At 70.4% G+C, this 57,671-nt stretch carries 45 protein-coding genes (1 of these 45 running past the window's edge); 19 read left to right on the top strand and 26 right to left on the bottom strand.

What is annotated here, in order from left to right; genetic code table 11:
- The 6 genes from ACFORO_RS35410 to ACFORO_RS35385 form a co-directional block, all read left to right on the top strand.
- Positions 1–1,027, top strand: partial view of an SWIM zinc finger family protein gene (locus ACFORO_RS35410; protein ID WP_446681593.1) — the 3' portion only. 287 nt of this gene lie to the left of the window's left edge; only the last 1,027 of its 1,314 coding nucleotides appear in the window; the start codon falls outside the window, past its left edge; the stop codon is at positions 1,025–1,027.
- Positions 1,024–2,466: a DUF5691 domain-containing protein gene (locus ACFORO_RS35405; RefSeq protein ID WP_377869757.1), complete on the top strand. Its 1,443-nt coding sequence runs from the start codon at positions 1,024–1,026 to the stop codon at positions 2,464–2,466. The genes ACFORO_RS35410 and ACFORO_RS35405 overlap by 4 nt, the downstream gene beginning before the upstream one ends.
- The gene (locus tag ACFORO_RS35400; RefSeq protein WP_377869756.1) at positions 2,463–3,548 is read left to right on the top strand and encodes an ATP-binding protein; all 1,086 of its coding nucleotides are present in this window, start codon (positions 2,463–2,465) and stop codon (positions 3,546–3,548) included. Before ACFORO_RS35405 ends, ACFORO_RS35400 begins: the two co-directional genes overlap by 4 nt.
- Positions 3,545–5,725 carry a DUF5682 family protein gene (locus ACFORO_RS35395; RefSeq protein ID WP_377869755.1) on the top strand — a complete coding sequence of 727 codons (2,181 nt, stop codon included), beginning with the start codon at positions 3,545–3,547 and terminating at the stop codon, positions 5,723–5,725. The genes ACFORO_RS35400 and ACFORO_RS35395 overlap by 4 nt, the downstream gene beginning before the upstream one ends.
- Positions 5,722–6,882, top strand: coding sequence for a VWA domain-containing protein (locus ACFORO_RS35390; RefSeq protein WP_377869754.1), 1,161 nt, complete (start codon positions 5,722–5,724; stop codon positions 6,880–6,882). Before ACFORO_RS35395 ends, ACFORO_RS35390 begins: the two co-directional genes overlap by 4 nt.
- A gap of 85 nt (positions 6,883–6,967) precedes the next feature.
- Entirely contained in the window at positions 6,968–7,423 is a 456-nt protein-coding gene (locus tag ACFORO_RS35385) for a helix-turn-helix transcriptional regulator (RefSeq protein ID WP_377869753.1), read from the top strand.
- A gap of 345 nt (positions 7,424–7,768) precedes the next feature.
- Here the strand turns inward: ACFORO_RS35385 and ACFORO_RS35380 are convergent, their stop codons facing one another.
- Complete coding sequence (locus tag ACFORO_RS35380) at positions 7,769–8,083, bottom strand: VOC family protein (RefSeq protein WP_377869752.1); 315 nt, start codon at positions 8,081–8,083, stop codon at positions 7,769–7,771.
- Positions 8,084–8,294: 211 nt separating this feature from the next.
- On the opposite strand from ACFORO_RS35380, the gene ACFORO_RS35375 reads away from it, so the two are divergent.
- Complete coding sequence (locus ACFORO_RS35375) at positions 8,295–8,738, top strand: VOC family protein (RefSeq protein WP_377869751.1); 444 nt, start codon at positions 8,295–8,297, stop codon at positions 8,736–8,738.
- 460 nt (positions 8,739–9,198) lie between these two features.
- On the opposite strand, the gene ACFORO_RS35370 is transcribed toward ACFORO_RS35375, so the two are convergent.
- From ACFORO_RS35370 to ACFORO_RS35340, 7 genes are all read right to left on the bottom strand, one after another.
- Positions 9,199–10,662 (bottom strand): flavin-containing monooxygenase, encoded by a 1,464-nt coding sequence (locus ACFORO_RS35370; protein ID WP_377869750.1) that lies wholly within the window; start codon positions 10,660–10,662, stop codon positions 9,199–9,201.
- Between the two features lie 110 nt (positions 10,663–10,772).
- A complete protein-coding gene (locus ACFORO_RS35365; RefSeq protein ID WP_377869749.1) occupies positions 10,773–13,109 on the bottom strand; it encodes a polysaccharide lyase 8 family protein in 2,337 nt (778 codons plus the stop codon).
- A gap of 77 nt (positions 13,110–13,186) precedes the next feature.
- Complete coding sequence (locus ACFORO_RS35360; protein WP_377869748.1) at positions 13,187–14,641, bottom strand: aldehyde dehydrogenase (NADP(+)); 1,455 nt, start codon at positions 14,639–14,641, stop codon at positions 13,187–13,189.
- Between the two features lie 22 nt (positions 14,642–14,663).
- Positions 14,664–14,795, bottom strand: a complete 132-nt coding sequence (locus ACFORO_RS35355) for a hypothetical protein (RefSeq protein WP_377869747.1) — start codon at positions 14,793–14,795, stop codon at positions 14,664–14,666.
- A 144-nt stretch (positions 14,796–14,939) separates the two neighbouring features.
- Positions 14,940–16,088 carry a hypothetical protein gene (locus ACFORO_RS35350; RefSeq protein ID WP_377869746.1) on the bottom strand — a complete coding sequence of 383 codons (1,149 nt, stop codon included), beginning with the start codon at positions 16,086–16,088 and terminating at the stop codon, positions 14,940–14,942.
- Positions 16,089–16,092: 4 nt separating this feature from the next.
- A complete protein-coding gene (locus ACFORO_RS35345) occupies positions 16,093–17,349 on the bottom strand; it encodes a glucarate dehydratase family protein (RefSeq protein ID WP_377869745.1) in 1,257 nt (418 codons plus the stop codon).
- On the bottom strand, positions 17,349–18,281 hold the full coding sequence (locus ACFORO_RS35340; protein WP_377869744.1) for a 5-dehydro-4-deoxyglucarate dehydratase: 933 nt from the start codon (positions 18,279–18,281) through the stop codon (positions 17,349–17,351). Before ACFORO_RS35340 ends, ACFORO_RS35345 begins: the two co-directional genes overlap by 1 nt.
- A 129-nt stretch (positions 18,282–18,410) precedes the next feature.
- Here ACFORO_RS35340 and ACFORO_RS35335 point away from each other — a divergent pair, with 129 nt between their 5' ends.
- The 5 genes from ACFORO_RS35335 (at position 18,411) to ACFORO_RS35315 (ending at position 24,791) form a co-directional block, all read left to right on the top strand.
- Positions 18,411–19,208 carry an IclR family transcriptional regulator gene (locus tag ACFORO_RS35335; protein WP_116199354.1) on the top strand — a complete coding sequence of 266 codons (798 nt, stop codon included), beginning with the start codon at positions 18,411–18,413 and terminating at the stop codon, positions 19,206–19,208.
- An 83-nt stretch (positions 19,209–19,291) separates the two neighbouring features.
- Entirely contained in the window at positions 19,292–20,116 is an 825-nt protein-coding gene (locus ACFORO_RS35330) for an NAD-dependent epimerase/dehydratase family protein (protein WP_377869743.1), read from the top strand.
- Positions 20,117–20,158: 42 nt separating this feature from the next.
- The gene (locus ACFORO_RS35325; RefSeq protein WP_377869742.1) at positions 20,159–21,040 is read left to right on the top strand and encodes an AraC family transcriptional regulator; all 882 of its coding nucleotides are present in this window, start codon (positions 20,159–20,161) and stop codon (positions 21,038–21,040) included.
- A gap of 94 nt (positions 21,041–21,134) precedes the next feature.
- Positions 21,135–23,042, top strand: a complete 1,908-nt coding sequence (locus ACFORO_RS35320; protein WP_377869741.1) for a maleylacetate reductase and hydroxyquinol 1,2-dioxygenase domain-containing protein — start codon at positions 21,135–21,137, stop codon at positions 23,040–23,042.
- Between the two features lie 18 nt (positions 23,043–23,060).
- Positions 23,061–24,791 (top strand): FAD-dependent oxidoreductase, encoded by a 1,731-nt coding sequence (locus tag ACFORO_RS35315; protein WP_377869740.1) that lies wholly within the window; start codon positions 23,061–23,063, stop codon positions 24,789–24,791.
- Position 24,792: 1 nt separating this feature from the next.
- Here the strand turns inward: ACFORO_RS35315 and ACFORO_RS35310 are convergent, their stop codons facing one another.
- Both ACFORO_RS35310 and ACFORO_RS35305 read right to left on the bottom strand, forming a co-directional pair.
- Positions 24,793–27,081 carry a glycosyl hydrolase family 95 catalytic domain-containing protein gene (locus ACFORO_RS35310; protein ID WP_377869739.1) on the bottom strand — a complete coding sequence of 763 codons (2,289 nt, stop codon included), beginning with the start codon at positions 27,079–27,081 and terminating at the stop codon, positions 24,793–24,795.
- A gap of 20 nt (positions 27,082–27,101) precedes the next feature.
- Positions 27,102–29,399 carry a glycosyl hydrolase family 95 catalytic domain-containing protein gene (locus ACFORO_RS35305; RefSeq protein WP_377869737.1) on the bottom strand — a complete coding sequence of 766 codons (2,298 nt, stop codon included), beginning with the start codon at positions 29,397–29,399 and terminating at the stop codon, positions 27,102–27,104.
- A 355-nt stretch (positions 29,400–29,754) separates the two neighbouring features.
- Here ACFORO_RS35305 and ACFORO_RS35300 point away from each other — a divergent pair, with 355 nt between their 5' ends.
- Positions 29,755–31,719, top strand: coding sequence for a glycosyltransferase (locus ACFORO_RS35300; protein ID WP_377869736.1), 1,965 nt, complete (start codon positions 29,755–29,757; stop codon positions 31,717–31,719).
- Here ACFORO_RS35300 and ACFORO_RS35295 read toward each other — a convergent pair.
- The 5 genes from ACFORO_RS35295 to cmk form a co-directional block, all read right to left on the bottom strand.
- Positions 31,650–33,011, bottom strand: coding sequence for a M1 family metallopeptidase (locus ACFORO_RS35295; RefSeq protein ID WP_377869735.1), 1,362 nt, complete (start codon positions 33,009–33,011; stop codon positions 31,650–31,652). The genes ACFORO_RS35300 and ACFORO_RS35295 overlap by 70 nt on opposite strands.
- A gap of 76 nt (positions 33,012–33,087) precedes the next feature.
- Positions 33,088–36,975, bottom strand: coding sequence for a Pls/PosA family non-ribosomal peptide synthetase (locus ACFORO_RS35290; RefSeq protein ID WP_377869734.1), 3,888 nt, complete (start codon positions 36,973–36,975; stop codon positions 33,088–33,090).
- Positions 36,976–37,347: 372 nt separating this feature from the next.
- Positions 37,348–38,829 (bottom strand): ribosome biogenesis GTPase Der, encoded by a 1,482-nt coding sequence (gene der / locus ACFORO_RS35285; RefSeq protein ID WP_377869733.1) that lies wholly within the window; start codon positions 38,827–38,829, stop codon positions 37,348–37,350.
- A 15-nt stretch (positions 38,830–38,844) separates the two neighbouring features.
- Positions 38,845–39,501, bottom strand: a complete 657-nt coding sequence (locus ACFORO_RS35280; RefSeq protein ID WP_354745830.1) for a lysophospholipid acyltransferase family protein — start codon at positions 39,499–39,501, stop codon at positions 38,845–38,847.
- Positions 39,498–40,223 carry a (d)CMP kinase gene (gene cmk, locus ACFORO_RS35275; RefSeq protein ID WP_354745910.1) on the bottom strand — a complete coding sequence of 242 codons (726 nt, stop codon included), beginning with the start codon at positions 40,221–40,223 and terminating at the stop codon, positions 39,498–39,500. Before cmk ends, ACFORO_RS35280 begins: the two co-directional genes overlap by 4 nt.
- A 195-nt stretch (positions 40,224–40,418) precedes the next feature.
- Between cmk and ACFORO_RS35270 the strand changes: the two genes are divergently transcribed.
- Genes ACFORO_RS35270 through ACFORO_RS35260 form a run of 3 tightly spaced genes read left to right on the top strand, consistent with a single transcriptional unit; the run spans position 40,419 to position 42,496 of the window.
- Entirely contained in the window at positions 40,419–40,787 is a 369-nt protein-coding gene (locus ACFORO_RS35270) for a DUF4267 domain-containing protein (RefSeq protein WP_354745828.1), read from the top strand.
- 36 nt (positions 40,788–40,823) lie between these two features.
- The gene (locus ACFORO_RS35265) at positions 40,824–41,306 is read left to right on the top strand and encodes a cation:proton antiporter regulatory subunit (protein WP_354745826.1); all 483 of its coding nucleotides are present in this window, start codon (positions 40,824–40,826) and stop codon (positions 41,304–41,306) included.
- Positions 41,306–42,496: a cation:proton antiporter gene (locus ACFORO_RS35260; protein WP_344277524.1), complete on the top strand. Its 1,191-nt coding sequence runs from the start codon at positions 41,306–41,308 to the stop codon at positions 42,494–42,496. The genes ACFORO_RS35265 and ACFORO_RS35260 overlap by 1 nt, the downstream gene beginning before the upstream one ends.
- 164 nt (positions 42,497–42,660) lie before the next feature.
- On the opposite strand, the gene ACFORO_RS35255 is transcribed toward ACFORO_RS35260, so the two are convergent.
- The 9 genes from ACFORO_RS35255 to ACFORO_RS35215 form a co-directional block, all read right to left on the bottom strand.
- Complete coding sequence (locus ACFORO_RS35255) at positions 42,661–44,562, bottom strand: Xaa-Pro dipeptidyl-peptidase (RefSeq protein WP_377869732.1); 1,902 nt, start codon at positions 44,560–44,562, stop codon at positions 42,661–42,663.
- Between the two features lie 88 nt (positions 44,563–44,650).
- Positions 44,651–45,403 carry a pseudouridine synthase gene (locus ACFORO_RS35250; protein WP_182896874.1) on the bottom strand — a complete coding sequence of 251 codons (753 nt, stop codon included), beginning with the start codon at positions 45,401–45,403 and terminating at the stop codon, positions 44,651–44,653.
- Positions 45,393–46,280, bottom strand: a complete 888-nt coding sequence (gene scpB, locus ACFORO_RS35245) for an SMC-Scp complex subunit ScpB (RefSeq protein WP_377869731.1) — start codon at positions 46,278–46,280, stop codon at positions 45,393–45,395. Before scpB ends, ACFORO_RS35250 begins: the two co-directional genes overlap by 11 nt.
- Positions 46,277–47,257: a segregation and condensation protein A gene (locus tag ACFORO_RS35240; RefSeq protein WP_377869730.1), complete on the bottom strand. Its 981-nt coding sequence runs from the start codon at positions 47,255–47,257 to the stop codon at positions 46,277–46,279. Before ACFORO_RS35240 ends, scpB begins: the two co-directional genes overlap by 4 nt.
- Positions 47,257–47,673: a cobyrinic acid a,c-diamide synthase gene (locus ACFORO_RS35235; protein ID WP_377869729.1), complete on the bottom strand. Its 417-nt coding sequence runs from the start codon at positions 47,671–47,673 to the stop codon at positions 47,257–47,259. The genes ACFORO_RS35240 and ACFORO_RS35235 overlap by 1 nt, the downstream gene beginning before the upstream one ends.
- The gene (locus ACFORO_RS35230) at positions 47,670–48,701 is read right to left on the bottom strand and encodes a ParA family protein (protein ID WP_344277542.1); all 1,032 of its coding nucleotides are present in this window, start codon (positions 48,699–48,701) and stop codon (positions 47,670–47,672) included. The genes ACFORO_RS35235 and ACFORO_RS35230 overlap by 4 nt, the downstream gene beginning before the upstream one ends.
- Positions 48,702–48,833: 132 nt before the next feature.
- Complete coding sequence (gene xerD, locus ACFORO_RS35225; protein ID WP_377869728.1) at positions 48,834–49,766, bottom strand: site-specific tyrosine recombinase XerD; 933 nt, start codon at positions 49,764–49,766, stop codon at positions 48,834–48,836.
- 40 nt (positions 49,767–49,806) lie between these two features.
- Positions 49,807–50,439 (bottom strand): NUDIX hydrolase, encoded by a 633-nt coding sequence (locus tag ACFORO_RS35220; protein ID WP_354745816.1) that lies wholly within the window; start codon positions 50,437–50,439, stop codon positions 49,807–49,809.
- Positions 50,436–52,136, bottom strand: coding sequence for a CTP synthase (locus tag ACFORO_RS35215; protein WP_354745814.1), 1,701 nt, complete (start codon positions 52,134–52,136; stop codon positions 50,436–50,438). The genes ACFORO_RS35220 and ACFORO_RS35215 overlap by 4 nt, the downstream gene beginning before the upstream one ends.
- Positions 52,137–52,233: 97 nt before the next feature.
- Between ACFORO_RS35215 and aroA the strand changes: the two genes are divergently transcribed.
- Entirely contained in the window at positions 52,234–53,520 is a 1,287-nt protein-coding gene (aroA, locus tag ACFORO_RS35210) for a 3-phosphoshikimate 1-carboxyvinyltransferase (RefSeq protein WP_377869727.1), read from the top strand.
- On the opposite strand, the gene ACFORO_RS35205 is transcribed toward aroA, so the two are convergent.
- Together ACFORO_RS35205 and ACFORO_RS35200 are read right to left on the bottom strand one after the other, a co-directional pair.
- Entirely contained in the window at positions 53,513–54,358 is an 846-nt protein-coding gene (locus ACFORO_RS35205) for an alpha/beta fold hydrolase (RefSeq protein WP_377869726.1), read from the bottom strand. The two genes, aroA and ACFORO_RS35205, sit on opposite strands and share 8 nt — an antisense overlap.
- A 243-nt stretch (positions 54,359–54,601) precedes the next feature.
- Positions 54,602–55,282 (bottom strand): GntR family transcriptional regulator, encoded by a 681-nt coding sequence (locus ACFORO_RS35200; RefSeq protein ID WP_377869725.1) that lies wholly within the window; start codon positions 55,280–55,282, stop codon positions 54,602–54,604.
- Positions 55,283–55,417: 135 nt separating this feature from the next.
- Between ACFORO_RS35200 and ACFORO_RS35195 the strand changes: the two genes are divergently transcribed.
- Together ACFORO_RS35195 and ACFORO_RS35190 are read left to right on the top strand one after the other, a co-directional pair.
- Positions 55,418–56,845, top strand: coding sequence for an NCS1 family nucleobase:cation symporter-1 (locus tag ACFORO_RS35195; protein WP_354745806.1), 1,428 nt, complete (start codon positions 55,418–55,420; stop codon positions 56,843–56,845).
- Entirely contained in the window at positions 56,845–57,555 is a 711-nt protein-coding gene (locus tag ACFORO_RS35190; RefSeq protein WP_377869724.1) for an aspartate/glutamate racemase family protein, read from the top strand. The genes ACFORO_RS35195 and ACFORO_RS35190 overlap by 1 nt, the downstream gene beginning before the upstream one ends.
- Positions 57,556–57,671: the final 116 nt, after the last annotated feature.

Raw genomic sequence — 57,671 nt, 5'->3', positions numbered from 1 at the left:
CCGCGCGGAGGAGCCCGGATGGGTGCACCAATGGCTCGACGAACGGGCCGCGCGAGCGGAGCGGGCCGAGAAGAAGACGGACGCGCCGAAGGACCTCGAAGCGGCGGCGAAGCGGGCGCAGGAGCGGCTCGCGCGCGTCACCGCCGGGGCCGCTGAGCTGCGCGGATGGCTCGCCGACCGGGTGTCCGCCGGGTTCGCGACGTTCGAACGCGGCGGCACCGACGAGCTGTACACGGTCGCCTCGCGCATGGTCGACGCGCAAGCTCCCGGGCTGGCGAACGGCCTGCGCCGGGCCGCCGCGCTGGTCGGCCGCGGCCGGGACTGGCCGGATCGGCTGCTGGCCGAGTTGTCGCTGGTGTACGTGCTCGCGGACGCGGCGAATCGGCTGGAAGCGCTGCCTGCCGGGCTCGCCGACACCGTCCGGACCCGGCTCGGATTCTCGGTGAGCAACGCGCAGGTGCTGGAGTCCGGCGAACGCGTGCCGGATCAGTGGCTGGTCACCGGGGCGATCGACGAGGAACAGGACTCGCTGCGCAGCAGGCGCACGTGGTTGCGGGGCAAACGCAGCGGCCGGAACGCGCTGGTGCTGTCGTTCGCGCCGCCCGGGCGTCCGCTGGACAGTTCGCTGCCGCCGGGGTTCGAGGTCGCGGGAGAGCTGGTGTTCCATCCGGGTGCGGTGCCGCTGCGGGCGGTGTTCGACCATCGCGAGGAGCCCGCAGTTCCGGTGAGCGGACCAGTGGGCGGCACTTGCGCTTCGGCGCTCGCCGACCATGCCGCCGCGCTCGCGGCTGACCCTTGGCTGGACCGGTGGCCGGTGCTGTTGTCCGACCTCCGCCCGGCGCGGCACGGGGGCGGCTGGGCACTGTCCGATGTAGACGGTGCAGCTCTGCCGTTGGTGCCGGCAGTGGATCCCTGGCCGTTGCTGGCCCTCGCGGCTGAGCAGCCGGTGACAGTGGCCGCAGAGTGGACGACGTCGGGGTTGCGGCCGTTGAGCTGCTGGCACCGAGACGGGATGGTGCGACTGTGACCACCTGGAACGACCTCGTCGGCACCGTCCTGCTCGGCACCCGCCGCAGAACCCTCGACCCCGCCGGATTGCCGCCCGGGCTAAGGGAAATCGCCGAACAACGCACCGAACCCGCCGACCAGGCGCTCGTCGCCGCGGCGGCGTACACCGGCTATCGGCGCGCCGGACAGCAACCGCTCACCGGCATCGAACCCGAACCCGCCGCAGCAGCGGACAACCGGCCGTTCATCCCGGCCGTCGCGCGGGCGCGGCTCGTGCACCTGCTGTCGGCCAACCGGCCGGAACTGGTCGAGGAATGGCTCACCACGGTGGCGGGCAAGGGATTCCGCGTCCCGGCCGATCGGCTGCCCGCGCTGGCCGACGCGGCGCGGACCCGGGTGTCGCTGCGGGCGCCGCTCGCCACGGTCGCCGGGCCGGTCGGCGCGTGGCTCGGCGAGCGGAATCCGGAGTGGGCGTTCCTGGTCGCCGCCGCGGACGACACCAGCGACAACGCCTGGCAGTTCGGCACCGCCGCACGGCGCCAGGCCTGGCTGGAACGCGTGCTCGTCGCCGATCCCGCCCGCGCGCGGGAGACGCTCGCGGCGGCCTGGGGAAACGAACCGGCCGACGTCCGGGCGACGTTCCTCTCCCTGCTCGGCGGACATCTCGCCGACGAGGACGAGTCGTTCGTCGAAGCCGCGCTCGGCGACCGGGCGGCCGGGGTGCGCGAGATCGCGTTGCGGCTGATCGGCCGGTACCCCGATTCCGCCTCCGGCGAGCGGATGATCGAACGGCTGCGCGCCTGCGTCACCGTGCGCAGCCGCGCGCTGCGGGCCGACGTCCTCGAATTCACTCCGCCCGATCCGGACGACGGCCTGATCCGCGACGGCATCCGCGTCCCGGCCGGTCCCGGACAGGGCACCGCCCGGCTGCGCGCGATCATCGCCGCCGCTCCCCTGCGGTTCTGGGCCGAGTACGGCAGCCCGGGCGAACTGGCCGGGATGCTCGTCGAAGGCCCGCCGCTGAACGTGGTGCGCGAAAGCTGGGCCACCGCCGCGCTTCGGCAACGCGACGAGCAATGGGCGCAAGCCCTCGTGGAGGCCGAACCGGGCGGACGCAGCACCGCGGCGCTCATCGGCGTACTGTCGCCCGAGCAGCAGGCCGCCACGGTCGCGAAGCTGACCCGAGGGCTGCCGGTCGAAGCCCTCACCCGGCTTATCCTCGACCTTCCGCAGCCGTGGCCCGCCGCGCTCGGCACGGTGCTGCTCGACTGGGTCGCCGGGCAACGCGACCATCGGCTGGTCGCGCACGCGGCCGCGCTGATCGCGAAAGCCGTGCCCGTCGCCTGCCTCGGCCACCCGCTGGCCGAGATCCCGCTTCCCGGCGAGGCCGCCCCGTGGCGGCGCGCAGTCGCCGAAACCCTGTCCTTCCGCCGTGAAATGCACAAGGAGCTCGCATGACGTCCCCCGTCCTCCGGCCGCACGCCGAACAGGAATACGCCGGCGAACTGGCCGCTCTCGCCGCGGCCGACGACCGGGCGAAGCCGCCTTCGTGGTGCCTTTCCCCGTGGGCGGTCGTCACCTACCTGCTCGGCGGGAAACTCGACGACGGCACCGAAATCAGCCCGAAGTACGTCGGCCCGCGGCGGCTGATCGAGGTCGCGGTCGCCACCCTCGCCACCGACCGCGCGCTGCTGCTGCTCGGCGTGCCGGGCACGGCGAAAACCTGGGTGTCCGAGCACCTCGCGGCGGCGATCAGCGGCGACTCCACGCTGCTCGTCCAAGGCACCGCGGGCACCTCCGAGGAGCAGATCCGGTACGGCTGGAACTACGCGCGGCTTATCGCCGAAGGGCCGAGCGACCAGGCGCTGGTCGAAAGCCCGGTGCTGCGCGCGATGCGGGACGGCAAGGTCGCGCGGCTCGAAGAACTCACCCGCATCCCCGCGGACGTGCAGGACTCGCTGATCACCATCCTGTCCGAGAAAACGCTGCCGATCCCCGAACTGGGCGCCGAGGTGCAGGCGCGGCCCGGGTTCACGCTGGTGGCCACGGCGAACAACCGGGACAAAGGCGTCAACGAGCTGTCGAGCGCGCTGCGCCGTCGGTTCAACACCGTCGTGCTCCCGCTGCCGGACACCGCAGAGGCCGAGGTGGACATCGTCCGGCGGCGGGTCGGGCAGCTGGGCGCCGCGCTGTCGCTGCCCGCCGAAGCCGCCGATCTCGCCGAAATCCGCCGTGTGGTCACGGTTTTCCGCGAACTGCGCGCGGGTCGAACCGAAGACGGCCGCACCGCGGTGAAAACCCCGTCGGGCACGCTGTCGACAGCGGAAGCGATCAGCGTGCTCACCGGCGGACTCGCGCTGGCCGCGCACTTCGGCGACGGCGTGCTGCGCGCGCAGGACGTCGCGGCGGGGATTCACGGTGCGGTGGTGAAGGATCCGGTGGCCGACAGCGCGATCTGGAGCGAGTACCTGGAAACCGTCGTGCGCGAGCGGGAGGGCTGGGCCGACTTCTACCGGGCAGGCCAGGAGATCGCCGGATGACCACTCATCTCCTCGGGATCCGGCACCATGGTCCCGGTTCGGCACGGGCGGTGGCCGCCCGGCTCGCCGAGCTGGAACCGGACGTGGTGCTGATCGAGGGACCGCCGGAAGCGGACCAGCTCGTCGACCTCGCCGCGGACGACGACATGCGGCCGCCGGTCGCGTTGCTGGCCTACGCGTCCGACGACGTGTCGCGCGCGGCGTTCTGGCCGTTCGCGGTGTTCAGCCCGGAATGGCAGGCGTTGCGGTACGCCGCCGCGGCCGGCGTCCCGGTGAAGTTCTGCGATCTCCCGGCCGCACACCAGTTCGCACTCGGCGAGGAACGGACCGCGCCCCGCACCGACCCGCTCGCGGAACTCGCCGCGGCGGGCGGCTACGACGATCCGGAACGCTGGTGGGACGACTTCGTCGAGTCCCGCCGGGGCGAGGAATCGCCGTTCGAGGTGATCGCCGACGCGATGACCGCGCTGCGCGAGGGCGACCGGCCGGACGATCCGCACGAGCGGCGGCGCGAGGCGTACATGCGGAACGTGCTGCGCAAGACGCGGAAGGAAGGCTACGAACGGATCGCCGTGGTCTGCGGGGCCTGGCACGTGCCCGCGCTGGCCGATCCGCTGCCGCCCGCGGCCAAGGACCAGGCTGTCCTCAAAGGACTTCCGAAGCGGAAGGTCGTGTGCACGTGGGTGCCGTGGACGCACGGCAGGCTCGCGTCGGTCACCGGCTACGGCGCGGGCGTCCGCTCCCCCGGCTGGTATCACCACCTGTTCAGCACCGCCGATGACGTCACCACCCGATGGCTCACCGCCGTCGCCGGAGTGCTGCGCGAGGAAGACCTGCCCGTCTCGACCGCGCACGTGATCGAAGCCGTACGGCTGGCGGACACGCTGGCCGCGCTGCGCGGGCGGTCGTCGGCCGGGCTGGCCGAGGTCGACGCCGCCACCCGCGCGGTCCTGTGCGGAGGCGACGACGTCCAGGCCGACCTGGTCACCCGGCGGCTCGTGGTCGGCGAACTGCTCGGCGAGGTGCCGGAGACCGTTCCGCAAGCGCCGCTGGCGGCCGACCTGATCGCCACCGCCCGGCGGCTCCGGCTCAAACGCGAACCCCAAGCACGCGAACTCGACCTGGACCTGCGCACCCCCGGCGGCCTGGACCGCTCCCGCCTGCTGCACCGCCTGCAGATCCTCGGCATCCCCTGGGGCGAACCGGAACTCTCCTCGGTGCGGAACAAAGGCACCTTCCGCGAGACCTGGACCCTGTGCTGGGAACCAGGTTTCGAGGTCGACCTGGTCGCGGCCGCCGTCCACGGAACCACCGTGCCCGCCGCCGCCACCGCGGTCGTGCGCGAAACCGTCGCCGAATCTCCCCCGCTCGCCGACATCACCGCCGCGGTGGAACGTTGTCTCCTGGCCGACCTTGGCGACGCCCTGCCGGAAACCCTTGCCGCACTGGACACCCGCGCCGCCGCAGACGCAGACGTCGCACACCTCATGACGGCCCTGCCCCCGCTCGCGCGGGCAACCCGCTACGGCGACGTCCGCGGCACCGACACCGCACGGCTGCGAGAAGTCGCCGACCGGATCCTCACCCGGGTCTGCGCCGGGCTCCCGCCCGCCGTCCACGGCATCGACGAGGAGGCCGCCGCGCAATTCTGCGAACTGGTCGACGACGTCCACGAAGCCACCGACCTCCTTGGCGACGCCTCCCGCGACCGCTGGTTCGCCGCCCTCGCCAAGCTGTCCGCTCGCGACTCCCTGCCGCCGCTGCTGGCAGGCCGCGTCGTGCGCCTCCTGCACGACGCCGACCTGCTGGACGGCGCAGAGGTCGAACTCCGGCTGGGCCGCATGCTCACCCCCGGCATCGCACCGACGGACGGTGCCGCTTACGTCGAAGGCTTCTTCTCCGGCGGCGCACTCCTGCTGGTCCACGACGAACGCATGCTGCGCGTCGTCGACACCTGGCTGACCTCGATCCCGCCCGAGGTCTTCACCGAGATACTTCCCTTGCTGCGCCGCACTTTCGGCGCGTTCGCCGGTCCGGAAAAACGCGCGATCGGCGAACGCGCCGCCACCCTGTCCGGCACTCGCCGGGTCGAGTCGACGGTCGCCGAAGACCTGGACGAAATCCGCGCCGCAGCCGCCTTGCCGGTCTTCGCCACCCTCCTGGGAGCCGCCCCGTGACCACCGATCCCGAACGCCTCCGCCGCTGGCGCCTAGTGCTGGGCGGAGACGCCGACGGCACCGGCCACGCACTGTCCGAAGGGGACACCGGCGTCGACAACGTGCTGGCCGCCCTCTACGACGAGCGCCCCAAAAACTCGCGCGGCAGCGGCGACCGCAGCGGTGGCCTGCAAGCCTCCGCGCCCCGCGTCGCGCGCTGGCTGGGCGACATCCGGAAGTACTTCCCCGGCTCGGTCGTGCAAGTCATGCAACGCGACGCCGTAGACCGGCTCGGCATCACCCGGATGCTCCTGGAACCGGAACTGCTGAGCGCCGTGGAACCGGACGTCCATCTGGTCGGCACCCTGCTGTCCCTCAACAACGTTTTACCGGAGGAGACAAAGGAAACCGCCCGCACCGTCGTGCGCAAGGTCGTCACGGAGCTAGAGGAACGCCTGGCCGAACGCACCCGAGCGGCGGTGCGCGGCGCCCTGGACCGCGCGGCCCGCACGCAACGCCCCCGAGGCGCGGACATCGATTGGAACCGCACCGTCCGCCGGAACCTGAAACACTATTCTCCCGACCTGAAAACCATTGTGCCCGAACAGCTTTTCGGCTTCGGCCGCCGAGAACAAAGCGTCCGGCGCGACGTGATCCTGGCCGTCGACCAGTCCGGCTCGATGGCAGAATCCGTGGTGTACTCCGGCGTCTTCGGCGCGGCCTTGGCTTCGATGCGCGCCCTGAGCACGAAATTCGTCGCCTTCGACACCGCCGTCGCCGACTTGTCCGACCACCTGGACGACCCCGTCGACGTCCTGTTCGGCACCCAGCTAGGAGGCGGCACCGACATCAACCGCGCGTTGGCGTACTGCCAAGGACTGGTCGAGCGCCCCGAGCAGACGCTCCTGGTGCTCATCAGCGACCTGTACGAAGGCGGAGTACGCGACGACCTGCTACGCCGAGTCGCAGACCTGGTCGGTTCCGGGGTGCAGGTGGTCACGCTGCTGGCGCTGTCGGACTCCGGAGCGCCGTTCTACGACCACGAGAACGCCGCCGCGCTCACCGAACTGGGGGTTCCCGCCTTCGCCTGCACGCCGGACCTTTTCCCGGACCTGATGGCAGCCGCACTCCGACGGGAGGACTTGAGCCGCTGGGCCGCTTCAGCCACGGCCCAGTGACCCCTCTCCCGCTGAACGACCTGCCCCGATCGCGGCCACCCGCCTTCCCAGCCAGCTCCCCCGACGCGTGTGTCACCATCGGGAAATGGGAACCACCCCCGGCCCGGCCTCCGCAGTCCCGCTTGCGCAGCTGCGTCAGCTGCGCCTCGCCAAGGACGCCATGGACCGGGACTGGGCCGAGCCCCTCGACCTCGACGCGATCGCCGCGCACGCCGGATACTCGCGCTACCACTTCGTGCGCCTCTTCCGCGCCGTGTACGGGCAGACGCCCGGGCAATACCTGAGCCGCCGCCGGATTGAGCGCGCGGAGGATTTGCTGCGGACCGCCGATCTGTCCGTCACCGAAATCTGCCCGCTGGTCGGATTCAGCAGTCTCGGATCGTTCTCGGCGAGCTTCAAGAAACACACCGGCCTGACCCCGAGCGAATACCGCGCCCGGCACGTCAGCCAGGACTCGGCCCTCGTACCCGGGTGTTACGCGCTCCTGTGGCACGGCGGGTTCAAGGGACTGTCGCAGACACCGAAACCCGACCCTGAGTGACGAACCGTCTCGATCCCCGGCGCGCCGACCCCACGGACGCCTCGGAACCGTCGCCGACCAAGAACCACACCTCGACCGCTCTCCGTTCCTGAGTGACGAACCGTCTCCATCTCCGGCGCACCGACCCCACGGACGGCTCGGAACCGCCGCCAGGCAAGAACCGCACCTCGACTCATCTCGGTTCTTTACGAGGAGCGATCTCGCGGATGCGCAGCGCCGAAGCCGTTGCGGGCCAAGGAAGCAGGGGCTTGTTCGCGCAATGGACCACCACCAAACCGCACCCCGCCACCAAGCACTGGGCGCGGCCATGAAGCAACGGTGTGACTGGCACCGCCGTAACACCACTTAGACGATGTCGAATTCGTCGCCCTCCGGGTCCTGCATGGTGGCGGCGTAGTGCCCCATGTCCGGCTCGCCGTTGATTCGCAGCACCGTGGCACCAGCTTCGAGCAGCCGTTCTGCCTCGGCCTTGGCTCGCTGCGTACGCATGTCCAGCGGAACGTCGCGGCCCCGCCTGCCCTTCAGGTCGAAGTGCCATCGGTTCTTGGCCGTCTTCGCCTCCGGGACCGGCTGGAACCAGACCCTCGGCCCCCGTTCCGCGGGATCGACGATCGACTCCGGGATATCCCCGGCACCGGGCGGCGACTCTGTCCCGAGCACGCCCATCGCCTTTCTGCGGATCGGAGCAGCCGATCGTCACCTGCGGGATCATGTCCATGCCCGGAGCATTCCAGACAGGTACGACAAAAAGCCGCTTCCGCGATACCCGGCGAAGGACCGCAATTTTCAAGAAGCCGAGCGGCCCCGGAAGTAACTACGGTTGAGCACAGAGAGCGGGCGAACAGCGCCTGCCGGGCACAAGGAGTCAGCTGTGATCAAGGGCCTGTCCATCGCCAACGTCTGGGTCCTCGACCATGACCGGGCCAAGGAGTTCTACACCGAAAAGCTGGGCCTGGAAGTCCGCACCGACCTGACAATGGGCGACGGCGGGATGCGCTGGCTGACGGTCGGGGCCAAGGACCAGCCGGACCTCGAGATCACGCTGATGGTCCCTGGCGCGCCGGCGCTCGACCCGGAATCGGCCGAAGCGTTGAAGAAGCTCGTTGCCAAGGGAGTGCTGGGAGCCGGGGTTTTCGGGACCGACGACATCCACGCCGACTACAAAGCCCTGAAGGCACGCGGCGTCGAGTTCGTGCAGGAACCGCAAGAGCGTCCCTACGGCACCGAGGCCATCTTCCGCGACGATTCCGGCAACTGGTTCTCCTTCACCCAGCGTCGGGAAAACCTCGACCTGGGCAAAGACTGGAGCTGCTGACAGGGCGATGCCGCGGTCAGACCGGAAGGATCTCGGCAGGACAGCGGCTCCCCCGGCAGACCATTGCGAATGCCGAGCGGGAGAGAATTCGGCACGCTCGCGGCGTTTCGCTTGCGAGGTCGTCAGAAATGCCGGGCAGGCCAGCCGCAACGACCACGGCGCGCTCCGCCAAGCCATCAAGAATGCCGAACAGGACAGGCCGGAAGGGTCTCGACAGGACCGCCGCGATTCCCCCTCGCGCCGTCAGAAGAGCCGAGCAGGGCGGACCAGAGAAATCTCGAAACAGCGCGGTCAAAGTCGTCGGGAACCACAACCAGAACAGCGGAACTCGACACCACCGCGGCGACTCCCCCGGGCAGGTCATCAGCAGCGCCGAGCGGGCTGGACCGAAAGGACCTCGCCACGACCGCCGCGAGTCCCCGCCGAGTCGCGAAAGCCGAGCAGCACCGAAGTCAGGAGGTCAAGCACTGCGCCGCGAAGCGCGCTCGAACCGCAGAACCCCGTCGTCGACTCGGCTCAGTCGGAGGTCTGCCGCGTCCAATACGTAGTTTTGCCGCATCAGCCATGGGCGTCGGTTGCCTTGGCGGGGCAGCACTGAGGCGGCGCGCGTCAGGTAGCCCGACGTCAGGTCCATGATCGGCCGCCGCGTCGACTCCGGGATTGCGGGCGGGCGCGGCACGCATGCGTCAAAACCGTTGCGGGAAAGGTGGTTCAGCAAGCGGCACACGTAGCGGGAGACGAGGTCGGACCGCAGCGTCCAGGAGGCGTTCACATAGCCTAGGCACCACGCGAAGTTCGGCACTCCGCCTAGCATCATTCCCTTGTACACCAGCTGTTCCGAAGGCTCGATCACCGCACCGTCCACGCTCAGTTCGATTCCGCCGAACGCGATCACCCGCAGGCCGGTGGCGGTGACGATCACGTCCGCAGGCAGTTCGGCACCCGATTCCAGAGTGATGCCTTCGGGGGTGAAGCGGTCGATCCGGTCGGTGACGATGTCCGCTTTTCCGCTGCGGAGCGCTTGGAAGAAGTCCGCGCCGGGGGTCAGGCAGAGTCGCTGGTCCCAGGGTTGGTAGCGCGGCGAGAAATGGGGATCTACCGGAATTGAAGGAGGTAATTGCTTAGCGGCCGCGTCCCGCAAGAAGGCTGCCGCGCGCTCGGGTTGCCGCCGGGAGAACTGGTAGAGCAGCGTCGTCACCAGGACGTTCTTTGCCCGTACGACGTGGTAGGCGAGTCGCGAAGGGAGAAATTTCCGCAGGCGGCGGGCGAGGGAATCCGTCCAAGGGCGAGCCAGGACGTAGCTTGGCGAGCGTTGCAGCATCGTCACGGACTCCGCCGCTGAAGCCAGTTCCGGAACCAAGGTCACGGCGGTGGCACCGCTGCCGATCACTACGACTCGTTTGCCAGTGAGGTCCAGGTCCTGCGGCCAGAACTGCGGGTGCACGATCTCGCCGCGGAACGTCTCGCGGCCGGGGAAATCGACGACGTGGCCGTTCTCGTAGCTGTAGTAGCCGCTGCACAGGTACAAGAAAGAGCAGGTGAAGGTGAGGAGCTCGCCGTCCCGGGAGACCTCCACTGTCCAGCGGGCCGAGGCTGACGACCAGGACGCCCGAACTACCCGGTGGCCGAACCGGATGTGCCGGGAGATCCCGTAGTGCTCGGCGGTGTCCCGGATGTACTCCAGGATTTCCGCGCCGGACGCGATCGCCTGTTCCTTGCGCCACGGGCGGAACGGGTAGCCGAGCGTGAACATGTCCGAGTCGGAGCGCACGCCGGGATACCGGAAGAGGTCCCAGGTTCCGCCGGTCGTGTCGCGTGCTTCGAGGATGGCGTACGTCCGGCCCGGTGCCTGCTGCTGCAGCCGGCACGCCGCGCCGATGCCGGACAGTCCGGCTCCGACGACCAGGACATCGAAATGCGCCAAAGTTCCTCCCCGCTCGGTGCAGCTTCCGCCCACTTTACGGCCGCGGCCGACTCAAGTGGGGCCCCGCCGGGCCAGGCCGGGAACCACCGGCCCGGCGGGGAAAACCGTGCTCACCGCAGGGGAACGATCTTGGTGGCGCCGAAGGTGTCCTTGAGCGGAACCTCCACTGTGCGCCGCCGCACCGTCACGCGGACGCTGTCCTGCAGCTGCGTCGGGTCGGAAACAGCGAGGCTGTCCCGGCCGAGCGCCACCGAAGCGGGTCCTGAGACGGATACTTCGTCCACGGTACCCGCACTGTAGAAGTTTGCGAGCAGTGTGTTATCCCACAGCCGCAAAGCCTGGACAGCGGCCGTGTTCGCCCGGACGCGCCACGAGAGCATCGAAGCGACGGTCCCCATCACCGACGCACCGGGCAGAACCGCGTACGCGTACTTCGCGTCCACCGGCTTCGCACCGTGCTCGATCACCAGTTTCTGGTACCGCCGTGTGTTCGGCGTCGTGGTGCCCTTCGTGTTGGCACCGGTGTCGACGTCGCGCCAAGCCCCGATCCGGTCTTCGCGCAGTGCGGTGACCTCGGCGTTGTCGAGCAGGACGTACCCGCCGACGTGGTCGAGGTGCAGCCAGCGCGGCCGGTGCAGGGCGGCCGAATCGCCGACCGCGCGGGCGTCGGCCAGCAGCGTGCCGCGTCCGTTTTCGCCGAGGTTGCGGTTTTCGATCGTGGTCCGGACCGCTTGCCCGGACGTGTCGGTGATTCCCGCGCCGAGGCAGACGATGCCCGCCGGAGTGAAGAACCAGGACTTCCGAGCGGACAGAGAACCGTCTTCGGAGACGAAATCCATCGCGTACGCGCCGTGCCGGGCGTCCCAGCGCACGCCGCCGACGTGCGCTTTCGTCGTCAACGGAGTCCCCGCCAGCGGTCCCGGCGGACCGGCCTTCGCGGTGGTGCCGGGCAGCAGGGCCGGATCGACGGTCGGCCAATAGGCGTCCGAGTAGTGGCCTTTCGCGTGGGGGAGGAACAAATACAGCACACCGTCGCCGACGTGCCAGCCGTGCAGGTTCATCCCGTTGATCGACTCGTAGCGCGAGATCCGCGCGGAGCCGACGCCGAGCGACGCGGACCATCCCTCGGTCACGTGCACCATCCGGTCCTGCTGGCCGAAGATCCGGTGCGTCGCGACGATCGGCGTGGGCCGAACGGGCCCGGCGAGCATGTCCTGGGCGAACTCGATGCCCGGCGTCGCGACGAGATCCGGGCCGGGCGCGAACCGTTCGGGATCGGGGATTTCCAGGAACGGCGCGTATGTGCCTTCCTTGATCCACTTGGCGGCGAGGCCGGAGAGCTCGGTCTGCACGGTCCCGGTCGCCGAGCGGGCGAGGACCAATGTCGCGACGGTCAGCTGATGTCCGATGTCGTGCGCGGTTTCGCCCTGGCGCGACAGCATCCGCCCGCGCACCGGCTCCATCAGCGCGCCCGCGTAGACGAACGGCGCGAACGTGTCGCCGACCAGCGCGTACACCTTTTGCTTGAGGTCGTCCGACAGCGCGTACTCGGTGCCTTCGGTGACGTGGATCGTCCCGGCGAGCGCGGTCAGCAGGACGATGCCGTAGTGGCCGGGGTACGGGATGGTGTCGTGCTGGATGAACGAGCCGTCGGCGTGGAAGCCGTCGCCCGCCGCGCGGTCCAGCTTCGCCAGGACGCTCGCCGCTCCCCCGCCGGCGACGTCGGTGATCGCGTCGATGCCGGTGCGGATCCACGCGGTGTCGCCGGTCAGCGCGCCGGACACGATCGAGATCAGCGCCTTGTCTGCCCGGTTCGCGCCGGTTTCGACGACCTTCGGGTTGTTCGCGCGCAGGTTCGGGTTGCCGACGAACCGCTTGATCGGGCTGACATACCGCGCCAGCTCGTCGGCGGTCAGCTGGTCGGCGACCGTGACGAGGGTGTGCAGCAGGTAGTACGGCACGCCGATTTCGTAGGTGTACCAGTTCCCGATCTCGCCGACCTGCGGGTTGTACTGGCTGGCGTAGATCAGCTCCAGCGCCTTCTTGATCCCGTCGAGCACCTTCGGGTCGCCGGAAAGCGTGCTGCCCGGTGTCCCCCAGTCGACGGCGATCGCGCGCAACCGGGCGTACATCGACGTGGTGTAGTCGCTGCCGGGGCCAAGCGGCAGGTCAGTCCACAGTGGACCGTTGCCGGAGACCGTCATGCTGTCGTAGTACGACTTCGCGACCCGACCGAGGTTCTTCAGCGCGGCCGAGCGTTCCGGCGACGGGCGGTTGATGCCCGTCTGCAACTCGCGGTAGCCAGCCACGATGGTCTTCAACGGATCAGCCGGGGCCGAAGCCGAACTCGACGCCGAAGCGAACGCCGGGCGTGCAGTGGCGACGAGCGCGGCCGACGCGGCGGCGATGGCACCGCCACGCAGTGCGGTTCTGCGGTTCACGGGCATGACGGTGCCTCCCAGTGGGGTTGGTTGTGCGTGGCAATCCCGGCTAGAACCGGGATTGCCACGCACGAGGGGTCTGCTCAGCGCGCTCCGTCGACCCGGCGCGGCAGCTGCCACGGGTTCGCTTCGCGCAGGGCTTCCGGCAGCAGCGTGTCCGGGAAGCTCTGCCACGCGACCGGGCGCAGGAAGCGTTCGATCGCGGCGGCGCCGACCGAGGTCGTGGTCGGTGCGGTCGTCGCCGGGTACGGGCCGCCGTGCTGCTGCGCCCAGCTGACCGTGACGCCGGTCGGCCAGTCGTTCCACAGCAGTCGTCCGGCGAGCCGGGTGAGCGAGGGCAGCAGCGGGCGCACGAAGTCGGCGTCGCTCTCCTCGCCCTGGACCGTCGCGGTGAGGCCGGGTTCGAGGCTGTCCAGCACCTCGGTCAGTTCCGCCTGGTCGGAGTAGGTGACGATCAACGACGCCGGGCCGAAGTGCTCCTCGCGAACGGCCTCGCCGCCAGCCAGGAATTCCTTCGCCGTGGTCGTCAGCAGCGACGGAGTGAACGCGTCGCCGTCCTGCGCGCCTTCCACGACCGACTCGACGCCCGATACCGCGCGCAGATCCGCCAGCTTCCGCGCGAATCCGGCGGCGATGCGGTCGTTCAGCATTTCCTGCTGAGCGACCGCACTGACGGCCTCGCGCAGCGTGTCGTCCAACCCGTGGCCCTCGGGCAGGAACAGCAGGCCCGGCTTCGTGCAGAACTGGCCCGCGCCGAGGCTGAACGACCCGGCATAGCCCTTCGCCACCGCTTCGCCGCGCGCGGCGACCGCACCCGGCGTGACGACGACCGGGTTGACGCTGCCCAGCTCGCCGTAGAACGGAATCGGAGTCGGCCGCGACACCGCGATGTCGAACAGCGCGCGCCCGCCCGGCACGGAACCGGTGAACGCGGCGGCGGAAATCCGCGGGTCCTTGAGCGCCGTGACGCCCTGCTCGACCCCGTGGATCACCGCGAACGCACCCTCCGGCGCGCCCGCTTCCGTCAGCGCCCGCGCGACGATCTCGCCGGTTCGCGTCGAAAGCTCTTCGTGGCCCGGGTGCGCCTTGAGCACCACCGGACAGCCGGACGCCAGCGCGGACGCGGTGTCGCCGCCCGCGACGCTGAACGCGAACGGGAAGTTGCTCGCGGCGAACACGAGCACCGGTCCGATCGGCACGAGCACGCGGCGCAGGTCCGGACGGGCGCCCATCGGCCAGGCCGGGTCGGCGTGGTCGACGGTCGCGCCCAGGAATTCGCCGTCCCGCAGCACTTCGCCGAACAGTCGCAGCTGGAACGTCGTGCGCGCGAGCTCGCCCTTCAACCGCGGCGCGGCCGGGAGGCGGGTTTCCTGGTGCGCCAACGGGACCAGCTCATCGGCGGCCGCGTCGAGCGCGTCCGCGGCGGCGGCCAGCCAGCGCGCCCGTTCGGCTGGCGTGCTGTCGGCGAACGGGCGCGCGGCTGCGGCGGCCGCGGCCAGCACGCTTTCCAGTTCCGGGGCGGAAGTTTCGCGGCTCAATGGATCTCCTCGTCAAACAGGTTCAGGACGCCGAGTGCGCGGCAGCGGCGGCGCGCCGCTCGGCCCGGTCAGCCGGAGTGCTTTCGACGAACCGCCGGGCGGCTGCCTCGGCCAGCATGCCCGCCCCTTCCGTTCCGGAAGTTTCGCGGCTCACAGCATCTCCTTGTCAAACAGATTCAGGACACCGCGTGCGCGGCAGCAGCCAGCCGTTCGACCCGGCAACTCACGCAACCAGCGCACCTTCTCACCCCCGGAGCAGAAGCTTCACGACTCAACGCATCTCCGCACCAAACAAGCTTCACGACACCGAGTGCGCGGCAGCCGTGGCGGCGTGCAGGTCCGGCCAGCGCGCAGGTCCGGCGAGGCCCAGGTGGTACAGGTGCAATTCGGTCGCGCCGGCCTTGGCCAGCTCAAGCACGTACGCCTCGATGTCCGGCACCGCGCTCGCCGCGACCGCGGTGATGTAGCTGCCGATCGCGACCCGTTCCGGCAGTGCCTGCCGAGCAGCGGCAACCGCGTCGACACTCGCCTGACCGGGAGCCCAGTTCTGCAGCACCACCGTCTCGGCGTCGTCGGCGGCCGTCGGGGTCAGGCCGGGCAGCGCGCCGGTGACCCACGGGTCCAGCGCGCCGTGCAGCACGATCCGCGTACCTGGCTCCAGCACGGCCAGCACTGCGGCGCGCAGCGCATCGGTCGATTGCTGCCGTCCAGACAAAAGCATCTTCTTCAACTCAGCCGGAAGTCTATCCTCGGCCACCGACAAATCCGCTGTGGCGATCAGCCGCTGCACCTCGGCGCGCAAGGTTTCCCGGACGTCCGACGGGTCGAGGCCGGTCCAGCCCTCCGCGCAGGCGTCGCAGCAGCAGATCGACAACAGCCGCGCGGTGGCCGGAGCCCATACGCCGTCGGTCTTCTCGTGCTGGTGCTGGTGCACGCCGCCGAGCGGGCCGCACGCTTCCAGCAATACCGACGAAAGCTTCAACCCCGCAACGGATTCAGCGGTCAGCGTCGCCGCGTACTCGCGGACGGCGGGCTGCGCCGGGCACAACGCCCACGGGTACGTCTCGCCGAAGCAGTTGCGCACGGCGTACTGCGGGAACGCGGTGCCCAGCTGAGAGTTATGCGTGAGCACAATCCACGCAGCGGCCGGGATTCCGGCGTCGTTGAGGCGCCGGACCGCATCACCGCCGCTGTCCTCCGAAGAGACCCAGTCCGGCGCGGCGGGTACGAGATCCCGGCCCGCCCACGCTTCCGCGCGCACCGGCCGGTAGAGCGCGGCCGTCCGCGCGACCACCGAGGTCTGGTCCGTCGACCACGGCGTCGCGGCCCGAGCGCTGTGGTAGGCCAAGGCCACCGCGACCTCGTCCACCCCTAGATCCCGCACCCGCTCGGCGAACGCGGTGTCGCCGAGCACGTCCCACGGATACGCGTATCCGGTCGCCTTCACCGGCTCACCACCTCGCCGTGTTCGGCTCGAAGCCGGGAGTGTACTTGCGCATGTACGTCACATCGTCCCGTTTGGTCAGTCCACATCGGACATAGTCCTCGTGCGCCCTGGCGAGGGCGTCCTGGTCCAGCGCGATCCCGAGCCCGGGCCGGTCCGGCACCGCCACCGCTCCGTCGACGAAATCCAGCACGCCCGGTTCGATCACGTCGGCAGTCTTCCACGGCCAGTGGGTGTCGCAGGCATACGTCAGGTGCGGGGTCGCCGCCGCGACGTGCACCATCGCGGCGAGGCTGATGCCGAGGTGGCTGTTGGAGTGCATGGACAGCCCGACGCCGAAGCTCTCGCAGGCCACCGACAGCGCCTGGGTGTCGCGCATTCCGCCCCAGAAGTGGTGGTCGGACAGCAGAACACCGATCGCGCGCGCCCGGAACGCAGGCTCCAGGTCGCCGAAGTTCACCACGCACATGTTGGTGGCCAACGGCATGCTCGCCTCGCGCGCGACCTCAGCCATGCCCTCGATACCCGGCGTCGGGTCTTCGAGGTACTCCAGCACGCCGTCGAGTTCGGCGGCCACGCGGACACTCGTCGAGGGCGTCCACGCCGCGTTCGGATCGATGCGCAACGGGTGCCCGGGGAACGCTTCGGCCAGCGCACGGATCCCCTCGATCTCTTGCTCCGGCGCGAAAACCCCGCCCTTGAGCTTGATCGAGCGGAACCCGTACTCCTCAACCATTCGCCGAGCCGAACCGACCAGCGCCTCGGGGGTGAGGATGTCGCCCCAGCTGTCCTCGTCCGCGCCAATATGTGCGCCGTACTTGTAGAACAGGTACGCGGAGAAGTCGACGGCGTCGCGGGCCTTGCCGCCGAGCAGGTCGACGACGGGACGGCCGAGGAAGTGTCCTTGTGCGTCCAGGCAGGCGACTTCGAACAGCGAGTACACGCTGGCGATCGTCTTGCGGATGGAGAACCCGCCGATCAGGCCGTGCTCGTCGGTCAGCACGGTCCCGGCGAGCGTGCGCGCGATGATCCGCTTCAGGCCCGGCAGGTCGAAAATGTCGTGTCCGGCCAGTTCCGGCAGCACCTTGCGCACCTCGCCGAGGAACGCCGCGTCGCCGTACGACTCGCCGAGGCCGACCACGCCGTCGTCGCACACCACCTGCACCACGCTGCGCAACGCGAACGGCTCGTGCACGCCCATCACGTTGAGCAGGGGTGCGTCCGCGAAGGCGACCGGGGTCAGCGCCACGTCCCGGATTTTCATCAGAGGCCTTTCAGCACGGCGAAACCGTTCTCGACGACCTTGCCCAGCCGGTCGATCTGCTCGGCGGTCGGCTCGATCAACGGCGGCCGGACAGTGCCGACCTTGTCGCCGCGAAGCCGGGCGGCGGCCTTCACCAGCGACACCGCGAAGCCGGGCGTCTCGTCGCGCAACGCCACCAGCGGCAGGTAGAACCCGGCGAGCAGCGCGTCCATCGTCGCGTTGTCGTCCTTCGCCAGCGCGCGGTGGAAGCGGTGCGCGATCTCCGGCGCGAAGCAGTGCACCGCCGAGGAGTAGCGCGCGACGCCAGCCGCCGCGTACGCCTTCGCGGAGACCTCGGCGGTCGGCAAGCCATTGAAGAACAAGAAGTCCGCGGAACGCTGCGTGCCGAGCGCGCGGATCGTGGTGACGATCCGGGTCATCGTTTCGACGTCGCCGTAGCCGTCCTTGATCCCGACCACCGACGGGATGTCCAGCAGCTTCGCGGCGGCAGGCGCGGTGAAGACGCCGGTGCTGCGGTGGTAGACGATCACCGGCACCGAGGTGTCGCCGACCGCGTAGCGCACGTAGTCGACCAGCCCTTCCTGCGGCCCGGTGACCAGGTACGGCGGAAGCAGCAGCACACCGTCGGCATTGCCCGCCTGCGCCGCCGCGACGCCTGCGCGCGCAGTGGCCGCGCCGCCGCCCGCGCCGACCCACACCGGCACTCGCCCACCAGCGACCTCGCGCGCCTTCGCCAGCAGCGTGGCGACCTCGTCGACCGACAGCGAGCTGAACTCCCCGGTGCCGCACGCGACGAACAGCGCGCCCGCACCGGCGGCGATGTGGCTCTCCACGTTCTCCGCGAACCCGTCGAGGTTGAGCTCGAGGTCTTCGGTGAAGGGGGTCAGCGGGAACGCCAGCAAGCCGTCCAGCTCGATTGCGGTCTGTGCCATCAGTTTCTGCTCCAATGTTCACATTCTTGAATGGAGTCTGTTATCGTGACTATGTTCACCCACAAGAACGCTGTTCGGGACGCTAATATGGCCGGACTCACAAGTCAACGGCCCGGTTGGAGGACGCGCATGGCGCAGAAGACAGACCCCGCCACCGCTCCCGCGGAGTCCGCGGGCGTGAAGTCGGCGCGGCGCGCCATCGACCTGATCGAGACGTTCGCCGCGAACGACGTGTGGCTGTCGCTGTCTGATCTCCATGCGCGCACCGGATTCCCTCGCTCCAGTCTGCACGGTTTGCTGCGCACCCTGCTGGACGCGGGCTGGCTGGAGGCCGACGCGAACTCCGCGCGCTACCGGCTCGGCGTGCGCGCGCTGATCTGCGGCACCGCGTACCTCGACCGCGACGCGATCGTCCCCTACGCCACCGAAGCGCTGGAGCGCATCCGCGAGAAGACCGGCTTCACCGCGCATTTCGCGCGCCGCAACCGGACCGAGGTCGTCTACCTGGAGACGCGCGAGTCGCAGCACTCCACGCACCTGATCTCGCGCGTCGGCCGCACCCTGCCCACGCACGCGACCGCGCTGGGCAAGGCCTTGCTCGCCGAGCTGACCCACGAAGAGGTCGAGGCGCTCATGCCCGAGGAGCTGGTCGCGCTCACCCCGAACACCATCACCACGCTCGACGCGCTGCACGCCGACCTCGCGCGCACCCGGGAACGCGGGTACGCCGCCGAGATCGAAGAAGGCACCCTCGGCGTGCGCTGCGTGGCCGCGGTGATCCCGTACCGCATTCCCGGCACCGACGCGATGAGCTGCTCGATGCCGCTGGGCAAGGTCACCGACGCCGACGTCGAGCGCGTCGGCGAACTGCTGGCCGAAACCACCGCCGAGCTCGGCCAGCAGCTGCGCCGCGCCGGAATCCGCTGACCGCCGCCACCCGTGCCCCTCGTGAGCGGCGATCGCGGTTCTCACCGTAATCGCCGCTCACGAGCTTTTATGGAAGGAAATCCATGCCAGACCAGCGTGTGCTGATCACCGGATCGGCCGGCGTCGTCGGCACCCTGATGCGGCCGCGGCTGCGCCGTGACGGCCGGGTGCTGCGGCTGCTCGACCTCGCCGAGCAGCCCGCCGCCGAGGACGGCGAAGCGGTCGAGATCGTGACCGGCTCGGTCACCGACCCCGAAGCGATGGCCGCGGCCTGCGCGGACGCGGACGCGGTGATCCACCTTGGCGGGCTCAGCCGCGAGGCGTCGTGGGACGCCACCCTCGACGTCAACATCAACGGCACGCACACCGTCCTCGAAGCGGCCCGCGAAGCCGGGATCCGCCGGGTCGTGCTCGCGTCGAGCAACCACGCCGTCGGTTTCCGCCGGAACGCCGACGCGGGCGAGAGCGGCCTGCCCGCTGACTCCAGCACCCGACCGGACACCTATTACGGCGTAAGCAAAGCCGCCATCGAAGCGCTGGGCAGCCTGTACGCGTCGCGCTTCGACATGGACGTGATCGTCGTCCGCATCGGCTCGTGCTTCGAGACCCCGCTGCCGCTCGGCATCCGCGGCCTGACCAGCTGGTTGTCGCCGGACGACGGGGCACGGCTGTTCGAGGCCTGCCTGAGCGCGCCGTCGCCGGGCTACCGGATGATCTGGGGCGTCTCGGACAACACCCGCCGCGTCTACTCGCTCGCCGAGGCCGAGGCGCTGGGCTACAAGTCGCACGACAACGCCGAGGTCTACGCCGACCAGCTGGCCGACAAGCCCGCTTCGACCGGAGCGGCCGCCGAATACATCGGCGGGCCGTTCTGCACCGCCCCGCTGGGCGTGTTCAACCCGCTCTGAGAGGTACCCTCGCCCACGGGGACCCTCGAAGAGGAGGACGCCGTGGGCGAGCTGGGGCGTGGCGACACGAACGGCATCCTTTCCCTGCCGTGGATCCGCCCGGAGCGCACCAGCGCGGGTCTCGGCTGGGACCGGATCTACCTGTCCAAACAGCGCGAACGGCCGTATCGCGCGGAGTTCGGGCCCGCTCGCACGCACCAGCTGATCCTGCACCTCGCCGGTCCGGTCACCGTTCGCCGCGGCGTCGGGTCGCCCGGCGAGCGCAGCCGGCGGATCCCTGCGGGCGGGCTTTTTCTCCAGCCGTCGCACCAGGAACTGTCGGTCGAACTCGGCGGCGAGCTGGACACGCTGCATGTGTACCTGCCGGATTCGGCAGTGCAGGAGGCCGCCGGATCGGACGCTCCGGTCCGGCTGGCCGACGAGCTCGGCAGCGTCGATCCGCTGCTGGAGCAGCTGGTCCTCGCGCTCGACAGCGTCGTGCGGGACTGGGAGCCGGGCGCTCGCGCGTACGCGGATCAGCTCGCCGCACTCGTCGCCGCGCAACTCGCGCGGCAGCACCGTTCCGGGCGGAGCACTCCCCCAGCGCCGCGATCGGTCGAGGCACTGACGGACCGGCAATTCGCCCAGGTGCGCGAGCTGATGGACGAACGCCTTGCCGAACCGCTCGGGCTGGCCGAACTGGCCGCGGCGGCCGGGTTGAGCGTCAGCCGGTTCGCCCGCCGCTTCAAGGCGCGCACCGGGCTGCCGCCGCATCGGTACCTGTTGCGGCTGCGCGTGGATCAGGCCGGATTGCTGCTGCGGACCGGCACCGAACCGATCGTCGACATCGCTGTGCGCTGCGGTTTCTCTCACCAGGAGCACCTCACCCGAGTCCTGCGCGCCCACCTGGGCACGACGCCCGCCGCGCTTCGCCGGGACGGCTGACGCGCGCGTTTCGTGCAGCCCGCCCAGCATGTCTGTGCAGGCGCTGGGTCGTCGCCACCCGGATACTCGACGTACCCGCGTGGAAGGACCGTCGATGTTCACCTACACCGCCAACCCGGCCCGGGTCGTGTTCGGCAGCGGCACGCTCGCCGTCGTCCCCGACGAGCTGCAGCGGCTCGGCGCCAGCCGGGTGCTGCTGGTGGCCGGAAAGTCCGCGGCCGAGGCGGCCGACCGGACCGCCGACGCGCTCGGCCCGCTGCTCGCCGCCCGCTTCGGCGAGCCCACCATGCACACCCCGGTCGAGGTCACCGAACGCGCGCTCGCACTGGTCGTCGAGCATTCGGTGGACTGCGTCGTCGCGATCGGCGGCGGCTCCGCGACCGGACTGGCCAAGGCGCTCGCGCTGCGCACCGACATCCCGCAGGTCATCGTGCCGACCACCTACGCCGGGTCCGAGATGACGCCGGTCGTCGGCCAGACCGAGAACGGCCGCAAGACCACCCAGTCATCGCCGAAAGTGTTGCCCGAGGTGGTCGTCTACGACGTCGACCTCACCCTCGGCCTGCCCGTGCCGACCTCGCTGGCCAGCGGCGTCAACGCGATGGCGCACGCGGTCGAGGCGCTCTACTCGGCGGAGGCCAACCCGATCGTCGACCAGCTCGCCCTGGCGGCGATCCGGCTGCTCGCCGCCGCGCTGCCGCGGATCGCCGCCGATCCGTCCGATGCCGACGCTCGGACCGACGCGTTGCGCGCCGCGTGGCTGGCCGGTTCCTGCCTCGGGTCGGTCGGGATGGGCTTGCACCACAAGCTGTGCCACACGCTCGGCGGCAGTTTCGGTTTGCCGCACGCCGAAACGCACACGATCGTCCTTCCGCACGCCATGGCGTACAACGCGCCAAACGCTCGGGAGGCCATGCGGCGGATCGCCGAAGCGCTCGGCGCACCCGATGCCCCGACGGCGGTGTTCGACCTGCTCGCCAGCCTGCCGGTGCCGCGTTCGCTGGCCGAAATCGGCCTGGCCGAAGGCGATCTCGCCAAGGCCGCCGAACTGGCCACCGCCGCGCCGTATCCGAATCCGCGCGAACTCACCCGCGACGGCATCGAGGAGCTGCTGCGACACGCGTGGTCCGGCACCCGCCCCGTCCCCGCAGAGGGAACGCCGCCGGATCTGCGCAGGCTCACCCAGGAGGTCGTGGACAGTTTCGCCGGCACGCCGGACCCTCGGTTGCGCGAACTGCTGTCCGAGCTGGTCCGCACGCTGCATTCCTACGTCGTGCGCACCGACCTCACCCAGGAGGAGTGGGAGTACGCGATCGGATTCCTCACCCGCACCGGGCAGATCAGCTCGGACACGCGGCAGGAGTTCATTCTGCTCTCGGACACCCTTGGCGTTTCGAGCGTGGTCGACGTGCTCACGAACTCGCGCACGCCGGACACCACGCCGTCGGCGGTGCTGGGCCCGTTCTATGTCGAAGGCCCGCCGGAAACCGAGCAGGGCGCGGATCTCGCCGAAGGACTGCCCGGGACTCCATTGTGGACGGATGTCCAGGTGACCGAGCCGGACGGAACCCCGGTGCCGGACGCGGTCGTGGACGTCTGGCAGTCCAATGAGGACGGTTTCTACGACGTCCAGCTGCCCGATCTGGACGGTCCGGTGCTGCGCGCCCGCTTCCGCACCGACGCCGAGGGCAGGCTGCGGTTCTGGACGATCGTGCCGTCGGCGTACCCGATTCCGGACGACGGCCCGGTCGGCCAGATGCTCACCGCCGTCGAGCGGCATCCGTTCCGCGCGCCGCACGTGCACTTCATGATCGCCAAACCCGGCTATCGCACGCTCGTGACCCAGCTGTTCGTCCGCGGCGGCGACTACCTCGATTCGGACACCGTGTTCGGCGTGAAGGACGGCCTGATCGTCGACTTCGCCGAGCGGACCGGCCCCGCGCCGGACGGGCGCGAACCCTGGCGCCGTCTCGAGTTCACCTTCCGCGTCACCCGCGCCTGACTCCCCGGGAATCCCACCATGACCAGTTACGACACCGATGTCCTCGTGGTCGGCAGCGGCCCGGCGGGCGGTTCCGCCGCGCTGCTGCTCGCGACCTGCGGCGTCCGCACCGTGCTCGCGACCAAATACGGCTGGACGGCGCACACGCCCCGCGCGCACATCACCAACCAGCGGACGATGGAGGTCTTGCGCGACCTCGGCCTCGAAGACCAGGCGCTCGCGCAGGGCACTCCCCCGGAGCTGATGGGCGACACCGTGCTGTGCACGTCGCTCGCCGGCGAAGAGATCGGCCGGATCGCCAGCTGGGGCACCGCGGACCGCTCCGCGACCGAGTACGCGTCGGCGAGCCCGTGCCACATGATCGACCTGCCGCAGACCTACCTCGAACCGATCCTGGTCACGAACGCCGCCGCGCGCGGGGCGAAACTGCGCCTGGACACGGAATTCCTCGGCTTCACCCAGGACGCCGACGGCGTGACCGCGCGCTTGCTGGACCGGGTTCGCGGCGACGAGTTCACCCTCCGCGCCCGCTACCTGATCGGCGCGGACGGCGCCCGCAGCCGCGTCGCCGAGCAGGCCCGGCTGCCGATCGACGGCCAGTCCGGCAAGGCCGGCAGCATGAACATCACCTTCACCGCCGACCTTGCCGAGTACGTCGCGCACCGGCCGAGCGTGCTGTACTGGGTGATGCGGCCCGGCGCGCACCTCGGCGGCATCGGGATGGGCCTGGTGCGGATGGTGCGGCCCTGGAACGAATGGCTGCTGACCTGGGGGTACGACATCGCGCAGCCACCGCCCGAAGTGGACGGTGCGGCGGCTGCGCGGATTGTCCGGGACCTTGTCGGCGATCCGGACCTGCCGGTGGAGATCACCTCGACTTCACTGTGGACGGTCAACCACAGCTACGCCACGCAGTACTCGTCCGGCCGCGTTTTCTGCGCGGGCGACGCGGTGCACCGGCATCCGCCGTCCAACGGTCTCGGGTCCAATACGTCGGTGCAGGACGCGTACAACCTGGCGTGGAAGCTCGCGATGGTCGTCCGCGGCGAGGCGGGCGAAGGGCTTCTCGACAGTTACAGCGCCGAGCGAGCGCCGGTCGGCAAGCAGATCGTGGACCGGGCGAACCTCAGCCGGGATCAGTTCGGGCCGATCTTCGCCGCTCTCGGCGTCGACGGGGACACGGATTCGGACGCCATCACGGCTGGTCTCGCTGCCTGCACCGCCGCGACCGAGGACGGAGCGTTGCGGCGGAAGCGGTTGCAGGCAGCCATCGAACTGAAGAACTACGAGTTCAACGCGCACGGCGTGGAGATGGACCAGCGGTACGTCTCTTCGGCAGTCATCCCGGATGGTGCCGAGAGTGAGGCGGTACGGGATCCCGAGCTGTATCACCGGCCCACGACCACGCCGGGTGCGAAACTGCCGCACGTCTGGCTTGTCGGCCCCGACGGTCGCCGAGTGTCCACATTGGATCTCGTCGGCCGCGGCCGGTGGACTGTCCTCACTGGACTCACCGGCGGTGCCTGGCGTGACGCCGCCGCGAAAGCCGGTGCGGACCTCGGGCTGGACCTAAGGGTCGTCACCATCGGTTCGCCCGAGGCCCGCGATTCCTACGGAGACTGGGCGCGCATCAGCGGTATCGAGGAAGACGGCTGCCTCCTGATCCGGCCGGACGGCTACATAGCCTGGCGGCACCCCGCCGCCGGAACCGGACTGATGGAAGCACTCCGCAGCCTCCTCGACCGTTAGCTCACGGCATCCCCCACGGATCGCTCGCCCCGCTCGGTGTAACCGGCCGGACCGCGAAGTCCGGCCGGTCGCCGCGGCGGTACACATAGGCGTCCTGACCCCGTCCGAGGTCAACCCGCACGTCACCGTTCGCCAACCGTCGCCAGCGTCGCGGACGGCCATGAGCGTCTGTCACGGTCAACTCGCCCTCGATCCCTGGCCGCAGGACGCACGGCGCACCGGCCTCGCTGTGCACCTTGAGCCAGCGCGTTTTCCCACCTTCACGCGATGCACTGAGCAGGAACGCGCCTTCGGTACGGAAGTCGCGCAACGCGATGTCGCCCCACGCGTCCGGCACCGCGGGGAACAGCCGGATGACGCCGCCCCAGCTCTGCACCAGCATGTCCTGCATCGATTTCGCCGCTGACAACGGCGTTTCGATCACCGGGCCGGATTCCTTGTACATCGTGTTCGGCTGGATATAACGCTTCTGGAGTTCGCCAAGGTAGTACGCGGCCTTCTCGCCACGAAGCATCTGCGCGGAGATCGACGCGGCACCGGTGAACGTGTAGCCCTGCAACGCTCCCTCGAAGCCGACCCAATGGTTCAGCGAGGTTTCGATGATCTTGCGGTGTTCCGGTTGTTCCCAGGTGATCTCGTACAGCGGGTAGATCTGCAGCAGGTGCGAGTAATGCCGGTGCGATTTCGCGAACGGGACGCCCGCGCCGATCATGTAGCCGTTCTCGTCCGCCGGGTAGTCGGTAAGCGTGGCGAGCACCTGCTGCCACTTCCCCGCCAGCGGATCGGCGATGCGCAACTCGCGCGCTGTCTCCAGCAATGTCTTGCAGCCCCAGCGGATCAGGGCGAGGTCGTAGTTGGTGTCCGGCGCGTTTACGCCGTACTCGGGCGAGAAGGTCGCCGGGAGGTGCAGCCGTCCGTCCGCGCCCGGGGCGAGGAAATGCAGGTAATAGTTGATCGCCTTGCGCAGCAGCGGGAACAGCGTGTCGCGCAGCAGCTGACGGTCCATGGTGTGCCGGTAGGTCAGCCAGACGTTGTGCAGTGCCCAGGTGAGGTTGCCGACCTCGGGCGTCGGGGTGTCCTGGCCGGGAATGCCGACCGGGTAGCCGCTGGTGGAGTCGGCAAGGCCGTTGAGCAGCGTCATGTCGGTGGTGCGCGGGATGCCCGCGGAATCGGACTGGTACGGCTTGGCGACCTGGCTGGTGAGCCGATCCCGGTACGTGCCGAGCGCGTAGCTGACCGCGTCGAGTTCGAGGTGGTTGGAGCCCTGGATGAGCCAGTACTCCAGCTGCACGTTGAGGTTCCACCACGTCGCGGGCCACGGCGTGTTTTCCAGCCACGGGCCGGAAGTCGCCATCACCGGCGCTTCCCTCCGCGCGGCTGACGCGACTTTGTACAGCTGGATCCAGTAGAAACTCTGCAGCCGGGTGTCCGGAATGGACAGGAAGCTGCGCCGGTAGTAATCGTGCCACCAGCGGCGGTGGTCCCAGGTCAGCACATCCAGCGCGGGCGCCCGCCGCACCGTGTGCAGCGCCCGGCTCACCGAGGTCTTCTCCGGATGCGACCACGCGACCGACGTGTACAACGTCCGCGTGCTGCCCCGCGTGACTTCGCGCCAGGCCGTCACATGCTCGCCGCCCGCCAGCAGGGGCTGTACCGCGAGGTGCGCGTCGCCTGTCTGCCGCAACTGGACCGGCGGATTCTCCAGATATCCGTCCGGCGGCGGCTTTTTCCACACCGGGTCAGCTCGCGGGCTGATCGCCTTCGCCGGATGGAACACCCACTGGAACCCGCGCTCGCCCTCGGACGGCCGCACCTCCACCGCGAGCAGCGACTGTCCGGTGTGGACGATCGCCCGCAGTTCCAGACTGCCCGCCGCGGTGGTGATGGTGCCGGTCAGCTCGGCGTTCCAGACGTCGAGCCGCCAGTCGAGGCCGGTGATCGCGCCGACCGGTTCGAGCGTGAAGTACCCGATCGGCAGCCGCGCCAGGCCGAACAGCGACCCGAATTGCGGCCGGTGGTCCTGCACCTGGCTGTGCTGGACGTTGAAGCGGACCGCGTTGCGCCCGGGTTCGGCGTAGATGCCGGAGCCGAGGAAACCGTTGCCCAGGAACGGTCCCTCGTACCAGGTCTTCGGCATCCGCCGCCAGCGCAGGTCCGCTGTCGCCAGGAAACCCGCCCAGTCGAGGCTGTCGCCGCTCATCTCCGCCGCGCCGGCCGGGGACAGCCCGACCGCTCCGGCGGCGATTCCGGCGAGGGCTCCGCCGAGCACTGTCCGGCGCGAGATGTCCATGTCCGCCAACCTCCTGGTTTCTAGTCAGGCAAACCCCACGCCGGAACGGTGCCGAGCGAAGGAACGTCACGCGGCCCGAAGTCCGGCCGGGCACCGCGCGGGGTGACAGTGACCGTGCCGCCCCGCCGCACCTCCAGCGCGATCCGCCGCGGACCGGCCGGCCGCCATGGCAGCCGCCGCCCCCACTGATCACGCACGTCGACCTCACCGTCGATGCCGTGGTCCAGCACCAGCGGCGCACCGGCTTCGCTGCGCACCCGCACGAACTCCGTCGCGCCCCGCCGCCGCGACGCGTCCACCAGGAACGCACCCTCGGTGCGCAGCCCGGCGATCGACGCGTCCGGCCACTTCGCCGACACCGACGGGAACGCCTTCACCACTCCCCCGGAACCCTGCAGCACCATGTCCACAACGGACTGTGCGGCGGTGATCGGGCTTTCGACGGCGAAGTTCGAACCCTCGCGGTACATCGTGTTCGCGGTCAGCTCAGTGTCCGCGACGATGTTCCGGTCGAGGAAGAACTTCAGGTACCGCAAGGCTTCCTCGGGCTGGTCCATCACCGAGTTCATCGACGACGCGGCCGCGTAGCTGTAGCCGTGCCAGGCCGATTGGTCCGCCGACCAATGCCGGAAGGTGCGGGTCATGACGTCCCGGTCGGCGGGCCGCTCCCAGTTGCGCTCGCGCAGCGGGTACAGCCAGAGCAGATGCGAGAAGTGCCGGTGCGAATCGGCGAGCCGGACGCCGTCGCCGATCAGCACGCCGTCGGCCGGATCCTCGTGGTACGGAACGAGTTTCGCCGCGATCTCCCGCCACATCGGCACCCGCGGCTCGTTCAGCCGCAGGATCCGCGCGGAGTCGACCAACGTCGTCGCGGCCCAGCGGATCAACGACAAGTCATACGTGCAGTCAGTCGCGTCGGCGTACTCCGGCGAGCGCGTGAGCGGCAGGTGCAGCAGGCCGTCGGGTCCGGTGAAGAGGAAGTGCCGGTAGAAGTTGAGCGCCTTCGCGAGCGTCGGGTACAGCACGTCGCGCAGCACCGACTGGTCGAGGTGATGCCGGTACGCGAGCCAGACGTTGTGCAAGCCCCACAACAAGTTCCCGGTCTGGTCCGTTTTGGACGTCGTCCCCGGAACGCCGACCGTCCGGACGCCGCCGGGCCGCAGCCGCCAGTCCCCCGGATGCGAAAGCGCGTACGTGTCGCCGTCCCGATAGGCAGGCGGAACGGACACCTCCAGATTGGCATGGTCGCGACGGAATGTCTCGGTGACCGCGTCCAGCTCGGGATGGTTGGTGCTGTTGACGATCGGATAGGTGACCTGCACGTTCAGGTTCCACCACACCGCCGTCCAGCTGTTGCCGACCTCCGGGAACCACGGCCCCCATTCGGCGGTCACCGGGCCGTCCTTGCGGGTCGCCGAGGCGATCTTGTACAGCTGGATCCAGTAGAACCGCTGGACCTGCTTGTCCGGCACGGACACGAAACTGCACTGGTGGAAGCTGTTCCACCAGCGGCGATGCCAGGTGAGCAGCAGATCCGGGTTCATCGCGAGCGTGCGATCGACCAGCGATACGGCGTCGCGGGTGTGGGTGGAACGCGGGAACGAATAGGCGACCGTCGCGGCGAACAACCGCTTCGTGCCGACTCGCTTCTCCCGCCACGCCGTCGTATACCCGCCCCCAGCGGTCAACGGCTGCGCACAGTACCCGTTGGCCTGCTCAGGTTCCGGATTCGCGGTGTACTCCGGCGGCTTGCGCACCGTACGGGTAGTCGCCGACACGAGCGGCGCGAAGCCCCACGTCGCCCCGGATTCGCCCGCGCTCGGGTCGAGCGAGACGAGCAGGACGCCGAGATCGTTGTGCACCACCGCGGAAAACGCGACCTGACCGCGCGTGGTGGTGATGGTGCCGCCGAGTTCGGCGTTATACAGATCGAGGGTCCAGTCGACGCCGGTGACCGCTCCCGCGAAGGTGAGCGTGATCGCGCCGATCGGCAGCCGCGACAGCCCGATTCCCGCTTCCCACTGGTTGCGCTGGTCCTGGACCTGGGTGTGGCTGAGCATGAACTTCAGCACCTGCGGCGTTGGCCCGGCGTAGACCTGCACGCCGAGATAGCCGTTGGCGAGGAACGGCGCTTCCTGCCAGTTCTTCGGCAACCGCTGCCAGCGCATCCGCGCGTCCATCGCGACGTCCTGGTGCGGGCTGCTGCGCTGCGCGGCCAACCCGGGTGGCGCACCCTCCGCCCAAAGACCGCCGAACGCCGCCGCTCCGGCTGCGATGGACACGGATCGAAGCACCGTCCGCCGCGACACCCCGACCATGAAGCCCTCCGGATTCATATTACGTTTCGCCCCCACTGGCGCGAGGTGAGCGGAATATATCCAGACAGAGCAGGCGAAAGCCAGAGTTGTTCACCCGGAAAGCCGCACAGACATCCGATGACTGGGATCGGCCGGGCGCGCGTTCACGTATGTGACATCACGGAAGCCTCGGCCGGGCGGGCAGCCTCCCGGTCGCGCGGATGCAGTCTTCAGCCATCAATTGACGGATGGCATCCCGATGCCACGCAAGGAAAATATTGTCATGAGCAGCAGCGAGAGCGGGAGCCGGGAGGCAGCGCCAGAGACCGGGCAACACTCGAAATCCGAACCGAAAAGGGGCGCGGATTCGGCTGACTTGCGCCCCCGTGAACGCTCGACCGGGCCCAAGCATCACCACAGCGACGAAGCGGCCCGGGACCCTTCCGCGAGCACCTGGGCCAAAGTTGTCCAAGAAACAGAAGGCCAGCGCGGAAAACTGGAAATACAGGCGATCCGCGTTTCCCTCTACCTTGACAAAAAGCAGGGCGCCGCGCGCGTCGAGAAGTCGGTCGAAGACTTCGTCAATCGCCTGGGCGGCCAGATCTTCGACCGAGGCGACCCGGTCATCAAGTCCTGGTTCCGGCAAATGCGCGCGAAACTCGTCTACTTCTCCAAGTCTCCTGCAGGCCAGGACATCCAGGAAGTCGCGACGCACGCGGCAGCGGCCAGGCTGGTTCACGCCGCAGACGCCAACGTCACCTCGACCATGATGTCGAATCTGGCACCTGTATTGAACTCGCTGGCGCCTTATTCCAACGCCGTGCTCAGAATTGGCGCGCTGCTCATCGTGAAGACGGACGGAGTGCTGGTAGTCCAGCAACTGAGCCCGGGTCAACAGCTTGTCCTTCTCCGCCGTCCGGACTTGCTGACCAGCCCGGCGACTGTCCTCGACGAGATTCGCGCCAAGAGCGAGATCGAGGAAACGGATTCCACGATTCCCGCGCGACGTCAACCGCGAGAAACGAAATCCGCCAGGTCGAGCCTTGAAGATCAACGCCCGCGATACGCTGGAGGCACCGCCGATCGGAGGGGCTCGATGCGCGTTCTTCTCACGACCCAGCCCGGGCACGGGCATTTCGATCCGATGGTCCCCTACGCCGCGGCGTTCCGGCGGGCCGGGCACGAGGTGCGGGTCGCGAGCAGCGCCGCGTTTGCCGGGGCGGTCGAGGCCGCCGGGTTCGGCTTCACCGCGGTCGGCGAGAACTTCACCTGGGAGAAGGTGGACGCGACCTTCCCCGAATTCGTCGAGTTCGCGCGCCGGGGCCAGGGCCTGGAGTACGCGAACGAAGTCAGCTGGACGCGCTGGAATCCGGCCGCGACCCGCGATCTGCTGGCGTCGTTCGAGACGTGGCGGCCGGACGTGCTGATCCGCGAGTTCGCGGAGAACGGGGCCACGCTCGCCGGCCAGGTCGCGGGCATTCCGGTGATCTGCGCGTCGTGGTCGGCCCTTCCCGCCGACGCGCGAAGCTGGGGAACGGTGATCGACTGGCCGCGGACGCTCGACCGCTACCGGACGGCGGCGAAGACCTTCGGCCTCGAACTCGACGACGCCGAGACAGTGTGGAAGCAGCAGCTGACGCTCACCGGCCTGCCGCCGTCGTGGTTCGCCGGGGCTGAGAAGGACACGAATCTGCGGCGCTTCCGGCTTCCGCTGGCCGAGCGGCCGGACGAGCCGGGTCCGGTGTGGCTCGAGGCGCTGGGTCGCGATCGTCCGCTCGTCTACGCGACGCTCGGCACCGTCTTCAACCGCAGCCGAAAACCGCGTCAGGCGGTGATCGACGGGCTCGCCGGGCTCGACGCGGATGTCCTGCTGACGGTCGGTAACACCGTCGACCCGGACGCGATCGGCCCGGTCCCGCCGACGATGCGCGTCGAACGTTTCGTGCCCCAGGCCTACGCCTTGGCCAAAGCGTCGCTGGTGGTGAGCCATGCCGGTCTGGGCACGATGCTCGGCGCGATCTACGGAGGCGTGCCGATGGTGTCCCTCGTCCTCGGCGCGGAGCATCCCCTCAACGCCGCGAGCGCGGCAGCAGCGGGACTGACGATCCCGCTCAGCGGCGACGAAATCACCGCCGATCAGATCGCCGCCGCCGCGCTGCAGGCCCTGTACGATCCCGCGCACCGGGCCGCGTCCGCAGCGGTCCGTCAGGAGTGCGAGCGCATGGAAGCCGTCGACGGAGTGGTTCCGCTCGCCGAAAGCTACGCGCGGTCTCAGAGCGGCGGCAACGCCACCCGCTCCAGCCAAGCCGCGAAAAACTCCCGCAGCGAACGCCCGGCATAAGACTCCGCCAGCGAGACGAACTCCTCCGTCGTCACCGCGGCATGCCGGTTCTCCACCGCCCACGCCTTCACCAGTGCGAAAAACGCCGGGTCACCGATCTCCTTGCGCAGCGCGTGCAGCGTCAACCCGCCACGCTTGTACACCCGCTCATCGAACATCCGCGCCACACCGGGATCACCGATCGTCACGTCGGCCGGCTTCGCCCGCACCCGCGCGTACCACGCCCGGGCCAACGCGTCGGTCGACTCGCCGCCGGACCGTTCCGACCACAGCCACTCGGTGTAGGTGGCGAAGCCCTCGTTGAGCCAGATGTGTTGCCAGTCCGCGACAGTCAGGCTGTTGCCGAACCACTGGTGCGCCAGTTCGTGCACCACGAGCCGCTCGTGGGTGCGCTTGCCGTCCACGTGGTTGGCACCGAAGATCGCCATTCCCTGCGCCTCGATCGGGTCGTCGAGGTCGTCGTCGGTCACGACCACCACGTACTCGCCGAACGGGTACGGCCCGAACCAGTCCTCCAGCGCGTCCATCATCCGGCCTTGGCGGCCGAAGTCCCGCGCGAACGACCGCCGCAGCCGAGGCGGCACCGCTGCCCGCTGCACGACGCCGACCGGGCGGTCCGCGGTGAGCTCCGGAATCCAGGCGCCGTCGGACAATTCGAGGTCTTCGTACCGGCCGATCTGGACGCTCATCAGGTACGTCGAGGTCGGCTCCGGCCGCTCGAACACCCACTTCGTGGTGCTCGCCGACTGGTAGCGCGACACGAGATTCCCGGTCGCCGCAACAAGATACGGCGACGACGTCGCGACCGCGATCCGGTAGCTCGCCTTGTCCGCCGGATGGTCGTTGCACGGGAACCACGACGGCGCGCCCACCGGCTGGCTCGCCACCAGCGCGCCGTCGGTCAGCTCGTCCCAGCCGATGTCGCCCCACCGGCTGCCGACCGGCTTCGGGTTGCCCGCGTAGCGGACCTCCACCTCGAACTCGGTCCCGGCCGGGATCGACCGCGCCGGCTTGACCTGCAGCTTCAGGCCGCGCCGCACGTACTTCGCCGGTTTGCCCTCGACCAGCACGCGCGACACCCGGAACTCGCCGAAGTCGAGCGTCAGCCGCGAAAGGGCCTGGGTGGCCTCGCAGGTGAGCACCGCGGTCGCGGACAACCTGTTCGGACCAATGCGGTAGTCGAGATCGAGGTCGTAGTGCCGGACCCGGTAGCCGCCGTTCCCGTGCGCGGGAAGGTACCCGTCGCCCGAGGTCTCCGCTCCGGGCGCGGCCGTTTTCCCGTTCACCCGCACCGAAACCCGCTTTCGCCCGTCACCGTGATCTTTTCCAGGATGAGGCGCCGGGACGGGGTCCGCAACGGTCGTGCCCTCACCGCCGCCAGGCCGAGATCGGATTGCCGAGCCAGCGGCTGTCGGCGGGCACCGCGTCGCCGCGCGTCACGAGCGAGCCGGGGCCCACCGTGGTGCGCGCGCCGATGCTCGCGCCCGGCAGCACGATCCCGTGCGGGCCTAGCGTCGCGCCCTCTTCGAGCGTCACCCGCGACATGGTCATGATCCGGTCGTGGAACAGGTGCGTCTGGACCACGCAGCCGCGGTTGATCGTCGCGCCGTCGCCGAGAGCGACCAGGTCGGACTCGGGCAGCCAGTAGGTGTCGAGCCACACGCCGCGGCCGATCTTGACGCCCATCGTGCGCAGCCACGCGGGCAGCAGCGGCGTGCCGCCGAGCGACCCGATCAGCCACGGCACCGCGAGCGCCTCGACGAACGTGTCGGCCAGCTCGTTGCGCCACACGAACGAACTCCACAGCGGGTGGTCGATCTCGCGGAACTTGCCGACCAGCAGCCACTTCGCCGCGGTCGCGGTGAGCGCCGCGACGATCCCGGCGGCCAGCAGCACCGGCCCGGCCAGCAGCGCGGCCGCCCAGAAACCGCCCCACGCCGCCAGCGCGAGCAGCGCGAACGCGACGCCGACGGTCAGCGCGACCGCGCACATCACCGGCAGGATCCGGCACAGCTCGACCAGCGCCCGCGCCGCCTTGAGGTGCAGCGGCGGCGTGTACGTGCGGCTGGTGTCGCTCTCCTCCACCGCGCGGCGCACCGGCAGCGGCGGCATGCCCAGGTACGACGAGCCCTTCTTCGCCTTCGCCGGCGTCGAGGACAGCACCCCGACCAGCCCGCGCTTCGGCACCGAACGGCCCGGCGCGGTCATCCCCGAGTTGCCGAGGAACGCCTGCTTGCCGATCCGCGCCGGGGCGGCGTGCAGCCAGCCGTGGCCCAGTTCGTAAGTGGCGACCATGGTGTCGTCGGCCAGGAACGCGCCACTGTCCACTTTGGTCATCTTCGGCAGCGCGAGGACGGTGGACGCCTCGACGTTGCGGCCGACCTTCGCACCGAGCAGCCGCAGCCACACCGGCGTGAACAGGCTGGCGTACAACGGGAACAGGCCTTCGCGGGCCATCCCCATCAGCCGCTCGGTGGCCCAGACCTGCCACGCCACGCGGCCGTGCACCGGGTGGTAGCCCTCGACCATGCCGACGCCCAGCGCGCGGACACCGGCCAGCACGAGCAGCGCGTACGTCAGGAAGTAGGCGACGGTCGCGACCGGCACGAACAGCAGCGCCTGGCCCAGCGCGGCGCTCAAGCTCGAGGCGCCGTCGACCGCGTACCCGATCACCGCGACGCCGGGCAGCGCGGCGATCCCGGGCAGCAGCCCGAGCAGCACCGAGGTCGCGCCGTACACCGAAGCCCAGAACCGCGAGCGCGGCGGACGGCTCGACGGCCACTTCAGCGCGTCCTTGACGTCCGAGCGCACCGCGGGCGAACCGGCCCAGCGCTGGCCCGCCGGGACCGCGCCGCGCACGGTCGAACCGGCGGCGATCTCCGCGCCCTTGCCGATCCGGGCGCCGGGGAACAGCGTGCTGCGCGCGCCGACCCGGGCCTCGGCCCCGATCCGCGTCTTGCCGATGTGCACGACGTCGCCGTCGACCCAGTGGCCGGACAGATCGACCTCGGGCTCCACCGCCGCGCCGCGGCCCAGCTTGAGGAAACCGGTGACCGGCGGCGGCGAGTGCAGGTCGACGTCCTTGCCGATGCGCGCGCCGAGCGCCTTCGCGTAGGTCGTCATCCACGACGCGCCCGCGACGCTGTCCGCACCGCTGAACTCAGCCAGCTTCTCGGCGGTCCACAGTCGCAAGTGGACACTCCCGCCGCGCGGGTACGTGCCGGGGCGCACCCCGGACAGCAGCACGCGCGCGCCGCCCGCGGCGATGGCGATCCGCCCCGCCGGGGTGAACAGCACGAGCCACGCGAGCGCCAGCCACGCCCAGTTCAGCGTCGGCGCCCAGGAAACGCCCAGCAGCGCCAGCACGTTCGAGCAGACGGCGGCGAGTGTGGTCCAGCGCAGCCCGACGAGGCCCATCAGCGGAATCATCAGCAGGGACTGCACGAGCCCGGCGCGGCGCGGCGTCGGCGCGATCTCGCGGCGCTCGGTCTCCTCGCCGCTCAGCGCGTCCAGCTTCGCGGCCAGCGCGCCGAGCTTCGGGTTCTGGTAGATGTCGCTGACCGACACCTCGGGGTGGCGGGTGCGGATGCGCGCGATGAGCTGCGCAGCGGTGAGGCTGCCGCCGCCGTTGGTGAAGAAGTCGGCGCTGGCGTTGCTCACCGACACGCCGAGGATTTCGCTCCAGCCTTCGGCGAGCCACGCCTCGGTCGGCGAAAGCCCGGCCGCGCTCGCGTCCACAGTGGACAGCGGCCACGGCAGCGCGTTGCGGTCGACCTTGCCGGACGTGCGGGTCGGCAGGTCCTCGATCGTCGCGAGCAGCGGCACCAGCGCGGCGGGCAGTTGCGCCCGCAGCCGGGTCGCGGCGTCGTCGGTGTCGAGGGTTCCGCCGTCCTCGGGGACGATGTAGCCGACCAGGACCTGGTTGCCCGCCTTGGTGCGGCGGACCGCGGCGGCGGCGCCGCGCACGCCGGGCAGCGCCTGCAGGGCCGCGTCGACCTCGCCCAGCTCGATCCGGCGGCCGCCGAGCTTGATCTGCTCGTCGAGCCTGCCGAGGAACAGCAGTCCTTCCGGCTCCGCGCGGACCATGTCGCCGCTGCGGTAGGCGCGCTCCCAGCCCATCGACGGCAGCGGCGCGAACTTCTGCGCGTCCTTCTCCGCGTCGAGGTAGCGGGCCAGCCCGGCCCCGCCGATGACCAGTTCGCCGGTCTCGCCCATGGCGACCGGCTCGCCCTCTTCGTTCACCACGACGAGCTGCCAGCCGACCAGCGGCAGGCCGATCCGCACCGGACCCTCGCCGGTCATCTGCGCGGCGCAGGCGACGACGGTCGCCTCAGTGGGGCCGTAGGTGTTCCACACTTCGCGGCCTTCGACGGCCACGCGCTCGGCCAGCTCCGGCGGGCAGGCTTCGCCGCCGAAGATGAGCAGACGGACGTCTTCCAGCGCGTCCGCCGGCCACAGCGCGGCCAGCGTCGGCACCGTCGACACGACAGTGATGCCCTGCGCGACGAGCCACGGGCCCAGGTCGACGCCGGTGCGCACCAGCGCGCGCGGCGCGGGCACCAGGCAGGCGCCGTGCCGCCAGGCCAGCCACATCTCTTCGCAGGAGGCGTCGAACGCGACGCTCAGCCCGGCCAGCACCCGATCTCCGGGGCCGATCGGCTCGTCGGTCAGGAAAAGCTGTGCTTCGGCGTCCACGAAGGCCGCCGCCGAGGCGTGCGTGACCGCGACGCCCTTCGGCTTGCCGGTGGAACCGGAGGTGAAGATGATCCACGCGTCGTCGGCCGGACCGGGCTCGCCGGTGGCACCGCTCGGGGTCCCGGCGGCGGTGATCTCGCCGTCGGTGGCGATCGCGGCGACGCCGGCCTCGCCGAACACCAGCTCAGCGCGCTCGTCGGGGTCGTCCGCGTCGACCGGCACGTACGCCGCGCCGACCGACAGCGTCGCCAGGATCGCGACGTACAGCTCGGCGGAGCCGGAGGAGATCCGGATGCCGACCCGGTCGCCGCGGCCGACGCCGTGTTCGCGCAGCTTGCGGGCGTACGCGTCGATCTCTTCCGTCAGCCGGCGGTAGCTCAGCGGACCGGTGCCGTCGTCGAGCGCGGCGGCGTTCGGGTGCTTCTCCGCGGTAGCGGTGAGGATGTCCAGGAGGGTGCGCTCGGCGGCCGGGGCGGCGGTCTCGAACAGAGCGGGCGAGAGCGCGGCCTCGACGGCGAGAGTCAGGGCTTCGGTGCTGCCGGAATCGGCGGTCAGCGTCACCGGGCCACCTCGGCGGCCGGGCGCGCTCCGGTATTCCGGAACGAACGGGACAGGGACGAACTCTGGGCGCGCAAGCCCATCACTCACCTTTCGCGAGCGTCATTCGGGCTTGCCGTCCGAATGAGGCGCCCGTAGCGACCGTCCACCTTACGCGGCAATCAAGCCCAGGTCGCGTCCGGGTAACGGCCGCGTGTCGGACGTCACCACATGCAGGTCCGGCAAGGGATAACCCCAATGTGGCATTGGGTGCATTGGACGAACCAGTGGCGCGCAGCGCCTCCGTTGAGGGTGGCGGCGGGGGCATGGATGGAGCACCCAATGTGGCATTCGGTGCGTCAGATGCACCCAATGCCACATTGGGGCGTTTGCCGGTCAGCGGTTGCGGGCCGCTTTTCCGCCCGCCTTCGGCTTCTGCTTCTTTTCGCGGACGCGCACATTCACCCGGACGGGACTTCCCGCGAAGCCGAACTGCTCGCGGAATTTCCGCTCGATGAACCGGCGGTAGCCGGCCTCGAGGAACCCGGTGGTGAACAGCACCAGCGTCGGCGGACGGATGCCCGCCTGCGTCGCGAACAGCACCTTCGGCTGCTTGCCGCCGCGCACCGGCGGCGGCGTGGCCGCGACGAGGTCGGACAGCCAGCCGTTGAGCTGGCCGGTCGAGACGCGCTGGTCCCACGACGACAGCGCCGTGCGCAGGGCGGGCGCGAGCTTGCGCACCGCGCGCCCGGTGAGCGCGGAGACGTTGACCTTCTCGGCCCACGGCACCCGCACGAGGCCGCGGTCCAGCTCGCGCACCATGGCGTACCGGCGGTCCTCGTCGACCAGGTCCCACTTGTTGAACACGAGCACGCACGCGCGGCCCGCCTCGACCACCATCGTCAGCACCCGCAGGTCCTGTTCGGTCAGCGGTTCCGAGGCGTCCAGCAGCACGAGCGCGACCTCGGCCGCGTCGATCGCGGTCTTGGTGCGCAGCGACGCGTAGTACTCCGCTCCGTCGGCGAAGTTGACGCGCTTGCGCAGGCCCGCGGTGTCCACGAACCGCCAGACCTCGCCGTCCAGCTCGACCAGCGAGTCGACCGGGTCGACCGTGGTGCCCGCGACCGAGTCGACCACCGAGCGCTGCTCGCCGGAAATCCGGTTGAGCAGGCTGGACTTGCCGACGTTCGGCTTGCCGACCAGCGCGACGCGGCGCGGCCCGGCGGTCACCGTGCCGGCTTCGCGCGGCGCTTCGGGCAGCGCGGCCATGATGGCGTCGAGCAGGTCGCCGGAGCTGCGCCCGTGCAGCGCGCTGACCGGGTACGGCTCGCCGAGGCCCAGCGACCACAGCGACGCGGTGTCGGCCAGCAACCGGTCGTCGTCCACCTTGTTCGCGGCCAGCAGCACCGGCTTCTTGGAGCGGCGCAGCACGCGCGCGACGGCCTCGTCGGTGGCGGTGGCCCCGACCGTCGCGTCGACGACCAGCAGCACCGCGTCCGCGGTCTGCATGGCCATCTCGGCCTGCACCGCGACCGAGGCCTGCAGGCCGGTGGCGTCGGGCTCCCAGCCGCCGGTGTCGACGAGCGTGAACCGGCGACCGGCCCAGAACGCGTCGTAGGCGACGCGGTCGCGCGTCACGCCCGGCACGTCCTGCACGACCGCTTCCCGGCGGCCGAGGATGCGGTTGACCAGCGTGGACTTGCCCACGTTCGGCCTGCCGACCACGGCGAGCACCGGCTGCGCGGCGGCCGCCCGGCCGTCGGCTTCCTCGGCCTCGATCTGCGCGTCGAGCGCGGCGAACTCGGACTCGTCCGACCAGCTTCCGTCGACCTCGCCGAGACCGTCCACCGCGCTGTCGGCGGCGTCAAACCCTGTCATCGTTTCCCACTTCACCTACGGCGTGGCGAACCCGTGTTCGCCGCGCCAGTCGTCCAAAGCCTGTACGAGCGCCGCGAGCTGCGCGCGGAGCTCTTCGGTGCCCTGGTCCAGGCCTTTGCGGCCCGGACCGACCTTCATCGCGAACGGCTCCCCGAAGAGGAGGTCCACGCGCGGGCGCCAGCGGCGCTTGCCGTCGGCGGGCTTGCGCGTCCCGCGGATCGCGATCGGCAGCACGGTGGCTCCCGAAGCGCGCACCAGCCACGCCGCGCCGCGTTCAGCGGCCCCGACGTCGCCCTCGCCGCGCGTGCCCTCCGGGAAGATCCCGATCGCCCCGCCCGCCTTGAGCACCCCGACCGCCGTGGTCAGCGGCGTCCGGTCGATCTCGCCCCGGCGGACCGGGATCTGGCCGATCGCCCGCAGGAACCGGCCTCCGATCCCCGTGAACAGCTCGGCCTTGGCCAAGAACGCGCTGCGCCGCGGAAGCATTCCGATCACCAGCTGCGGATCGGCGTTCGAGCTGTGGTTCGCGATCACCACGAGCGGCCCGTCGGCGGGCACCCGGTCGCGGCCGTGCACCCGGATCCGGAACGCCGGACGCAGATAATACCGGCCGGAGATCCGGCCGATGTCGTGCAGGAGGCCGTTCGCCCCCTCGGGGAGGGCGCCGCTCACCGGCTGACCCCGGCTTCGGCGGCGGCCGGTTCGGCCGGGCAGTCGCCGAGCAGGCCCCGGCCGCGGGCGAGTTCGGCCAGCGCGACGATCACCTGGTCGATCGTCAGCTCCGAGGTGTCCACCTGGACCGCGTCCCCGGCCGCGCGCAGCGGCGAGGCGGCGCGGGTGGAGTCGATCCGGTCGCGGCGCTCCACCGATTCGCGGGCGGATTCGACGCTCGAGGCGCGGCCCGCCGCGGAGTCCTGGGTGTTCCGCCGCGCGGCGCGGACCTCGGCCGAGGCGGTCAGGTAGATCTTGAGCGGCGAGTCGGGCGCGACGGTGGTGCCGATGTCGCGGCCCTCCACGACGATGCCGCCCTCGTCCTCGATCGCGTCGGCGATGATCCGGCGCTGGCGGGCGACGAGCACCTCGCGCACCTGCGGCACGGCCGACACCGGCGACACCGCGCCAGTCACCTCGGGGCCGCGGATCTCGGCGGCCACGTCCTCGCCGTGCAGCCGCACGTCCGGCCGCTCCGGGTCGGTGCCGAGCGCGAAGTCGACGTCGTGCGCGAGCGCGCCGATCGCGTGTTCGTCGGCGAGGTCGATCCCGGCCCGCAGCACGGCCAGCGTGACGACGCGGTACATCGCTCCGGTGTCGAGGTAGCGGGCGCTCAGCCGGCGGGCGAGCTTGCGCGCCACCGTGGTCTTGCCGGTTCCCGACGGGCCGTCCAGCGCGACCACCCCACGTAGGGCTCCCGTCACCGATGTTCTCCTCACGTTCGTCCCGCACTCCCGGTCCGGTTCATTCTGCCCGTAGCCGATCCCGGCACCTCAGGCGGTGTCCGCGGCGCAAGTTCGGGCAGCGCTAGACAAGCTAGCGTCGCTAAGTTAGCGTTGCACTAGTTCCTAGCAACGCTAACTCCCCGGAGGGTCCCCATGCTGATCGCCGCCTACGTCCTCGCCGCCATCCCCGTCCTCGGGATCATCTACGTCGGCTTCACCTACCTGTTCGCACCGGCGAAGACCGCCGCGACGTTCGGCCTGCGGGAGATCCCGACCGGCTCGACGGCGTTCTTCGAGATCAAAGGCGACCGCGACCTCGGCACCGGGCTGATCCTCGGCGTCGCGATGCTGGCGGGCAGCCCGCAGCTGGTCGGCTGGCTGCTGCTGGCCGCGACCGTCATGCCGGTCTGCGACATGCTGATCATCCTGCGACACAAGGGCAAGAAGGGAATGGCCTACGGCGTGCACGGCGCGACCGCCGCGCTCATGGCCGTGACGGCGGCGCTGTTCCTGCTGGGCTGAACGCCGCGAATCGGACAATGAGTTACCGTGGCTGACGTGAACGTCGAAGTCACCCCCCTTCCCGGAATCGGTGTCCGCAAGGACTTCGCCACCCGCGCGGGACGCCGCATCGGCGTCGTCACCCAGCGGGACGGCAAGATCGAGCTGATCGTCTCCAAATCGGACGATCCGGACGCCTGCCTCGCGTCGCTGCCGCTGACCGCGGACGAGGCGGGCGCGCTCTCGAACCTGCTGGGCGCGCCGCAGCTGGTCGCGCAGCTGAACGAGGAGCACCGCGAGCTGCCGGGCATCAACACGAAGCAACTGCCGATCACGTCGGACAGCCCGTTCGACGGCCGTTCGCTCGGCGACACCGCGATGCGCACGCGCACCAGCGTCTCGATCGTGGCGGTGATGCGGGCGGGCCAGGTGCACCCGTCGCCGACGCCGGACTTCCTCTTCACCGCCGGCGACCTGCTCGTCGTGGTCGGCACGTCCGAGGGCCTGGAAGCCGCCGCCAAGATCCTCAAGCACGGCTGATGGATCACACCGCACTCTCCCTGGTCGAACTCGGCGCGGTCTTCTTCGTGCTCGGCGCGCTCGGCAGGCTCGCCGGCCGGATCGGCCTCTCCCCCATCCCCCTGTACCTCCTCGGCGGCCTGTGCTTCGGCTCCGGCGGCCTGATCCCCCTCGCCGACATCGGCGATTTCGCCCACCTCGCCAGCGAAATCGGCGTGGTGCTGCTGCTTCTGCTGCTCGGCCTGGAGTACTCCGCGGCCGAACTGTTCACCGGCATGCGGCGGTCCTGGACCGCGGGCCTGGTGGACATCGTGCTCAACGCCGCGCCCGGCGCGGCGGTCGCGCTGATCCTGGGCTGGGGCCCGATCGGCGCGTTCGTGATGGCGGGCGTCACGTACATCTCGTCGTCCGGCATCATCGCGAAGGTCCTCGGCGACCTCGGCCGGCTCGGCAACCGCGAGACGCCGGTGGTGCTGTCGATCCTCGTGTTCGAGGACCTCGTGATGGCGCTGTACCTGCCGATCCTCACCGCGATCCTCGGCGGGGTCAGCCTGCTCGGCGGGCTGGAGGCGGTCGGCATCTCGCTGCTGGTGATCACCGTGGTGCTGGTGATCGCGCTCAAGTTCGGCCGGTACGTCTCGGCGCTGGTGGACAGCGACGACCGGGAAGTCTTCCTGCTCAAGATCCTCGGCGCGGCGCTGCTGGTGGCCGGGATCGCGTCGGCGCTGCAGGTGTCCGCCGCGGTGGGCGCGTTCCTGCTCGGCATCGCGGTGTCCGGGTCGACCGCGCACAACGCGACCCGGTTGCTGGAGCCGCTGCGGGACTTGTTCGCGGCGATGTTCTTCGTGGTCTTCGGGCTGAACACCAACCCGGCGTCGATCCCGCCGGTGCTCGGGTGGGCCGCGGTGCTCGCCGTGGTGACGACACTGACGAAGGTGGCCACCGGATGGTGGGCCGCGCGAAGGCAGAAGATCGGCCGGTTGGGCCGGGCCCGTGCCGGTGCGGCTTTGGTCGCGCGGGGCGAATTCTCGATCGTCATCGCCGGGCTGGCGGTGACAGCTGGCGCGGTGGACGGCGAACTGGCCGCGCTCGCTACGGCTTATGTGCTGCTGATGGCGATCCTCGGCCCGACCGCGGCGCGAGTGGTCGAGCCGATCGCGAAAGCCTTGCAGCGCAAGGCCGCCGCGAAGGAAACCGTCACCGCCAGCTGACGTCCGTGAGGGGCCCGTTGAGGGAATCTGATTCCCTCAACGGGCCCCTCACGGCTTTTGGGCAACGGTTCCAGTCCGTGAGGGCCACCTTCACGGACTCTGATTCCCTCAGGGTTCCCCTCACGGCCAGCAGCCGGTCGTGAGGGGAACCCTCACGACTTTCGTCAGCGCAGGTCGAAGCGCGCGGCAGCCGGAACGTGCGCCAGCGGACCCGCCGGAGCGGATTCCGTCCACGGGCGCGCCGGAACCGCGCCGACCAGCGGGACCCGGGCCGAGGTCTTGGCCAGGTCGATGGTCAGCTTCGGCGGATTCGCGGGCGCGGTGACGAAACCGTTGTCCGTACCGCCGATCACCAGTGCCAGCCGGTGTCCGGCCGGGACGACGTGGTCCGTGCTCGCGAGCCGGAACGTCATCGTGTACGCCTTGCCCGGCGTGAGCTTCGCTTCCCGGCTCAGGGACTGGTAGTTCGCCAGGTCCGCCCAGCCGCGGCTGATGATCGTGTAGTCCACGTTCTTCGTGTCCGCGCTGGTCACCTTGTAGCAGGCGCTGTCGCCGTCGGTGCTCGAACCCCAGCACGTGCGGTCCGTGCCGGTCACGATTCCTTCGCCAGGGCCCGAGAAGTTGCGGATCGTCGCCGGGCCGTAGTCCACCAGCGTCGCCGACAGGCGCGCGGTCGAGGTGCTCGGCGTTGCCGTCACGGTGATCGACGAGGTGCCCGAGACCTGCACCGGCGAGGTGAGCGCGGCGGTGCTGTAGAGCACGCGGTTCGCCGAGGTGGCCGACGGATTCGCCGCCCAGTCGTTCTCCCCCACCTGCGGGTTGTCGGTGAACGACGCGGTGCCCCGACTGCCCGCGGTGCCGAGCGTGCCGACGCCAGGCGTAGGGCCGGGCTGCGGACGCAGGACCGTGGCCTTAGTGCCCGGAGCCGGGTAGGTCGCTTCGTTCGCCCACTGGTCCGGCTGGCGCTCGACAGTCGCCATCGGTTCCTTCTCGATGCCGTTGTCGATGCCCATCAGGTAGTGGTCGAACCACCGGTGCAGGGTGTCGACCCACTCGGTGCGCCGGTAGTCGAACGGGTCGACGTGGCCGGTCTGCGCGAGCCAGATCTTGCGCTGCACGCCCTTCGCGGCGAGCGCGTCCCACCATTGGCCGTAGTTGATCGGCATGACGTTCAGGTCGTTCACGCCGTGCGAGACGAACACGCTGGCGCGCACGTTCTTCGCGTTCGCCACGTAGTCGCGCTCCGCCCACAGCGGACCGTAGTCGCCGTTCGCGGTCGCGCCGTCGGCGAGTTTCCGGTTCTGCGCCGAACAATCCTGGCCGCCGTTGCGCCGCTCGACGGTCTGCGCGAGCCCGTCCGGGTTGAAGCCGAACGAGGCGCCGTCCGAGCGGTAGTAGTCGTACCAGGAGCTGATCGCGGAGATCGGCACGATGGTCTTGAGCCCCTCGACGCCGGTCGAGGCGACGCCGTTGGCGATGGTGCCGTCGTAGGACTTGCCGATCATCCCGACGCCGCCGTCGCTCCAGTCCGCCGACATCTTCGTGCCGCCGGTTTTCGCGGTGTAGCCGGTCGCGCGGCCGTTCAGCCAGTCCACGACCTTCTTGGCCGACTGGACGTCCGAGCCGCCGCCGACGTCGACGCACCCGGTCGACCGGTTGGTGCCCGCCAGGTCCACGAGCACCGTCGCGTACCCGCGCGGCACGAAGTAGTTGTCGTAGAACAGCGGGAAACCGACCGGGCGGCCCTGCGCGTCGTAGGTCTTGAACTGGGTTTCGTTGCCGCGCCCCACTGAGGAGTAGTACGGGCTGGCGTCCATGACCACCGGGATCTTCTTGCCCGCCGCGGCCGGTTCCCTCGGCCGCACGATGTCGGCGGCGACCCGGTCCGGGACGCCGTCCCCGTCGCCGTCCCGGCCGATGTCGACCCACACGGTTTCGCGGATCGCCCCGGCGTAGTCGTACACCGGTTCGCTTCCGGTTCTCGCCGGGGCGGCCGTGGCGGCCGCCGGCACCACCGCTCCTGCGGCCAGCACCGCGGCGGCGCACAGCCCTGTCAGCACACGCATTCCCGTCGCCCTCCAGAGTCGTCGTCGGGTGCCGACAACTCAACCGGGGCACCGGTGCCCCGCATCAGGGCCGAAAGTGGGGAACCGGTCAGAGTCCCACGGTGCGGTACAGCGTGCCGACCTCGCCGCGGTTGAGCCTGCGGATGGTGCCCTGGCGCTGATTGCCGAGCTGCACGTCGCCGACCGCGGTGCGCACGAGCTTGCGGACCGGGTGCCCGGTGGCCGCCATCAGCCTGCGCACGATGTGCTTGCGGCCCTCGTGGATCACCAGCTCGATCATGCTCCGGCCGGAATGCATGTCCTTGACCCGGAACTGGTCGACCTTCACGATCCCGTCCGGCAGCTCCCAGCCCGCGCGCAGCTCCTTGCCCAGCCCGCGCGGCACCAGGCCCTCGACCTCGGCGAAGTAGGTCTTGAGCACCCGGTACGACGGGTGCATCAGCCGGTGCCCGAGGTCGCCGTCGTTGGTCAGCAGCAGCAGGCCCTCGGTGTTCTCGTCGAGCCGCCCGACGTGCACGACGCCAGGGGTCTCCTCCCAGCGGCCGCGCAGGTAGTCGCCGACGCACGGGCGGCCCCGGTCGTCCGACATCGTGGAGTGCACGCCCTTGGGCTTGTTGAACGCGAGGTACACGAGGTCGTCGCGGAGGTTGACCCGCGTGCCGTCGACGTGGATCACCGCCTCGTCCGGGTGCACGCGGCGGCCCAGCTCGGTGACGACCTCGCCGTCCACCTCCACCCGGCCGGCCGCGATCAGGTCCTCGGCCGCCCGGCGCGACGCCACGCCTGCCTGCGACAGGACCTTCTGCAGGCGGATGCCGTCGGGGTGTTCGTCAGATGTCATCGATGGTGTCCACTTCGGGTAGCAGCGGAGCGATCGGGGGAAGGTCGTTCAGCGACGACAGCCCCAGTCGCTCCAGGAACAGCTCGGTCGTCACGTACAGCGTGCCCGTGGTCTCCGGGTCGGTGCCCATCTCCTCGATGAGCCCCCGCGCCAGCAGGGTCCGGATCACGCCGTCCACGTTCACCCCGCGCACCGCGGCGACCCGGGCCCGGGTGACCGGCTGCCGGTACGCGATCACGGCGAGGCTCTCCAGCGCGGCCCTGGTCAGCTTCGACCGCTGGCCGTCCAGCAGGAGCTTCTCCACGAACGGGGCGTAGGTGTCCCTAGTGTAGAACCGCCATCCTTCGCCCACGCGCCGCAGGTCGATCCCGCTGGCCCGCTCGGTGAACTTCTGCGCCATCGTGCGCAGCGCGACGGTCACCCTTGCGACCGGCTGCCGCAGCGTTTCGGCGAGGGAATCCTCCGCGATCGGCGAATCCACGACGAGCAGCAGCGCTTCGAGGGCGGCTTCGAGCGCCTCGTCCGACTCGACGCTGGGCAGGCCGCTGTCCACGGCGACCAGTCCTTCGTCGTCGGCTGGCTCGGCTTCCGGCTCGGCATCCGGGATTCCGTCAGCTTCCGGTGCGGCTTCAGCGGTTTCCGGCTCGGCTTCGGGTTCCGGCTCGGCCTCGGCTGGCTCTGCGGCTTCAGGTTCCGGCTCGGCTGGCTCCGCTGCTTCGGGCTCCGGCTCGGCTGGCTCCACCGCTTCGGGTTCCGGCTCGACGGCGTCGACGGGCTCCGCCTCGGGCTCGTTTTCCGGCTGCGGCGCGGTTTCCGGCTCCGTCTCCTCAGACTCCTCGGCCTGGCCGACCGGTGCGCGGTCGTCTTCGGTGCTCACCCGTATTCCTCCTCCTCGGCCGCCGCGCGGTCGTGCTCGGCGGCGGCGGACGCCTCGGCCACGCTGCCGCCGGTCCAGCGGACGTGCAGTTCCGCCAGTGCCTCCAGCTGGTCGAACTGCACCGACGATTCGCGGTACAGCTCCAGCAGCGCGAGGAACCGGGCCACGACCTCCACCGTGTGCTCGCAGTCCGAGGTCAGTTCCTTGAACGTCGCCTGCCCGGCCTCGGCGAGCTTCAGCCGCAGCAGCGCGGCGTGCTCGCGCACGGACACCCGTCCCATGTGGATGTGCGCGATCGACACCTGCGGCGGCGGTTTCGGCCGGAACACCGCGACCGCGATCTCCGCGAACCGCTCCGGCGTGACGCCCAGCATCACCTCCGGCAGCAGCCCGAGATACCGCTCCTCCAGCGCCACCGACCGCGGGTACCGCCGCAGCGCGCCTTCTTCCAGCTCGCCGAACAGCGCGGCCACCTGCTTGTACGCGCGGTACTGCAGCATCCGCGCGAACAGCACGTCGCGGGCTTCCAGCAGGGCCAGGTCGTCCTCGTTCTCGACCTCGGCCGACGGCAGCAGCCGCGCGGCCTTGAGATCGAGCAGGGTCGCCGCGATCACCAGGAATTCGGTGGTCTCGTCGAGGTTCCAGTCCGGGCCGAGCGCGCGGGTGTAGGCGATGAAGTCGTCGGTGACCGTGTGCAGGGCGACCTCGGTGACGTCCAGCTGGTGCTGCGAGATCAGCTGCAGCAGCAGGTCGAACGGGCCCTCGAAGTTCTGCAGCCGCACCTTGAACTTCGAGGCGTTCTCGTCGGCGGCGGCGTATCCCTCGGGGATGGTCCCGCCGTGCACCGTCTCGTGCTCGGCCGGGGCTGCCTCGGGAGCCTCCGGAGCAGCGGTGTCCTCCGGAACTTCCGCGGCCGCGATGCTATCCGAGACTGCCGCTTCCGGCTCCGGCAGCTCGGCCGATGCCGGTTCGTCCATCAGCCCTCGGTTCCGCCGTCCTCGGCGCCGGACCGCAATCGCTGCACCAGCACGGATTCCTCGCCGCGCTGGTCGAAGTCGGCGAGCAGCACGGCGACCGCCTCGCGGACCAGCCGGCCGCGGTCGACGACCAGCTCGTGCTTGGCGCGGAGGTTCAGCCGGGCCTGCTCCATCGCGAGCAGTTCCTCGCCGGACACGTAGACAGTGATCTTCGCGTCGTGCTTGGTGCGCCCGGATCCGCTGCGCGCCGCGTTGCGGGCCAGCTGGTCGGTGTCCGCCGGAGCGCTCGGTGTGCTGCGCGGGACCACCGGTTCCGCCGGAGCGGGCACGGAGGGACGTTCTAGTGCTGGGGTCGCCGGGCTGGAGGTGAGGCGGAAGAGTTCCGACGCTCCGGGCAGGGAAGCGCGCCTGCTCACCGAGCGATCACCTCGCGGGCCAGCGCGCGGTAAGCCGCGGCGCCGGCGGACTTGGGGGCCCAGGTCGTGATGGGCTCGCCCGCGACCGTCGTCTCGGGGAACCGCACGGTGCGGTTGATCACCGTGTCGAACACGGTGTCGCCGAATGCCTCGACCACGCGAGCCATGACCTCCTTCGAGTGCAGGGTTCTCGGGTCGTACATCGTGGCGAGAATCCCCGTGATGTCCAGTTTGGGGTTGAGGCGTTCCTGCACCTTCTCGATCGTGTCGATCAGGAGCGCGACGCCTCGCAGACTGAAGAACTCGCACTCCAGGGGGATGATCACACCGTCCGCGGCGGTCAATGCGTTCACCGTCAACAGGCCGAGCGAGGGCTGGCAGTCGACAAGAACATAGTCGTAGTCGTTCATCACCGGACGAAGGACCCGTAACAACGTGTGCTCGCGCCCTACCTCTGCGACGAGCTGGACCTCCGCCGCGGACAGGTCGATGTTGCTCGGCAGCAGGTCAACGCCGTCGACGCGGGTTTTGCGGAGCACGTCCTCGATCTGGACCGAGCGCTCCATGATGACGTTGTAGACCGTCTGGTCCAGTTCGTGCGGCTGAATGCCGAGCCCGACCGACAGCGCGCCCTGGGGGTCGAAGTCGACCAGCAGCACGCGACGGCCGCATTCGGCGAGCGCGGCCCCGAGGTTGATCGTGGACGTGGTCTTGCCGACGCCGCCCTTCTGGTTGCACATCGCGAGCACCTGCGCCGGGCCGTGCCGCTCCAGCGGCGGCGGCTCGGGGATCTCGCGCAGCGGGCGCCCGGTCGGCCCGATCCCGCTCTCCGCGCGCTCTTTCGCCCGCATCCGGGCGCGTTCGGCGCGGGTCAGCGGCCGTTCCGGCTCGTCGCCCTCGTGGTCCGCCGGGGTGGCGATCCGCGCGTGCTCGAGGTTCGCCGCGGCCGAACCGGAGGTCCCGGCGGACCCGGCTGGCCCGGCTGGCGCTGCCGGGTCCTCCGGCTGGTTCGGGGTCGGTGTCGACATGGCGCGAAAGCTCCTTGTTCGGCGGGGTCTCCGGCAGCCTATGCGGATTTCCGGAGCACCGGCAAAGCGCCGCGCCGGACCGCGCGGGCCGAGTCACCGCAGCGTGGGAAGGCTCTAGGACGCCTTGAGCGTTCAGCCCAGCGCGCGCGGATGCGCGGTGGCGTAGACCTCTCGCAGCGTCGTCACCGTCACGAGCGTGTACACCTGGGTCGTGGTCACCGAGGCGTGGCCGAGCAGTTCCTGCACCACGCGGACGTCCGCGCCGCCCTCCAGCAGGTGGGTCGCGAACGAGTGGCGCAGGGTGTGCGGCGAGACCGCGGCGGTGATCCCGGCTCGCTCGGCGGTGTCCTTGAGGACCTGCCACGCACTCTGCCGGGAAAGCCGGCTGCCGCGGGCGTTGAGGAAGATCGCGGACGTGCCACGTCCGTTCGCGGCGAGCGCCGGGCGGGCGCGGACCAGGTACGCGTCGAGTGCTTCCAGCGCGGGACGGCCGATCGGCACCAGCCGTTGCTTGCCGCCCTTGCCGTCGAGCAGGACGGTGCGCTCGGTGTCGTCCACGTCGTCCACATCGAGCCCGACCGCCTCGGAAATCCGGGCTCCGGTCGAGTACAGCAGCTCCAGCAGCGCGCGGTCGCGCAAGGCGCGTTCGCCGTCCGGCGGCGGAGTGTCGAGCAGCTTGAGAACGTCCCCGACCGGCAACGCCTTGGGCAGTCGTTTCGCCGCGGCCGGCGGACGGACGTCGCGGGCCGGGTCGTGTTCGGTGAGACCGTCGGCGTGCGCGAACTTGTGCAGCCCCCGCACCGCGACGAGCGCTCGCGCGGCCGACGACGCGGCCAGCGGCTGGTGTTCCTCGTCGCCCTCGCGCAGCGCGGCGCCGAACGACGTGACGTGCGCGGGCGTGACCTCGGTCAGCCTCGCGACCCCCGCCGCTTCCAGATGGGCGGCGTAGCGGCGGAGGTCGCGGGAGTAGCTGTCGAGGGTGTTGCGGGCGGTGCCGCGTTCGACGACGAGGTGGTCGAGGTACGTGGCGATCGCGCCCCGCACCTCGACACCCGCTTCATCCACGCCGCCACTCTAGGACGGCACACCGACAGAACCGGGAAATTCAGCCCTCGGCCAGTCGGCGGGCGAACCGCGACGGCCGGTCCTGCCACGGCGCGTCGGCCGGGCGCGTCTCCGCCGCACCGGTCAGCACCGCGTGCGCCGACAGCACTCCCGAGACGGTCGCCCCGTTGACCAGCTCACCCGCCAATGCCATCCGGACCGCCTCGGCGAGCGGGAACTTCCGCACCACCAGGTCGGCCTCCTCCTCGCCGAGCACGTCACGGTCCACTTCGGACAGATCGCGCGCGAGGAAGACGCGCACCACCTCGTCGGTGAACCCGGGCGAGGCCGCGACGTCGACCAGCGTGTCCCAGCTGCCCGCGGCGAGCCCGGCCTCCTCGGCCAGCTCGCGCCGGGCCGCGTCGACCGGGTCCTCCCCCGGGTGGTCGATCAGCCCGGCGGGCAGCTCCCACAGCCTGCGCCCGAGCGGATGCCGGTACTGGTGGACGAGCGTGACGTTGTCCTCGCCGTCCAGCGCGGCGATCACGACCGCGCCGAGGTGCTCGACCACCTCGCGCTTGGCGGTTTCCCCGCCGGGCATCACGACGTCGTCGACCCGGAGGCCGACGACGCGTCCCACGTGGACGACCGTGCTGCCGGCCACGGAGAACTCGTGCGTGCCGGGCGCGCTCACCGAGCCGCCACGGGCGTCTCGGGCAGTTCGACCGGGAGCCGCTCGGCGACCTTGCGGTCCACGACGGCCTTCACGAACGCGCTGAACAGCGGGTGCGGCCGGGTCGGGCGGCTCTTCAGCTCGGGGTGCGCCTGGGTGCCCACGAAGAACGGGTGCACGTCCGCGGGCAGTTCGACGAACTCGACGAGCCGGTCGTCCGGCGAGGTGCCGGAGAACACCAGGCCCGCGTCGCCGATCTGCTTGCGGTAGGCGTTGTTCACCTCGTAGCGGTGCCGGTGGCGCTCGGACACCTCGCTTGCGCCGTACGCCTTGGCCACCTGCGAACCGGCCTTGAGCTTCGCCGGGTACGCGCCGAGCCGCATCGTGCCGCCCATGTCCCGCTCCCCCGCGACGACGTCGCGCTGGTCGGCCATGGTCGAGATCACCGCGTGCTTGGTGTCCTCGTCGAACTCGGCCGAGTTCGCGCCCTCGATGCCCGCCAGGTTCCGGGCACTCTCGATGACCATGCACTGCAGGCCGAGGCACAGCCCGAGCAGCGGCACGCCGTGCGTGCGCGCGTACTGGATCGCGCCGACCTTGCCCTCGATGCCGCGGATGCCGAACCCGCCCGGGATCAGCACACCGTCCACATCGGACAGCACGGACGCCGCGCCGGATTCGGTCTGCGCGTCGTCCGAGGCGACCCAGACGATCTCGACCTTGGCCCGGTGCGCGAACCCGCCCGCGCGCAGCGCCTCGGTGACCGAGAGGTACGCGTCCGGCAGGTCGATGTACTTGCCCACCACCGCGACCCGGACGATCTCGCTCGGGTTGTGCACGCGGTCGAGCAGGTCGCCCCACACCGTCCAGTCGACGTCGCGGAACGGCAGGCCCAGCCGGCGCACCACGTAGGCGTCGAGCGCCTCGCGGTGCAGCACCTTCGGGATGTCGTAGATCGAGCGCGCGTCCGGGCAGGCGATGACCGCCTCCGTGTCCACGTCGCACATCAGGCCGATCTTGCGCTTGAGGTCGTCCGGGATCTCCCGGTCCGCGCGGCACACGAGCGCGTCCGGCTGGATGCCGATGTTGCGCAGCGCGGCGACCGAGTGCTGGGTCGGCTTGGTCTTGAGCTCGCCCGAGGGGGCGAGGTACGGCACCAGCGACACGTGCAGGAAGAAGCACTGGTCGCGGCCGACGTCGTGGCGCACCTGGCGGCACGCCTCGAGGAACGGCAGCGACTCGATGTCGCCGACCGTGCCGCCGACCTCGGTGATCACCACGTCCGGCGCGACGCCGTTCTCGTCCGGCCCGGCCGCGGCGGTGATCCGCGCCTTGATCTCGTCGGTGATGTGCGGGATCACCTGGACGGTGTCGCCGAGGTACTCGCCGCGGCGCTCCTTGGCGATCACCTCCGAGTACACCTGACCGGTGGTGACGTTCGCCTTGCCGTCGAGAGAGCGGTCGAGGAAGCGCTCGTAGTGCCCGATGTCGAGATCGGTCTCGGCGCCGTCGTCGGTGACGAACACCTCGCCGTGCTGGAACGGGTTCATCGTCCCGGGGTCGACATTGAGGTACGGGTCGAGCTTCTGCATCGTCACGCGAAGCCCGCGCGAAGTGAGCAGCTGTCCGAGGCTGGACGCCGTCAGACCCTTACCCAGAGAGGAGGCAACGCCTCCGGTGACAAAGACATACTTGGTAGCCCGCGACTGAAGTCCCACGGGCCGCCAGCATATCCCACTCCCGCCAGGTCGCTCGCCGACGCCTCTTCCCGGCGCGGCGGAATCGGTTCGCCCTCGCCGCGCTAGGCTTCGCGGCGTGCCGAACCTCCGCGATGACCACTGGACCGCCCCGGTCGCGGGCGCCTCTCTGGACGCCGCGGTGCGCGTCCCCGGATCGAAGTCGATCACCAACCGGGCCTACGTGCTCGCCGCGCTCGCGAGCGCGCCCACCCGGGTGCGCCATCCGCTCGATTCGCGCGACACCCGGCTGATGCTCGGCGCGCTCGCCTCGCTGGGCGCGCGGTCGGAAGAGACCATCGACGGCTTCCTCGTGCACCCGCTCGGCACCATCAGCGGCCGCGGCGACGAGACCGAGGTCGTCCTCGGCAACGCGGGCACCGTGGCGCGGTTCACCCCGGCGCTCGCCACGCTCGGCGACGCCTCGGTGCGGTTCGACGGCGACGAGGCGATCCGCCGCCGTCCGATCGACCCGCTGCTGGCCGCGCTGCGCAAGCTCGGCGCGCGGATCGACGACGGCGGACGCGGCGCGCCGCCGTTCACCGTGGAGGGCACCGGCGGGCTGCGCGGCGGCCGGGTGGACCTCGATTCGTCGGCCTCCAGCCAGTTCCTGTCCGCGCTGCTGCTCGCCGGTCCGGCGTTCGAGCAGGGCGTGACGGTGCGGCTGGTCGGCGGCGCCCCGCCGAGCGAACCGCACATCGCGATGACGCTGGACATGCTGCGCCGGTTCGGGGCCACAGTGGACCGTACCGGCACGGAATTCCACGTGGAGCCGGCGAAACTCTCGTGCCCGGAGTACGTCGTGGAGCCGGACCTGTCCACCGCGGCCCCGTTCGTGGCCGCCGCGGTGGTCGGCGGCGGGACGGTCCGCGTGCAGGGCTGGCCGAAGCAGACCACGCAACCGGGCGACTGGCTGCGCGGCCTAGTCGCCGAATTGGGCGCGAAGGCGACCCTGGACGACACCGGCCTGTCCGTCACCGGCGGCGGCGCGTTCCCCGGCATCGACCTCGACCTGCACGAGGTCGGCGAACTGACCCCGGTCATCGCGGCGATGCTGTGCTTCGCCGAGAGCCCGTCGAGCATCACCGGCGTCGCGCACCTGCGCGGCCACGAGACCGACCGGCTCACGGCGCTGGCCACCGAGCTGTCCGGTCTGGGCGCGGGCGTCACGGAGCTCGAAGACGGCCTGGAAATCACCCCGGCTCCGATGCACGGCGGCGTTTTCCACACCTACGAAGACCACCGGCTGGTGATGGCCGCGGCGGTGCTGGGGCTGCGCGTGCCCGGGGTGCTGGTCGAGAACCCGGACACCGTCGGCAAGACGTTCCCGAAGTTCGTCGAGACCTGGACCGACGCCGTCAGCTGAGCATCCGGCGGATTTCGTCGGCGACCACCTCGGGTTCGGTGACGGGCACCAGGTGCCCGGATTTCTCCGCGATCCGATGCCGCCCGTGCGGCGAAACCCGTTGCGCGTGCGCGGCATTCGCCTGCGCGCGCACCGCGGCGTTCATCCCGTCCCCAGTACGCCCGCCGGACACGACCGTCACCGGACAGTCGCCCGGCGCGGGCGGATTCGTCCGCCAGGCAGCCAGCTCGTCGAGGAACGTCCGCGCCTGCTCGGTCTGCGTGCGCAGCACCTGCGGCGTAAAGCCTTCGCGCACCAGATCGCGCCGGACGTCCTCGGGCGCGGCACGCACCATGGGCCGGTACAAGAACTTCAGCAACCCAGTCGCCGCGAGAACCCGGCCAGTGCGGAGAAAAGCCCGCTCGGCACTGCGAAATCGGGGCGAGAACAAGACATCCGCCGCTTCGTCGGTCGGGTCGACCAGGACGAGACCCGCGATTTTCGCCGAGGTCCGGGACGCGGCGAGCCGCACGATCGGTCCCCCGGCGCTGTGCCCGACGAGCACGTACGGCCCCGGCCCGCAATGGCGCAGCAGGTCGACGAGGTCGTCGGCCATCCGGTCCAGCGTCCGCCCGGCCGGATCCGGCGCGCTGCGGCCGAGCCCGGAGCGGTCGTAGACCACCGCCCGCGCGAACTCGCCGACCAGCGGCTGCACGAGCCCCCACGAAGACCGGCTCGCGCCCGCCCCGGCCTCGAACACGACCGTCGGACCGGAGCCGGGACCGGGCAACACCATCGTGTACAGCCGTCGTCCGTCCCTTGTGGACACCCACTCCGGCTCGCCCTGCACGTGCGCCATCAGTGACCCCCTCCGCGCGAAGTTAGGGTCACCTTACTAGAAGGGGTCCAGCAGTGCGGGCGGCATGCCGGGCCGCGCCGGACAGGCACGCTGCCGCTGCGGGACAGGCGCGTTGCCGGGACAGCTGCGTTGCCGTGGCAGGCGCGCTGGCGCAGGCCGTGCGGGGCTGGCGGGCGGCCCGCCTCGAAGCCCGCTGCACCTGGCCGACGGGCGTAACAGCGTCGGCAGCGCGTCCGTCCCAGGTCAGCCCGCCGGACGCTCGTCCTGCTCGTCGTCGCCGAAGAGGTCGCGCAACGTCACCGCGCGGTTGACCCGGACGTGCTCGGCGGCGTACTCGCGCGCCCGCTCCACGTCGCCGGATCCGATGGCGTCCACCAGACGGCGGTGCTCGTCGAGCAGTTCGTCCCAGTGCTCGTTCTGGCTGGTCAGCCACCGCAGCTGGCCTTCGAGCGGATGCAGCATCGTGGTGAGCAGCCGGTTGCCCGAGACGGCGACGATCTCGTCGTGCAGCCTGCTGTTGACCTCGGAGATCCGCGCACCATCACCACTCTGGGTGACCCGCGCGGACTCGGCGAGCAGCCGCTCCAGCCGCCGCATCTCCGGCTTCCCGGCCCGTTCCGCGGCACGGGCGGCGGCGAGGCTTTCCAGCGCCTCCCGGACGTCGAACAGCTCCTCGACATCCACCCGCGCCAGCTGCCGCACCACCACCCGCCGAGGCGAGGGCACGACCACGAACCCCTCGGATTCGAGGCTGCGAATCGCCTCGCGCACCGGCACCCGCGAGACCCCGAGATCCTCGGCCAGTTCGCGCTCGACCAGCCGGTCCCCCGGCCGCAGCCGCCCGGTCAGGATCCGCTCGCGCAGCTCGTCGAGCACCCGGGCGCGCGTCGCCGCGAGCGGCTGCCGATCCTCGGTGGCGCCCACCGGTCCCCCTCTCGCCGACATCGGACATCGGCGAGTTTATCGGGTAGAGGGTTGACTCAGCAGCCACGCGGAGCGATATTTGGAATCCCAAGTTTGGGATACCAAAGCTGCCGGCACGTCGACCGGAGGTCTGCAATGACGCACGCCCCGTCCACCGAAACCAGCGCGACCCGCACCGCCGAACCCGATCCCCGGCTGTGGAACGAGGACCTCGCGCCCGCCAAGGAGCGCCGCTGGAAGGTGTACGACATCTTCGCGCTCTGGATGTCGGACGTGCACAACCTCGGCAACTACACCTTCGCCGCCGGGCTGTTCGTGCTCGGGCTGTCGGCCTGGCAGGTGTTCACCGCGCTGCTGTTCGGGTTCGTGATCATCTTCTTCGGGATGAACCTGATGGGCCGGATCGGGCAGCGCACCGGCGTCCCGTTCCCGGTGGTGGCGCGGATCAGCTTCGGCACGTTCGGCGCGAACCTCCCGGCGCTGATCCGCGCGGTGATCGCGATCTTCTGGTACGGCATCCAGACCTATCTCGCGAGCGTCGCCATCACGCTGCTCGTGCTGGCGATCGACCCCGGCCTGAAACCGTTGACCGAGCACAGTTTCCTCGGCCTGCACGCGCTCGGCTGGATGTGTTTCGTGGCGCTGTGGCTGGTGCAGGCGTTCGTGCTGACCCGAGGCATGGAGGCGGTGCGGAAGTTCCAGGACTGGTGCGGCCCGCTGATCTGGGTCGTGATGATCGCGCTCGCGGTCTGGATCCTCGCCGCGAGCCACTGGCACATCTCGTTCACCAGCAGCCCGCGGCGCCTGTCCGGCGGCGAGCAGGTGCGGCAGTGGTTCGGCGCGGCCGGGCTGATCCTGTCCACCTACGGCACGCTGATGCTCAACTTCTGCGATTTCTCCCGCAACGCCCCGGACCAGAAAACGGTGCGGCGCGGCAACTTCTGGGGCCTCCCGGTGAACTCGACGGCGTTCGCGCTGCTGTCGGTGATCGTCACCGCGGGCAGCCTGCAGGTGTTCGGCGAGGCGATCACCGACCCGGCCGAACTGCTCGCCAAGGTGCACAACACGCCGGTGCTGATCATCGGCGCGCTGACCTTCGCCATCGCCACCATGGGCGTCAACATCGTCGCGAACTTCGTCTCCCCCGCCTACGACCTGGCCAACATCTGGCCGAAGCGGATCTCGTTCACCGTCGGCGGGATGATCAGCGCCGTCGCCGCGCTGTGCGTGCTGCCGTGGAAGCTGTACTCGTCGCCGGTGGTGGTCAACTACTTCCTCGGCGGGCTCGGCGCGTTCCTCGGGCCGCTGTTCGGGATCATGATCGTCGACTACTACCTGATCCGCCGCGGCGAGGTCGACGTCGAGCAGTTGTTCGTCCGCGACGGCAAGTACCCCAAGGTGAATCCGCGCGCGATGGCGACCTTCTTGCCGTGCGCCGTGCTGTCCGCGGTGATCGCGCTGGTGCCGTTCTTCGCCCCGGCCGCGCCGTACTCCTGGTTCCTCGGCACCGCCAGCGCCGGGTTGCTCTACTACGCCGTTTCGTACCGCCAGCGGAGGGCTTGATGCGGATCCTCGTCACCAACTGCAACACCACCGAGGCCATGACGAAGGAGATCGAGACCGGAGCGCGGGCCGCAGCCAGCCCCGGTACCGAAATCGTCGCGCTGACGCCGAAGTGGGGCCCGGAATCGGCCGAGGGCTGGCTGGACAGCTTCCTGTCCGCGGCGGCGGTGCTGGACCTGTTGCGCACCACCGAGGAAACGTTCGACGCCGTCGTCCTCGCCGGTTTCGGCGAGCACGGCCGCGAGGGCGCGCGGGAACTGCTGGACGTGCCGGTGGTCGACATCACCGAGGCCGCGGCGCATCTCGCCGGACTGCTCGGCCGCCGGTACGGAGTGGTGACGACGCTGGACCGCACGTGCGGGCTGATCGAGGACAGCCTGCATTCGGCCGGAGTGGACCGGAACTGCGTCGCGGTCGTCGGCACCGGGCTGAGCGTGCTGGAGCTGCGCGACGAGGAACGGACCGAATCGGCCCTGCTCACCGCGGGATCGCGGGCCCGAGACGCCGGAGCCGAGGTGCTCGTGCTCGGCTGCGCCGGGATGACCGGGTTGGACCGCAAGATGTCGGCGATGCTCGACGTCCCGGTGGTCGACGGCGTCGCCGCCGCCGTCCGGCTCGCGGAATCCCTGGTGGCGCTGGGATTGCGCACCAGCCGGGCCGGGTCCTATGCCCGCCCGCTCGACAAACACCGGACCTGGCCCGGCGAATGACCGCTTGCCGCGCCCTCTCGCCTTCGCGTCCGTGAGGGGAACCCTGAGGGAATCAGAGTCCCTCAGCTTGAGTTTTAACCTTTGGTGTCCGTTTTCTTGGTGTTGCCGGGGTTGTG

It is taken from the genome of Amycolatopsis halotolerans, assembly GCF_042647905.1.
In the GTDB taxonomy this organism is placed as follows: Bacteria; Actinomycetota; Actinomycetes; order Mycobacteriales; family Pseudonocardiaceae; genus Amycolatopsis; species Amycolatopsis halotolerans.
This window is presented reverse-complemented; position numbering and strand designations above follow the sequence as displayed.

Excerpts from the sequence above, each read along its gene's own strand:
- ACFORO_RS35255 (WP_377869732.1), bottom strand. The coding sequence starts at position 44,562 with ATGCGTGTGCTGACAGGGCTGTGCGCCGCCGCGGTGCTGGCCGCAGGA.
- ACFORO_RS35315 (WP_377869740.1), top strand. The coding sequence starts at position 23,061 with ATGACCAGTTACGACACCGATGTCCTCGTGGTCGGCAGCGGCCCGGCG.
- ACFORO_RS35305 (WP_377869737.1), bottom strand. The coding sequence starts at position 29,399 with ATGGTCGGGGTGTCGCGGCGGACGGTGCTTCGATCCGTGTCCATCGCA.
- ACFORO_RS35400 (WP_377869756.1), top strand. The coding sequence starts at position 2,463 with ATGACGTCCCCCGTCCTCCGGCCGCACGCCGAACAGGAATACGCCGGC.
- ACFORO_RS35365 (WP_377869749.1), bottom strand. The coding sequence starts at position 13,109 with ATGCCCGTGAACCGCAGAACCGCACTGCGTGGCGGTGCCATCGCCGCC.
- ACFORO_RS35335 (WP_116199354.1), top strand. The coding sequence starts at position 18,411 with ATGGCGCAGAAGACAGACCCCGCCACCGCTCCCGCGGAGTCCGCGGGC.
- ACFORO_RS35260 (WP_344277524.1), top strand. The coding sequence starts at position 41,306 with ATGGATCACACCGCACTCTCCCTGGTCGAACTCGGCGCGGTCTTCTTC.
- ACFORO_RS35190 (WP_377869724.1), top strand. The coding sequence starts at position 56,845 with ATGCGGATCCTCGTCACCAACTGCAACACCACCGAGGCCATGACGAAG.
- ACFORO_RS35340 (WP_377869744.1), bottom strand. The coding sequence starts at position 18,281 with ATGGCACAGACCGCAATCGAGCTGGACGGCTTGCTGGCGTTCCCGCTG.
- ACFORO_RS35345 (WP_377869745.1), bottom strand. The coding sequence starts at position 17,349 with ATGAAAATCCGGGACGTGGCGCTGACCCCGGTCGCCTTCGCGGACGCA.
- ACFORO_RS35385 (WP_377869753.1), top strand. The coding sequence starts at position 6,968 with ATGGGAACCACCCCCGGCCCGGCCTCCGCAGTCCCGCTTGCGCAGCTG.
- ACFORO_RS35310 (WP_377869739.1), bottom strand. The coding sequence starts at position 27,081 with ATGGACATCTCGCGCCGGACAGTGCTCGGCGGAGCCCTCGCCGGAATC.
- ACFORO_RS35240 (WP_377869730.1), bottom strand. The coding sequence starts at position 47,257 with ATGGACGAACCGGCATCGGCCGAGCTGCCGGAGCCGGAAGCGGCAGTC.
- ACFORO_RS35195 (WP_354745806.1), top strand. The coding sequence starts at position 55,418 with ATGACGCACGCCCCGTCCACCGAAACCAGCGCGACCCGCACCGCCGAA.
- ACFORO_RS35230 (WP_344277542.1), bottom strand. The coding sequence starts at position 48,701 with ATGTCGACACCGACCCCGAACCAGCCGGAGGACCCGGCAGCGCCAGCC.
- ACFORO_RS35205 (WP_377869726.1), bottom strand. The coding sequence starts at position 54,358 with ATGGCGCACGTGCAGGGCGAGCCGGAGTGGGTGTCCACAAGGGACGGA.
- ACFORO_RS35320 (WP_377869741.1), top strand. The coding sequence starts at position 21,135 with ATGTTCACCTACACCGCCAACCCGGCCCGGGTCGTGTTCGGCAGCGGC.
- der (WP_377869733.1), bottom strand. The coding sequence starts at position 38,829 with ATGACAGGGTTTGACGCCGCCGACAGCGCGGTGGACGGTCTCGGCGAG.
- ACFORO_RS35330 (WP_377869743.1), top strand. The coding sequence starts at position 19,292 with ATGCCAGACCAGCGTGTGCTGATCACCGGATCGGCCGGCGTCGTCGGC.
- ACFORO_RS35395 (WP_377869755.1), top strand. The coding sequence starts at position 3,545 with ATGACCACTCATCTCCTCGGGATCCGGCACCATGGTCCCGGTTCGGCA.
- ACFORO_RS35270 (WP_354745828.1), top strand. The coding sequence starts at position 40,419 with ATGCTGATCGCCGCCTACGTCCTCGCCGCCATCCCCGTCCTCGGGATC.
- ACFORO_RS35250 (WP_182896874.1), bottom strand. The coding sequence starts at position 45,403 with ATGACATCTGACGAACACCCCGACGGCATCCGCCTGCAGAAGGTCCTG.